Annotated in this window: 50 protein-coding genes, 1 tRNA gene and 3 pseudogenes (2 of these 54 running past the window's edge); 18 read left to right on the top strand and 36 right to left on the bottom strand. The window is 64.5% G+C overall.

Annotation, left to right across the window (positions count from 1 at the left end):
- The 3 genes from RJ1_RS01090 to RJ1_RS01080 all read right to left on the bottom strand — a co-directional run.
- Positions 1-1021, bottom strand: partial view of an ABC transporter ATP-binding protein gene (locus RJ1_RS01090; protein WP_073358037.1) — the 5' portion only. The gene continues 56 nt to the left of window position 1, outside the view; 1021 of the gene's 1077 nt are visible here — the first part of the coding sequence; the start codon lies at positions 1019-1021; its stop codon lies beyond the left edge, outside the window.
- A 95-nt stretch (positions 1022-1116) separates the two neighbouring features.
- Positions 1117-2043, bottom strand: coding sequence for a glycoside hydrolase family 68 protein (locus RJ1_RS01085; protein WP_073358036.1), 927 nt, complete (start codon positions 2041-2043; stop codon positions 1117-1119).
- Positions 2043-3167 (bottom strand): LacI family DNA-binding transcriptional regulator, encoded by a 1125-nt coding sequence (locus RJ1_RS01080; protein ID WP_240319577.1) that lies wholly within the window; start codon positions 3165-3167, stop codon positions 2043-2045. The genes RJ1_RS01085 and RJ1_RS01080 overlap by 1 nt, the downstream gene beginning before the upstream one ends.
- 101 nt (positions 3168-3268) lie before the next feature.
- Between RJ1_RS01080 and RJ1_RS01075 the strand changes: the two genes are divergently transcribed.
- The 8 genes and pseudogenes from RJ1_RS01075 (at position 3269) to RJ1_RS01035 (ending at position 14317) form a co-directional block, all read left to right on the top strand.
- Positions 3269-4618 carry an ABC transporter substrate-binding protein gene (locus RJ1_RS01075; protein ID WP_073358034.1) on the top strand — a complete coding sequence of 450 codons (1350 nt, stop codon included), beginning with the start codon at positions 3269-3271 and terminating at the stop codon, positions 4616-4618.
- Positions 4615-5562, top strand: a complete 948-nt coding sequence (locus RJ1_RS01070; RefSeq protein WP_073358033.1) for a carbohydrate ABC transporter permease — start codon at positions 4615-4617, stop codon at positions 5560-5562. The genes RJ1_RS01075 and RJ1_RS01070 overlap by 4 nt, the downstream gene beginning before the upstream one ends.
- A 2-nt stretch (positions 5563-5564) precedes the next feature.
- Positions 5565-6389, top strand: a complete 825-nt coding sequence (locus RJ1_RS01065; protein WP_073358118.1) for a carbohydrate ABC transporter permease — start codon at positions 5565-5567, stop codon at positions 6387-6389.
- Between the two features lie 50 nt (positions 6390-6439).
- Positions 6440-8089, top strand: a complete 1650-nt coding sequence (locus tag RJ1_RS01060; protein WP_073358032.1) for a glycoside hydrolase family 13 protein — start codon at positions 6440-6442, stop codon at positions 8087-8089.
- Between the two features lie 762 nt (positions 8090-8851).
- Positions 8852-9289, top strand: a pseudogene (locus RJ1_RS01055) (hypothetical protein).
- Between the two features lie 454 nt (positions 9290-9743).
- Entirely contained in the window at positions 9744-9956 is a 213-nt protein-coding gene (locus RJ1_RS45720; RefSeq protein ID WP_141474109.1) for a hypothetical protein, read from the top strand.
- Positions 9957-11802: 1846 nt separating this feature from the next.
- A complete protein-coding gene (locus RJ1_RS01040; RefSeq protein WP_073358029.1) occupies positions 11803-13059 on the top strand; it encodes an IS701 family transposase in 1257 nt (418 codons plus the stop codon).
- A 148-nt stretch (positions 13060-13207) separates the two neighbouring features.
- Complete coding sequence (locus tag RJ1_RS01035) at positions 13208-14317, top strand: IS630 family transposase (RefSeq protein WP_073358028.1); 1110 nt, start codon at positions 13208-13210, stop codon at positions 14315-14317.
- Here the strand turns inward: RJ1_RS01035 and RJ1_RS48745 are convergent.
- From RJ1_RS48745 to RJ1_RS00955, 16 genes are all read right to left on the bottom strand, one after another.
- Positions 14314-14439 (bottom strand): helix-turn-helix transcriptional regulator, encoded by a 126-nt coding sequence (locus tag RJ1_RS48745; protein WP_083400300.1) that lies wholly within the window; start codon positions 14437-14439, stop codon positions 14314-14316. The two genes, RJ1_RS01035 and RJ1_RS48745, sit on opposite strands and share 4 nt — an antisense overlap.
- A gap of 127 nt (positions 14440-14566) precedes the next feature.
- On the bottom strand, positions 14567-14857 hold the full coding sequence (locus tag RJ1_RS01025; RefSeq protein ID WP_073358027.1) for an alkylmercury lyase: 291 nt from the start codon (positions 14855-14857) through the stop codon (positions 14567-14569).
- A gap of 85 nt (positions 14858-14942) precedes the next feature.
- Positions 14943-15914 carry a hypothetical protein gene (locus RJ1_RS01020; RefSeq protein ID WP_240319576.1) on the bottom strand — a complete coding sequence of 324 codons (972 nt, stop codon included), beginning with the start codon at positions 15912-15914 and terminating at the stop codon, positions 14943-14945.
- Between the two features lie 936 nt (positions 15915-16850).
- On the bottom strand, positions 16851-18326 hold the full coding sequence (locus RJ1_RS01015) for an NAD-dependent succinate-semialdehyde dehydrogenase (RefSeq protein ID WP_143048798.1): 1476 nt from the start codon (positions 18324-18326) through the stop codon (positions 16851-16853).
- A gap of 123 nt (positions 18327-18449) precedes the next feature.
- Entirely contained in the window at positions 18450-19727 is a 1278-nt protein-coding gene (gene glyA / locus RJ1_RS01010) for a serine hydroxymethyltransferase (RefSeq protein WP_073358025.1), read from the bottom strand.
- Positions 19728-19747: 20 nt separating this feature from the next.
- Positions 19748-20047: a putative quinol monooxygenase gene (locus tag RJ1_RS01005; protein WP_073358024.1), complete on the bottom strand. Its 300-nt coding sequence runs from the start codon at positions 20045-20047 to the stop codon at positions 19748-19750.
- A 25-nt stretch (positions 20048-20072) separates the two neighbouring features.
- The gene (locus RJ1_RS01000) at positions 20073-20834 is read right to left on the bottom strand and encodes an iron-sulfur cluster assembly protein (RefSeq protein WP_073358023.1); all 762 of its coding nucleotides are present in this window, start codon (positions 20832-20834) and stop codon (positions 20073-20075) included.
- Positions 20831-22081: an NAD(P)/FAD-dependent oxidoreductase gene (locus RJ1_RS00995; RefSeq protein ID WP_073358022.1), complete on the bottom strand. Its 1251-nt coding sequence runs from the start codon at positions 22079-22081 to the stop codon at positions 20831-20833. Before RJ1_RS00995 ends, RJ1_RS01000 begins: the two co-directional genes overlap by 4 nt.
- Positions 22078-22407, bottom strand: a complete 330-nt coding sequence (locus RJ1_RS00990; RefSeq protein WP_205415326.1) for a Rieske 2Fe-2S domain-containing protein — start codon at positions 22405-22407, stop codon at positions 22078-22080. Before RJ1_RS00990 ends, RJ1_RS00995 begins: the two co-directional genes overlap by 4 nt.
- Complete coding sequence (locus tag RJ1_RS00985; RefSeq protein ID WP_073358021.1) at positions 22404-23456, bottom strand: ferritin family protein; 1053 nt, start codon at positions 23454-23456, stop codon at positions 22404-22406. Before RJ1_RS00985 ends, RJ1_RS00990 begins: the two co-directional genes overlap by 4 nt.
- Entirely contained in the window at positions 23449-23760 is a 312-nt protein-coding gene (locus RJ1_RS00980) for an MmoB/DmpM family protein (protein ID WP_073358020.1), read from the bottom strand. The genes RJ1_RS00985 and RJ1_RS00980 overlap by 8 nt, the downstream gene beginning before the upstream one ends.
- Positions 23757-24068, bottom strand: a complete 312-nt coding sequence (locus RJ1_RS00975) for a toluene-4-monooxygenase system B family protein (protein WP_073358019.1) — start codon at positions 24066-24068, stop codon at positions 23757-23759. The genes RJ1_RS00980 and RJ1_RS00975 overlap by 4 nt, the downstream gene beginning before the upstream one ends.
- The gene (locus RJ1_RS00970; protein WP_073358018.1) at positions 24065-25597 is read right to left on the bottom strand and encodes a ferritin family protein; all 1533 of its coding nucleotides are present in this window, start codon (positions 25595-25597) and stop codon (positions 24065-24067) included. Before RJ1_RS00970 ends, RJ1_RS00975 begins: the two co-directional genes overlap by 4 nt.
- 14 nt (positions 25598-25611) lie before the next feature.
- Positions 25612-26094: a nuclear transport factor 2 family protein gene (locus RJ1_RS00965; protein ID WP_073358017.1), complete on the bottom strand. Its 483-nt coding sequence runs from the start codon at positions 26092-26094 to the stop codon at positions 25612-25614.
- Positions 26095-26105: 11 nt separating this feature from the next.
- Complete coding sequence (locus RJ1_RS00960) at positions 26106-26540, bottom strand: nuclear transport factor 2 family protein (protein ID WP_073358016.1); 435 nt, start codon at positions 26538-26540, stop codon at positions 26106-26108.
- 40 nt (positions 26541-26580) lie between these two features.
- Positions 26581-27618, bottom strand: coding sequence for a DJ-1/PfpI family protein (locus RJ1_RS00955; protein ID WP_073358015.1), 1038 nt, complete (start codon positions 27616-27618; stop codon positions 26581-26583).
- A gap of 290 nt (positions 27619-27908) precedes the next feature.
- On the opposite strand from RJ1_RS00955, the gene RJ1_RS00950 reads away from it, so the two are divergent.
- Positions 27909-28631 (top strand): type 1 glutamine amidotransferase domain-containing protein, encoded by a 723-nt coding sequence (locus RJ1_RS00950; RefSeq protein ID WP_073358014.1) that lies wholly within the window; start codon positions 27909-27911, stop codon positions 28629-28631.
- On the opposite strand, the gene RJ1_RS00945 is transcribed toward RJ1_RS00950, so the two are convergent.
- Complete coding sequence (locus tag RJ1_RS00945) at positions 28617-29579, bottom strand: AraC family transcriptional regulator (protein WP_073358013.1); 963 nt, start codon at positions 29577-29579, stop codon at positions 28617-28619. The genes RJ1_RS00950 and RJ1_RS00945 overlap by 15 nt on opposite strands.
- Positions 29580-29962: 383 nt before the next feature.
- Here RJ1_RS00945 and RJ1_RS00940 point away from each other — a divergent pair, with 383 nt between their 5' ends.
- Positions 29963-30505, top strand: a complete 543-nt coding sequence (locus RJ1_RS00940; protein ID WP_073358012.1) for an N-formylglutamate amidohydrolase — start codon at positions 29963-29965, stop codon at positions 30503-30505.
- Positions 30506-31041: 536 nt separating this feature from the next.
- Positions 31042-31323: a hypothetical protein gene (locus RJ1_RS46640; protein WP_162850255.1), complete on the top strand. Its 282-nt coding sequence runs from the start codon at positions 31042-31044 to the stop codon at positions 31321-31323.
- A gap of 96 nt (positions 31324-31419) precedes the next feature.
- Here RJ1_RS46640 and RJ1_RS00930 read toward each other — a convergent pair whose 3' ends face one another.
- Together RJ1_RS00930 and RJ1_RS00925 are read right to left on the bottom strand one after the other, a co-directional pair.
- A complete protein-coding gene (locus RJ1_RS00930) occupies positions 31420-32994 on the bottom strand; it encodes a hypothetical protein (RefSeq protein ID WP_143048797.1) in 1575 nt (524 codons plus the stop codon).
- A gap of 897 nt (positions 32995-33891) precedes the next feature.
- Positions 33892-35496, bottom strand: coding sequence for a serine/threonine-protein kinase (locus RJ1_RS00925; RefSeq protein WP_073358010.1), 1605 nt, complete (start codon positions 35494-35496; stop codon positions 33892-33894).
- Between the two features lie 545 nt (positions 35497-36041).
- On the opposite strand from RJ1_RS00925, the gene RJ1_RS00920 reads away from it, so the two are divergent.
- Positions 36042-36446 carry a hypothetical protein gene (locus RJ1_RS00920; protein WP_073358009.1) on the top strand — a complete coding sequence of 135 codons (405 nt, stop codon included), beginning with the start codon at positions 36042-36044 and terminating at the stop codon, positions 36444-36446.
- A 6-nt stretch (positions 36447-36452) separates the two neighbouring features.
- Here the strand turns inward: RJ1_RS00920 and RJ1_RS00915 are convergent, their stop codons facing one another.
- Complete coding sequence (locus RJ1_RS00915; protein ID WP_073358008.1) at positions 36453-36677, bottom strand: hypothetical protein; 225 nt, start codon at positions 36675-36677, stop codon at positions 36453-36455.
- 124 nt (positions 36678-36801) lie between these two features.
- On the bottom strand, positions 36802-37269 hold the full coding sequence (locus RJ1_RS00910) for an SRPBCC family protein (protein WP_073358007.1): 468 nt from the start codon (positions 37267-37269) through the stop codon (positions 36802-36804).
- A 497-nt stretch (positions 37270-37766) separates the two neighbouring features.
- Between RJ1_RS00910 and RJ1_RS00905 the strand changes: the two genes are divergently transcribed.
- Positions 37767-38336, top strand: a complete 570-nt coding sequence (locus RJ1_RS00905) for a hypothetical protein (protein WP_143048796.1) — start codon at positions 37767-37769, stop codon at positions 38334-38336.
- A 47-nt stretch (positions 38337-38383) separates the two neighbouring features.
- Here RJ1_RS00905 and RJ1_RS00900 read toward each other — a convergent pair whose 3' ends face one another.
- The 3 genes from RJ1_RS00900 to RJ1_RS00890 all read right to left on the bottom strand — a co-directional run bounded on the left by RJ1_RS00900 (position 38384) and on the right by RJ1_RS00890 (position 41585).
- Entirely contained in the window at positions 38384-39493 is a 1110-nt protein-coding gene (locus tag RJ1_RS00900) for an Lsr2 family DNA-binding protein (RefSeq protein WP_240319574.1), read from the bottom strand.
- Positions 39494-40023: 530 nt separating this feature from the next.
- Positions 40024-40686 (bottom strand): RES family NAD+ phosphorylase, encoded by a 663-nt coding sequence (locus RJ1_RS00895; protein WP_162850254.1) that lies wholly within the window; start codon positions 40684-40686, stop codon positions 40024-40026.
- A 5-nt stretch (positions 40687-40691) separates the two neighbouring features.
- The gene (locus tag RJ1_RS00890; protein WP_143048795.1) at positions 40692-41585 is read right to left on the bottom strand and encodes a hypothetical protein; all 894 of its coding nucleotides are present in this window, start codon (positions 41583-41585) and stop codon (positions 40692-40694) included.
- A gap of 771 nt (positions 41586-42356) precedes the next feature.
- Between RJ1_RS00890 and RJ1_RS00880 the strand changes: the two genes are divergently transcribed.
- Positions 42357-42695, top strand: coding sequence for a WhiB family transcriptional regulator (locus tag RJ1_RS00880; RefSeq protein WP_073358002.1), 339 nt, complete (start codon positions 42357-42359; stop codon positions 42693-42695).
- Positions 42696-42708: 13 nt separating this feature from the next.
- Entirely contained in the window at positions 42709-42999 is a 291-nt protein-coding gene (locus RJ1_RS00875; protein ID WP_005264106.1) for a DUF4193 domain-containing protein, read from the top strand.
- 126 nt (positions 43000-43125) lie between these two features.
- On the opposite strand, the gene RJ1_RS00870 is transcribed toward RJ1_RS00875, so the two are convergent.
- The 5 genes and pseudogenes from RJ1_RS00870 to RJ1_RS00845 all read right to left on the bottom strand — a co-directional run bounded on the left by RJ1_RS00870 (position 43126) and on the right by RJ1_RS00845 (position 46553).
- Positions 43126-43199, bottom strand: a tRNA-Ile gene (locus tag RJ1_RS00870).
- Positions 43200-43282: 83 nt separating this feature from the next.
- Positions 43283-43630: a hypothetical protein gene (locus RJ1_RS00865; protein ID WP_073358001.1), complete on the bottom strand. Its 348-nt coding sequence runs from the start codon at positions 43628-43630 to the stop codon at positions 43283-43285.
- A gap of 242 nt (positions 43631-43872) precedes the next feature.
- Positions 43873-44190, bottom strand: a complete 318-nt coding sequence (locus RJ1_RS00860) for a hypothetical protein (protein WP_073358000.1) — start codon at positions 44188-44190, stop codon at positions 43873-43875.
- 840 nt (positions 44191-45030) lie between these two features.
- A pseudogene (locus RJ1_RS47440) lies at positions 45031-45293 on the bottom strand (hypothetical protein); the annotation flags it as partial.
- 183 nt (positions 45294-45476) lie between these two features.
- On the bottom strand, positions 45477-46553 hold the full coding sequence (locus tag RJ1_RS00845; RefSeq protein ID WP_073357999.1) for a LacI family DNA-binding transcriptional regulator: 1077 nt from the start codon (positions 46551-46553) through the stop codon (positions 45477-45479).
- A 144-nt stretch (positions 46554-46697) separates the two neighbouring features.
- Here RJ1_RS00845 and RJ1_RS00840 point away from each other — a divergent pair, with 144 nt between their 5' ends.
- Positions 46698-47969, top strand: a complete 1272-nt coding sequence (locus RJ1_RS00840; protein ID WP_240319573.1) for an MFS transporter — start codon at positions 46698-46700, stop codon at positions 47967-47969.
- 27 nt (positions 47970-47996) lie between these two features.
- Positions 47997-49778 carry a glycoside hydrolase family 3 protein gene (locus RJ1_RS00835; protein WP_073357997.1) on the top strand — a complete coding sequence of 594 codons (1782 nt, stop codon included), beginning with the start codon at positions 47997-47999 and terminating at the stop codon, positions 49776-49778.
- 861 nt (positions 49779-50639) lie between these two features.
- Here the strand turns inward: RJ1_RS00835 and RJ1_RS00830 are convergent.
- The 4 genes and pseudogenes from RJ1_RS00830 to RJ1_RS00815 all read right to left on the bottom strand — a co-directional run.
- A pseudogene (locus RJ1_RS00830) lies at positions 50640-50919 on the bottom strand (IS701 family transposase); the annotation flags it as partial.
- A 254-nt stretch (positions 50920-51173) separates the two neighbouring features.
- Positions 51174-54440: a protein kinase domain-containing protein gene (locus RJ1_RS00825; RefSeq protein WP_073358115.1), complete on the bottom strand. Its 3267-nt coding sequence runs from the start codon at positions 54438-54440 to the stop codon at positions 51174-51176.
- 428 nt (positions 54441-54868) lie between these two features.
- Positions 54869-55180 carry a WhiB family transcriptional regulator gene (locus tag RJ1_RS00820; RefSeq protein WP_073357996.1) on the bottom strand — a complete coding sequence of 104 codons (312 nt, stop codon included), beginning with the start codon at positions 55178-55180 and terminating at the stop codon, positions 54869-54871.
- 812 nt (positions 55181-55992) lie between these two features.
- On the bottom strand, positions 55993-56916 hold the full coding sequence (locus tag RJ1_RS00815; protein WP_083400297.1) for a fumarylacetoacetate hydrolase family protein: 924 nt from the start codon (positions 56914-56916) through the stop codon (positions 55993-55995).
- Positions 56917-57084: 168 nt separating this feature from the next.
- Here RJ1_RS00815 and RJ1_RS00810 point away from each other — a divergent pair, with 168 nt between their 5' ends.
- Positions 57085-57671: the 5' portion of a FadR/GntR family transcriptional regulator gene (locus RJ1_RS00810; RefSeq protein ID WP_073357995.1), read on the top strand. The gene runs 85 nt beyond the window's last position; only the first 587 of its 672 coding nucleotides appear in the window; it begins with the start codon at positions 57085-57087; the stop codon falls past the right edge of the window.

The raw sequence follows: 57671 nt of genomic DNA, 5'->3' as shown, positions 1-57671 counted from the left end.
GGTCGATGCTTACGTGCACGACCTGGCCTTTCTCCGGTGGGTTGCGCCAGTCGACCCTGGCCACGATTGGTTCGTATGTTCCGTTCACCTGGGTGCGGCCGAAGACGAACGCCTCGGAGCCGAGTTCCTCGACCACGTCGATCTCGAGCTCAAGGCCGGTGTCGGCGAGTTCGACGTGCTCGGGCCGGATCCCGAAGACCACCTCCCGACCGGCCGACGCGAGGGTGTCTCGCGGTACCGGAATCATCTGCCCGCCGAAGCGGATTCCGCCGTCCGTGACCGGAACGGTGAACAGGTTCATCGACGGTGAACCCATGAAACCGGCGACGAAGACATTAACCGGTCGGCGGTACAGCTCGCGGGGGGAGGCGCACTGCTGCAGCACGCCGCCCTTGAGGACGGCGACCCGGTCGCCCATCGTCATGGCCTCGACCTGGTCGTGGGTGACGTAGACGGTGGTGGTACCGAGACGGCGCTGCAACTGTGCGATCTGCGTCCGGGTCTGCACCCGCAGCTTCGCGTCGAGGTTGGACAGCGGCTCGTCCATCAGGAACACCTGCGGTTGCCGGACGATGGCGCGGCCCATGGCGACTCGCTGTCGCTGCCCGCCGGAGAGGGCCTTCGGTTTGCGGTCCAGGTAGTCACCGAGGTCGAGCATGTCGGCGGCTTCCCCCACGCGCCTGCGGATTTCGGACTTGTCGGTGCCTGCGAGTTTGAGGGCGAAGCCCATGTTCTCCGCGACGCTCATGTGCGGGTACAGCGCGTAGTTCTGGAAGACCATCGCGATGTCGCGGTCCTTGGGTTCGGCGTGCGTGACGTCGCGGCCGCCGATCAGAATCTGCCCGCCGTCGACGTCCTCGAGGCCGGCGAGCATCCGCAGGGACGTGGACTTGCCGCAGCCGGACGGGCCGACGAGAACGAGGAACTCGCCGTCCTCGATGTGCAGGTCGAGTTGATCGACCGCCGGGACGTCCGAGCCCGGGAAGAGCCTGGTCGCGCGGTCAAAGGTGATTGTTGCCATGAGAAATGAATCCCTCCACCGGCAGGAACGTGCCGGACGATCCGAGTGAGTGAGGTGGGGTGGTGCGCCTGTAGCGCGTGGGTGTATCGGTGGCGTCAGGGCGTCGGTGTCGAACTTTCTGTGTCGGTGGGCGGGAGGTAGCTCGAGGACGAGATGGTGCCGAAGTGCGGTCCGTCGGTGTTGTCGAAGCCCCACGAGGTCCAGTTGCCGTCTCGCGCCTGCCGCATCTGCACCGCGTACAGGCCCGCGGTGTCGACATTCTTCGCGTCGGTGACCTTCCACGGGCCGAGCAGGGACTGCCCTTCGGCGATCCAGGTCCCCGCATTGTGCCGGGCGCGAACGCTGGTGTTCTTGGGCGCGCAGGAAAACACCAGGATCGGCTTCCCCTGTATTTCGTGGACTTGGAGCACCTCCATTTCGCCGAAACCGGCGGGGGCGGACAGCGGGGGTTGGATGTGCCAGTGGTTCAGGTCGTTGCTGGTGGCGTGGCCGACGACGGCGCGGCCCTCGGGGTCCCCGGTGTTGGCGCGGGCGGTGATCAGCATCTGCCACTGACCGGCATGTTCGAAGACATGAGGGTCGCGCCAGGCTTCGTCGGCCCAGGTTCCTTCGCCGAGGCGTTCGTACCAGCGGCCGTCGGCCTCGAGGACGAGGTCGGGGTCCTTGGTCCAGGTCAGCAGGTCGGTGGAGGTTGCGCGGCCGATACGCTGCTTGAGGCCGTTCTCGGCCCGGCTCACTCCGGTGTAGAACATGCTCCAGAGCCCGTCGGCGCCGCGGACGACGGAGCCGGTCCAGGTGGCGAGGTCATCGAAGGCCGGGGCATCCGAGGGCGCCAGCGCGTCGGCGGTGAGGGTCCATGCCTCGCCGTCCGGAGACGTCGCGTGACCGATGGTCGCGCGGTAGTGGCGGCGTTCGCGGTCCTGGAGGGCACGCGAGGCGCGGAGGAAGAACAGGTGGTGGTCGGTGCCGTCGTCGGTCATCCAACTGTCCCAGACCCAGTGATCGGGAAGGGCAAGTCTCATCATCTCTCCTGGGGGTGCGCGGGAACCGCGGGGCGGCTCCCGCGAAGTTCGGGGTGGGGGTCGTCGGAAGAAGCCGCGAGTGACCGAGCGTGATCCGGTGCGGGTCCGGTGCTGCCGCGGACGACGAGTGTGGTCGGTGCGGTGACGGCGGTCGGCGCGCCCGCGTCTGGGGTGGGGGCGAGTGTGTCGAGGACGAGTCGGGCGGCGATCTCACCCTGTTCGCGGACGGATTGGTGCACGGTGGTGAGGTCGGTGAGTGCGGCGAGCGGATGGTCGTCGATTCCGACGACGGAGACGTCCTCGGGAATGCGCAGGCCTCGGCGGCGCAGTGTTCGGATGGCTCCGAGTGCGAGTTCGTCGCTGTGCGCGAAAACGGCGGTCGGAGCCGATTCCGGGGTGGCGTCGAGGATGTCCGCCATCGCCTCTGCGGCGTTGATGCCGCCCCAGTCGACGTCGCGGACGAGCGAGTGGTCCAGGGCGATGCCCGCTCCGGTCAGGGCGTCGACATACGCCTCCGATCGACCGGAGCGTGCCGGCCACCCGGGCTGATCGGGATCGTGGGCGGCGATCATGGCGATCCGCCGGTGTCCTGATTCCAGGAGGTGGTCGACGGCGAGTCGGCCGGCGTGGTAGTCGTCGATGCAGACGTACGGGTAGTCGGCGCTCTGGCCGCCGGCGGCGACGATACCGACGCCCATCAGTGCGAGCCGGTCGCGCTCGCGTTGGTCCACCGGGAACGCGACCACCACCACGGCGTCGACCTTCCGCCGAGCGGGCAGTCGGGTGAAGAAGTCCTGGCGGTCCTCGGGGCCGCCGACCTGGTACAGCAACAGGTCGAAGTTCGCTGATGCGAGCACCGTCTCGATTCCATTGACCATCTCGCCGAAAAACCAGCGCTCGATATGGGGAACGACCAACGCCACCCGTCGGGTCGGGCCGCCGGCGAGGCGGACCGCGTCCGGGGAGATGACGTAGTCGAGGCGGCGGGCGGTGGCGAGGACCTTTGCCTTGGTTGCCGCGGAGACGCCGTACGAGTCGTTGAGAGCGCGGGAGGCAGTGGTCAGCGAGACGCCGGCTTCCCGAGCGACGTCACTGAGACTCAAAGAACCAGGTTGATCGGGCACGAGGCGATCGTAGCCCGACCGACCTTGATTTCGGAAGCGCTTCCGACATATGCTTCGGAAGCGCTTCCGAATTGTGATGCGCGTCTCAATGCGGAGGAGCTATGGACTCACACCACTCGAACCGGGGCCGGTGGGCGCGCAGGTTCGCCGCGGTCGCCTGCGCCGCGATCCTGCCTTCGGCGGTGGCCTGCGCGCCGCCGGGCAGCGGCTACACCACGACAGCACCGACGGAGCCGGTAGCGGTGCGCACGGATCTCGGTACCGACCCGATCGAGTTGACCCTGTACGACGGGGCGGGGCTGAAGAAGATCGACGAGGCCCTGATCGCGGCGTTCACCGAGCGCCACCCGAACGTGACCATCACCGCGCGCTACGACCCGGACGAGGTTCAGGCGGTCAACGCGCCCCGGGTGCTCGCCTCGGATAATCCGCCGGATATCGCGCGGATCATTGCGCTGCCGGCGGCGGTGGCCAACCGCCAGCTCACCGCACTCGATCCGTGGGCCGACGCCTACGGCTGGAACGAGCTACCGGAGGGGCAGATGGCCATGTATCGGGTCGATGACGCCGGGGTCCGGGGCACCGGTCCGCAGTACACGATGGCCAGCGGGTTCACGCTGACCGGTCTCTACTACAACAAGGATCTCGCGAACCGCATCGGAATGACCTCGCCGCCCGCCACCGTCGAGGACTTCGAGCAGGCCCTGGCGTCGGCGAAGACCGCCGGGCTGGTCCCGATCATGGCCGGCAACAAGAGCGCCCAGGTCACCTTCCTGGTCCAGATGATGCTGAATGCATCGTTGGGGCGCGATGCGGTCAACGACTGGGTCTTCAACGCTCCCGGTGCCACCCTCGACACCCCCGCCGGCGTCGATGCGGCCGCGGTCGTGGCCGACTGGGCCGCGAACGGCTACTTCCCCCAGGACACCAACGGCACCGACGCGACCGCCGCCGCCGGTCGGTTCGCCGCCGGCGAGGCACTGTTCTACGCCTCCGGCAACTGGGATGCCGCGGCCCTGCAGACCAAGATGGGCGGCAACGTCGGCTTCGTTCTCCCGCCGATACCGGCGGGAGAACCCGTGCTGGCCATGTCGGATCCGGTGTCCAACTTCGCAATCCCCTCGGGCTCGGACGACAAGAACGCCGCCGCAGCCTTTTTGGACTTCCTCCGCTCCGAGGCCGGCCGGCAGGTCGCGGTCGACGCCGGTTTCGCCCCCTCCGGAACCGGCGAGGTCCCGGCCACCGCACCCGGATCGCTGGGCGCCCAGATCCAGGCCGCCTTCGGCAGGCTGGTCGCCGCCGACGGCCAGGTCCAGTTCGTCCAGAACGCCACCAACGGCATGTCCGGCACCTGGTTACCGCAGGTCCAGATGCTCGCCGCCGGCCGAACCACCCCCGGGCAGATGATGGGCGCCGTCCAATCCGCCTACGAGCAGGACCTTCTCCGATGACCTCCACCGCGCACACCCCCCAGACATCCCCCGTCCGGGCGTTCGGTCACCGCGCCGCAATCCGGCCCGACCGGGGGCACCGCGCCAAACGAGCCCTGACCGGATGGCTGTTCGTCCTCCCCGCGGCGCTGGTGTACACCGTGTTCGTCCTGCGGCCGCTGCTGACCACCATCTGGTACTCCCTCTACAACTGGGACGGCATCTCCGTCGGCAGCTGGGTGGGACTCGGCAACTACGGCCGCGTCCTCACCGACCCGCAGTTGCTGTCCTCGATCGGGCACGCGTTCTTCCTCATCGCGTTCTTCACCGTGTTCCCGGTGATCGGCGGACTTCTCGTCGCCGCCCTGCTGCAGGAGATCCGCATCCGCGGCCTCGGAACCCTCACCCGCACGTTGCTGTTCCTGCCGCAGATCATCCCCGGCGCCGCGGCCGCGGTCGCCTGGGTGTGGATGTTCTCGAGCAACGGCACCGTGAACCAACTCCTCTCGGCAGTCGGCCTCGGCGGCCTCACCCGGTCGTGGCTCGGCGACTTCGACTGGGCACTGCCCGCGGTCGGCGTCATCGGGACCTGGCTCGGGCTCGGATTCTGCACCATCCTGCTCATGGCGGGCATCGGGAAGATCGACATTGCGATCTACGAGGCGGCCCGACTCGACGGTGCCGGCTTCTTCAGCACCTTCCGCTACGTCACCGTTCCCGCCCTGCGGGCCGAAATCGGGGTCTGCGTCACCGTCACCGTCATCGCCGCTCTTGCCAGCTTCGACATCGTGTTCATGTCCACCCAGGGTGGACCCGGCTACGCGACCACCGTTCCCGGTGTCCAGATCTACCAGCTTGGTTTCACCGAAGCCCGGGTCGGCCTCGCCAGCGCACTCGCCGTCGTCCTCACCGGGCTGATCCTGCTGGTCATCCTGCCGATCCAGCGCTTCTTCAGAGAGAAATGATCATGAAAACCTCCGTCCGCCAACGCATCCCCGGACTCGTCCTGCTGCTGGGCACGATGATCTTCTCGATTCTGCCGTTGCTGAGCATGCTGTCGGCGGCGCTGCAGCCGCAGGGCACCGTCCCCTTGGGGCTGTCGTGGCCGTCGAACCCGCAGTGGCACAACTTCCTCGACGCCTGGCGCGTCGCGGAGGTGACACCCCTGCTGGTCTCGAGCATCATCCTCGTCGCCGGCGTCGTCCCGGTCGCCGCGTTGTTCGCCGCGATGGCCGGCTACGGGCTCGGTCAGCTGAAGGTCCCCGGCGGCACCGTCGTGTTTCTGCTCCTGCTGCTGGGGTTGACCCTCCCGCGGGAAGCGACGATCGTGCCGCTCTACTACCAGCTGCGCGAGATGAACCTGCTCAACACCCGCCTGGGCCTGATCCTGGTCCTGATCGGCACGTTCATGCCGTTCGCCGTCTTCTGGATGCGGGCCCATTTTCTCTCGATGCCGAAGGAGCTCACCGAGGCCGCGGCACTCGACGGTGCCGGCCCCTGGCAGGCGTTCCGCCATGTCCAGGTCCCGCTGGCGGTCCCGGCGCTGGCCTCGCTGTGCCTGCTGCTGTTCCTGTGGACCTGGAATACCTTCCTGCAGGCCATCGTCCTGATCGACGACCCCAGCAAACGCACCATGGCGGGCGCACTGCAGAACTTCGTCGGCCAGTACTCCACCGACGTCGTGCTCCTCAACGCCGGTTCACTGTTGATCATGGCACCCACCATCGTGGTGTTCCTGCTGTTCCAACGCCACTTCGTCAAGGCGATGATCTCCGGCGCCGTCAAGGGCTGACCGTGCCCGCACTCCCATCACCACACCCACACCACCCCCAGGGGGAAACCATGCCCACAGCACGTCAGTGGTGGCACGACGCCGTCATCTACCAGGTGTATCTGCGCAGCTTCGCCGATGCCGACGGCGACGGTATCGGCGACATCACAGGCCTCCAGGCCCGCCTGCCGTACCTCGTCGACCTCGGGGTGGACGCCGTGTGGATCACCCCCTGGTATCGGTCACCGATGGCCGACGGCGGCTACGACATCGCCGACTTCCGCGACATCGATCCGCTCTTCGGCACCCTCGACGACGCGGACACCCTCCTGGCCGCCGCCCACGCCGCCGGACTCCGCATCATCATCGACCTGCCCGCCAACCACACCTCGCACACCCACCCCTGGTTCCGGGACGCCCTGAACAGCGCTCCCGGTTCGCCCGAGCGCGCCCGGTACTTCTTCCGCGACGGACGCGGCGACACCGGCGAACTCCCACCGAACGACTGGATCAGCGCCTTCGGCGGACCGGCCTGGACCCGCACCACCGGAGACGACGACCAACCCGGCCAGTGGTACCTGCACCTGTTCGCCCCCGAACAACCCGACCTCGACTGGACCAACCCGCAAGTGCGCGCCGACTTCGCCGACATCCTGCGGTTCTGGTTCGACCGCGGCGTCGACGGGATGCGCATCGACGCCGTGTCGGCCATGGCCAAGGTTCCCGGCCTGCCCGACGCCGGCCACGCACCCGGAGCCCGTTTCGAATCCAGCACCTGGGTCGACAACCCGCACTGGGATGTCGACGACCTCCACACCATCCTGCGCGAGTTCCGCACCATCGCCGACACCTACGGCCCCGACCGCATGTTCGTCGCCGAGGCGATCGTCCGCAGCCCCGAGCGCCTGGCCCGCTACGTGCGACCGGACGAACTGCACACCGCCTTCAACTTCGACTTCCCCCGAGCCGGCTGGAACCCGGCAACGCTGCGCGAGGCCATTGACCGCAGCCGCGACGCGCTCCACGAAGTCGGAGCACCGGCCACCTGGGTGCTCTCGAGCCACGACGAGACCCGCCACCTCACCCGATTCGGGCGCGCCGACACCAGCACCCTGCCCATGACCCTGACCGCCGGCACCGACTCCGACCTCGCCCTCGGCACCCGACGCGCCCGTGCCGCCGCCCTGCTCATGCTCGCCCTGCCCGGCGGTGCCTACCTCTACCAGGGCGAAGAACTCGGACTCGAGGAAGTCACCGACCTGCCCGAAGACCTACTACAGGACCCGACCTGGGAACGATCCGGACACACCATCCGCGGCCGCGACGGATGCCGGGTCCCGCTGCCCTGGAGCGGCGACCACCCGCCCTTCGGATTCACCACCGACAACGCACAACCGTGGCTCCCCCAACCCGACAATTGGAAGTCGAAGACCGTCGCCGCCGAATCCGACGACCCCGATTCGATGCTCACCCTCTACCGCACCGCACTCCAGCTCCGCCGCACACTGCCCGCCCTCCGCAGTGACTCTTTCGACTGGCAACCGTCGGCCCCCGATGTCCTCGCCTTCGACCGCGGACAATCGTTTCGGTGTGTCGTGAACCTGTCCCGACAACCGATCGCGGTCGACCCGGACGTCACCGTCCTGCTCGCCTCCACCCACCTGTGGGACTCTCAAACGATTCCTCCGGACACCGCCCTCTGGCTGCGCACCAACCAATAGGACCGTCACGCAACCGCTCCATCGAAGAACTTGTCGGACACAGACAACCCGAGACCGGACCAACGAGGAACCGCAGTGAACCCACACCCCCGACCACACCCATCCCCCAACCAGCCCCACGGCACGGTGGCCGTCAGTCACCACAATCACAGCACGCGCCGCCATCGTCGATGGCCGATCAGCGCAGCGCCACCGCTCGGTCGGGACGACGAAGAGATCCTCCGTTTCGCCCGAATCTGGGCGCCATACGGTGGGGCGCCGGCCGACGAGACATTCCACCACTTCGGCATGTCGACATCACGCTTCGTCGACAAACTGTGGGAAATCCTTCGCGGCCGCGGACGTCGCTGGTACGGGAACGCCGCAGACCAACTCGCCGCCGCCTTCCCCCACCCATCGCCCAAGTCGACGCGACCCGATGAACGCCCCAGCCGACTAGGACGGTCCGGGAGTGTCCGATTAACGGTGGATCCGACCTCGGAGCACCTCTGCGGCGTAGCCGGGGCGGGTGAGTGGCTGCGTTGACGCTGATGCCGAGAAGCTGGCTGAGTACTGCAGCGTGGAGGTCCGCCGCGAGGTCCATCAAGGCGCTGTTACGGCTGACTTGGGGTGGAATTCCGAGCGCTTTGAGTCGAGTCATGATCCAGGCGGGAGTCAGTGGCTGGCCAGGAAGTCCGGCGCACCGTGCCGCGTCAGCGCAGTGGTCTGATCGCGAATCACCTGCAGGACCGCCGCGACTAGCAAGATCGCCAGTTCCAAGCGCTGGTTGTCGGGGTGCGGAGCCGCCCCACCCGGTTGGCCGCCAACGGAGTCGCGAACATCCTCGCCACCCTGTTGCAGCAGAACCTCACCGCGCACCCACACCGGATCGACCTCGCCCCGGCGGTTCCAGCGGCCGGTCGCCGTCTTCAGTACCGATACGGACGCGTCCGCGACCATCGTGTTCCGACAAAACAAGGCTCTGATCTGCAACGACGTCGTCAACAAACCTGCCGTCGTCGTGTGGGCCACCGTGGTCAGATCCTCGACATCTCACAACTGCGGATGAAAGCCGGCGGCCTGCTTCCAGTCGGATTCTTTACCCGCCGAGGCCCTTCGGTTCTCGGCAACATCCTCACGAGGAAACTGGTCGCGAAAGGGCTACTGACACATACCGTCACTGCGCTGCGCATGATCGCCATCCTCTCGATGGCGGACTGAACGCGCACCGGCGGCACCACTTACCGCTGCTCGCAGTTTCGGGTGGTTGCGATCATCACCCGAGGCCCGGGAGCGCTGGTTCACTACTGCGGTGGCGCCGATCAAGGTCGGCGTCCGAACTAGATCAACTTCGCCATTACCAGTCGCGCTGTTCCCGCGGCCGACGTCCCCAGCACAGTCTCGCCTCGCCCCTTCCAACCTTCTCGAGATCCTCTCGCGATGCTGTGGACCGAGCGAAATCCCGAAGGCGAGCAGCTAACTCACCAACCTCGCATCGGCATAGAAGCGCGAGCCGCTGGTGCCTCCTGCGCGCTGTTCCGTCGAGACTGCTCGCGCTGCGCGTTCATGCATGTTGAGAGATGATTGGACGGGGGTAAGAGGTGCGGGCGGCGTTGCCCGCAGGCTGCATCTGTTCCAATCGGGCAGCGAACCGCAGACACAAAGGTGGTCCGCCGTGATTCGCGCCGCAACCGAGACCACGCTGCGAAAATGGAGCATCACGATGAATGAAAAGAAGACCCCACCGACTGCACAGTCGACGGTGCAACCAGAGGCGAAACACGCGTTAACGGACGACCCCGGCGCCTCACCAGAAGATATCGCCGCTGTCGTCGAGGGGTTAACCGGTCAACGCCTGATCGAGAGGTCGCAGCAACGAGCACGGTAAGTGCGCCGAATATACAGTGTACGAGTCGAATTAGTCATCGACGTTGCCTCGTGGCGCCGCCGAGGATCCAACACAAGGGGCCCAGCTATGTTTCCTCTAGCAGCTACAGGATTGATGACAATCGGTGTCGCGTTCTTCTCGCTAGGTCCGCTTGCCGTGGCTGCAGTGCTTGAGCGTCACCTTCGTCGCTAGACGACTTGCTTCGGCACTTCGAGCGCTGTGGGGAACGCGTCAATTGCAGCTGTACCGCAGGAGCGGGTATGAGGCGTATCGGTTCGATGACAGTGGTGCTCGGCCTGGGCGTTCTGAGCCGGTCGGACAGCGCTTGGCGGCGCGGCCTCCGAGTGTTTGGGTTTCCGCGGCAGGGTGCCCAGGCGGCTCTACCCGGTTCGGCGTTGTCGACGTCGTCGGAGCTCACGAACCGACCGTAACGATTACACCTCGCCAGCCTTGCAACGTCGCCAGCCCGCTCTCCGCGGCGCCACCGGCAACGACCTTGCCATCGTCGCCGCGATCCGCGCCACTCGCCTCAATCACCACGAAGATCGAAGAACGCATCCGAGCCGGCGGATCGGCTGGGCACCTCCTGATCCCGTCGCAACCGAACCGCGGCTCGACGGCGAGAGTGGCTACACTTTGCTGCGGACCCGGGACCGCGCGGTCGGTGATGAGCCGACCGCTGACCACGATGCCCTCGAGTCGTCTTGTGAGGGGTCTCGGTATGCCGTCGCGGTCAACCACGACGAGGTTGCTCGTGCATACGCGAGCTGTCGAATCAGCGCGCGTGGCGACATGCATGACCGACCTGTGATGAGGCTGAAAATCGCGATGAGGGCATGGAGGAACAAGGTGGGCACGGGGATCCTGTCGTGTGCGAATGCGTTAGATCTGTGGGGAATCGAGCTACCGATTGGTGCAGCGGGAGCTAGTGCGCCGTGGGATAAGTAACTTGACGGTCTCGGCTTCGGATACGAGCCATTAGACGATGTTGTTGCTCATATGTCACCCACTCGCAGTGGATTTCGATCAAGCGCCGATATCGCAGACAGCCCGTAGACGAACTCACGGGAGGCGCCACCTTTCCGAAGTTGGGACACCTGGAACCCGACAGCTGCTGCTAGTCGGCGTTCGTACTCGTTGATGTCGATTGCGAATGCGGCAGTGACATCCCTCGGAGCCGGCCCACCGAGCGGTTCCCAAAGAAGCGCAAAGTCCAGAATGTCGTTGTCACAAAGACTGTTCCACATTTCGTTCCTATGTGAGGCGCGTGCTCACGTTTGCGTAACTGCCTGGGATCTGTCGGATCGCCAGCCGCCCGCTCCGTCCACGTGACCCGCCGAGCGACTCACGGAACGAGACGAGGATCGTCCGTTCGCAGGGGGTGCGGGGTATGTGCCCGCTAAACTGCGTATTTCCCCTTGAGCGCAGTTGGAATCAGGTATGACCTGCCACAAACGTTCGATGAACCGGAGCCGCGACATTCCGAAGTGAACGAGGATCTCTTCCTCGTCCGGACCGCCGTATGGTGCCCACATACTGGCGAACTCGATGAGGCGCTCCGCCTCGGTGTCGCGATGCTTGTGCGTGCGGTTGACCTCGGCCCATGCGGCGCGTCGCCGCTGGGACCATCTGCGATACTCGCGAGAATTCATTGGATTGAACGATCTACTCAGGGCCTGTGGTGGCCTTCGGAATTTGGTCGTCCTCGCCGCGGCAAGGCGTGAAAGCGGAGTGACATCCGTTCAGGGGTGACTGTCAAGTTAATTTCCGCACGGCGCACTAGTAGTACTTTGTTAGCTCGGCGTGTCGGCTCGAGTTTTCGCGATTTTCTCGAGAGCATGCGGGCATGGATACAGCCGCTCTCGACCGCGTCGGGGAACAGTTGGATACGTTTGTCGGTGAGGTGTTCTCGTCGCTGGCGCGCAAGGATCAGCGCGAGAAGGCGGGGCTGTATGCCCGGGGGTTGATGCTCGACGGCCGGCGGAAGTCGATGCAGCCGATGGCGCAGCGGTTGCGGGTCGATCACCAACAGTTGCAGCAGTTCGTGACCACTTCGCCGTGGGATGTCACACCTGTGCGGAAAACACTGTCGCGCAGGGCGTGTGGTCTGATCACCCCGGATGCGTGGGTCATCGACGACACCGGGTTCATCAAGGACGGACCCGCCTCGCCAGGCGTGGCCCGCCAGTACTCGGGCACCCTCGGCAAGGTCGGCAACTGTCAGATCGCGGTCAGCGTGCACGCCGCCACCGATGCCGCGTCCGCCCCACTGGACTGGCGGCTGTTTCTGCCCGAGAGCTGGGACGATCGGTCCACCACCGACCCCGATGCGATCGCGGCGATCACCGCCCGCCGGCGACGGTCCGCGATCCCCGACACCGAGCATCACCGCCCCAAATGGGCGATGGCGATCGAGATGATCGACGAGCTGACCGAGTGGGGCCGGATCCCGCCGGTCGTGGTCGCAGACGCCGGCTACGGCGACACCACCGCCTTCCGGCTGGCGCTGACCGAGCGGGGCATCGACTACGTCGTCGCCGTCAAGGCCGCGACCAGCGCCCATCCCGGCGACGCGGTCCCGGAGACCCAGCCCTACAGCGGCCGCGGACGCCCGCCGACGCCCCGCTACGGCCCGCACGCGACCTGCAAGGACCTCGTCCTCGCTGCCGGACGCAAGTCCCTGCGCACCGTGACCTGGCGCAAGGGAAGCAAGACCGACCCCACCAATCCGACCGCGTCGATGCGCTCGCGGTTCGCCGTGTTGCGAGTCCGCCCGGCGAACCGCGACATCCCCCGCGCCGAGGACGGCACCCTGCCCGCGGTGTGGTTGCTCGCCGAGTGGCCGACCGGAGCGGATGAGCCCACCGACTACTGGCTCTCCACCCTCCCCGTCGACACCCCGCTGCCCGAGCTGGTACGGCTGGCGAAGATCCGCTGGCGCGTCGAGCACGACTACCGGGAGCTGAAAACCGGTCTCGGACTGGATCATTTCGAAGGTCGCTCCTGGCTGGGCTGGCACCACCACGCCACCCTGGTCACCGCCGCCCACTTGTTCCTCACCACCCTCCGGCTCACCGACCCAAAAGCAGCCGGGCAGGACTGACGTTTTACGCCGTTCTCCACGAACTCCAACGCGCACTTGCCCGTTGGATCGGTACCTGCCCACTGTGCCACCACACCTTCCCCACATAACAAAGTCCTACTAGTGTCCCGAGTCGTTAATTCATTGTCATCTTGGTAGAGTGTGTCACATGGGTGATGGTCGTGGACCGAAGCTGGCCGTGCTGGAACTGAGTCAGGCCGAGCGAGATACGTTGCAGGGGTGGGCGCGCCGAGGTAAGACCGCTCAAGCGCTGGCGACCCGTGCGCGGATCGTGCTGGCGTGCGCAGACGGCTTGTCCAATAGTGAAGCCTCGCGACAATTGAGGGTGTCGCTGCCCACTGTTGGCAAGTGGCGCAAGCGATTTCTGGAGGATCGACTGGAAGGCTTGAATGACGAGGCCCGGCCTGGTGCGCCGCGCAAGCTGAGCGATGCCCAGGTTGAGAGTGTGATCACCAAGACCCTGGAGGAGCAGCCGGCTAACCGTGACAGTCACTGGTCGACCCGGTCGATGGCGGCGGCGACCGGGATGTCCCAGACGGCGATTTCGCGGATCTGGAGGGCATTTGGCCTCCAACCGCACCTGGTGGACACGTGGAAGTTGTCGACCGATCCACTGTTCATCGACAAAGTCCGTGACGTGGTGGGGTTGTACCTCGATCCTCCCGACAAGGCGATGGTGCTGGCGGTGGACGAGAAATCGCAGATGCAGGCGCTCGATCGCACCGCGCCGATGCTGCCGATGATGCCGGGTGCGCCCGAACGTAAGACGCACGACTACGTCCGCTACGGCACCACAAGTCTGTTCGCGGCGTTGGATATCGCCACCGGCAAGGTCATCGGCCAGCACCAGCGTCGCCACCGGCACCAGGAGTTCCTGCGGTTCCTCAAAACCATCGACGCCAACACCCCTGCCGAGCTGGACTTGCACCTGATCTGTGACAACTACGCAACACACAAGACCCCAGCGATCAAGAAATGGCTGGCCAGCCACCCGCGGTTTCACCTGCATTTCACCCCCACCTCGGGTAGCTGGCTCAACCTCGTCGAGCGCTGGTTCGCCGAGTTGACCAACCGTAAACTCCGCCGCTCATCCCACCGCAGCATCAAAGCCCTCGAAGACGACGTCAACGCCTGGATCGTCGCGTGGAACGAAGACCCGAAACCCTTCGTGTGGACCAAGACCGCGGACGAAATCCTCGCCAGCCTCGCCCGCTACTGCACCAGAATCAATAAAACAATTAACGACTCAGGACACTAGGGGAGGCGAAGGGCGCGCTGGCGATATTCGCTGGGGGTCATCCCGTACTCCGCGCGGAAGATCTGGCTGAAATGGGGGGCGTTGAGCGTGCCGTTGCGGGCGATCTCGCCCACAGGCTGCATGGCCTGGAGCGGGTCGGCGAGGTCCGGTCCGGTCCATCCTCGGCGTGGACGCTTCGAAATCAGCTCGACTACTGCACGCCGGGCGATTCGGTCGACTTGCCTTGTGCATTGTTCTCGTGCGTATCGATCAGCATGGCGGGGATGGTCTCGGCGTCCGCGGATTCGCACTGGCCCGTAACGCGGCCAGAACGCGCTGCGGTGTAGGAACGTCCAGCCGGCACACGCTGTCGCACAGGTGCGTACCCTCGGGGCGCATCACGTCGAGGCCGTCGACTAACACTGTCGGTGATGCGTATTGGCCGACGATCTCGATGATCGCAACATCATCGATGCCCAGATCGACCAGACAAGCACTCACGAGTCGGCGTGCAGAGTCGGCGTGCGGGCAGCCGGGCGAGGTCCGCAGTTCGATACGCACAGGAATCACTCCTTAGCCGCCGTACAGCTCCTCCCTTTGGTAAGTATTCTCCGAAAGGGGGCGAGTTGTACGGCGGCATGCTTATCTATGTGGTGCTCAGTACCTGTCTCTTCTCCCGATCCTGCTGCATGGTGACCGCCCTGCGCGTGACCGCCGGCGTGGCGATCCCGATCCCACCGATGGCCAGCAGAATGATGCCAGGCGCGAAGAACCACCATGACAATGTCGTCGTCGCGGTGCCGGCAGTGGGAATACTTGCTGCCTTCTGGAAGCTCCCGACATTCTCCCCGATGGCGGAAACCAGACCTTGGAAGCGGGGAAGGATCGTGTTCAACTGCGAGACACCGGTGGCGACGGCGGGGTAGTTCTGCACCATGAAACCTTGGAACTGTGTGGAATTCATGTCGAGAGCACCCGCTAGCGCCGGCAGGGTCTGCTGCTGCAATTGGTTGGACATGTTCTGAATGACATCCATGTCCGCCCGCGCCGCCGCCGCCCCCTGGTCCGTGAACACCGGGCCGAACGCTGTGGTCAGATCATCGACGGCTTTGGCCTTGCTCGGTACCGACAGCACGAGGGGCGCAACGATGAACACAATTCCGACGACCGCGCTCACTACGAGGGTTGCCCGAGCCAGCTTCTCCCGACCGAGAACGAGGGCGCTGCCTGCGAGGAGGAACAGCGCCGCACCGGGGATCAAGAACAGGAACGGCACCGTCGTGCTCGGCAGAAAGTTCGTTGGGATCTCATCCGCTTTGCGGAAGTTCGGAGCCTGCATCTCCAGTCCGCCGACGAGACCCTGAAACTTGGGCAGGATCGTGTTCAACTGCGACACGCCATTGTCGACGTCCGGGAAGTTCTTTCCCATGTAACCGTTGAATGCATCCGGGGACATACCGAGGGCGCCAGGCAATGCTGGCAGCGTCTGCGCTTGCAGTTGGTCGGACATTGCTTGCACGGTGTTCATGTCGGCTCGAGTCTGGGCCAGCGCGGAGGGCGTCATACTCGATCTCAAGCTTCCCGTCAGTTTCTCGACGCCGTTGGTGTTGCTCAACATTCCCGTTACGAGCGGAAGTAGAAAAAGTACTAACCCGAGGGTCGCGACGGCCGTGAGAACTATTTTCTTTACCGACATCACTGTTCTCCTGTAGTTTCTGCGCGCACCTTGTTGGTGTGGTCGAATTTGCGGAGTAATGGTCATTAGCGCCCCTTGAGCGGACGGTCATATCTATGGGCAAATTGCGTAACTGTGGGTTCCGCCACAGCACTGAAACGACAGTACGACAGCGCCTACTCAATCGAATATCGTTAACCTGCGGAAAAGTAGCCCATTCGTGGCCAGTTTCGACAAATCCGGTCAACCAGGCCGTTCGCAGATCGGACAGGCAACAATCGGCCAGGCTCCGAGGAAGTTGTCCTACTGTCGGATAATTCTCCATCCATTAGGGAAATCGACTGACATCACCGCGCTCAACGCGTCGGCGCAAATCGACTGGGTGTTCGAGTGGGTCGTGCAGTTCAAAAACAAGAAGTCGAAGATTGGCGTAGCGACGACACCGCCGACTACGAATCAGGAGACGAGCACGCTACGAAATTAGCGCTGCACCTTCGGGGTCCACTCCGACCTCGGCGACTTGTTCGCTGCCCAGCCCGGACACGCCAGAACCTCGACCGGTGAGGTGGCCTGAGTCGCCAGCATGTGAAGGCACTGATGGTGGCCGTCGACATCGTCCACGGCGGGCGGGGTAAACAAGCCATCGGCAGCGGCGGAGTGTGAAGGCGAGAATGCGTGATCAACCGACGAGCCTCGGAATATCAATAAATGAGACGAGAATGTGGCGTCGGCCCAGCGGTCACAATGACCTAATCGATCACCCGCATCACCTAGCGTTATTGCGACCGGTTGTTGGAAGCGGCTCGCCCCGAAGATGAGCCATCCGGGGTGAGCCGATGTCTAATCTTTCGAAATACCCTCACCTGAAAGCAATGCCAGTCAAGGATTTGTGAGGGCAATGTATTTGGTTTCGATATATTCCTCGATTCCTTCGGGGCCGCCTTCGCGGCCCAATCCGGATTGTTTGAGACCACCGAAAGGTGCTGCCGCGTCCGACACGACACCACGGTTGACGCCGACGAGCCCAGCTTCTAATGCTTCGGATACTCGCAGTGCTCGATTCACATCACGGGTGTAGACGTAGGCCGCTAATCCGTATTCTGTGTCGTTCGCACTCGCGATCGCTTGATCTTCGGTGTCGAATCCGGTGATTGCTGCAACAGGACCGAAGATTTCCTCACGTAACAGCCGCGCGCCGCTGGGTATGTCGGTGAGGACCGTCGGAGCGTAGAAGTATCCCGCACCGCCGAGTGCATGTCCGCCGGTGAGCACCGTGGCGCCGTGAATCACAGCATCGTCGACGAGGGCCGCTACGACGCCCAGTTGCCGTTCGTTGATCAGCGGGCCGAGTCGGGTCCCGTCTTCATAGCCTGGGCCCACCGCAAGGGCGGAGATCTTTTCGGTCAGCTTCGTCGTGAACTCCGCGCGAACCGCGTTGGCGACCAGTATGCGATTGGCTGCGGTGCATGCTTGGCCGCCGTTGCGCATTTTCGCCGCCAGTGCCCCTTGGACCGCGTCGTCGATGTCGGCATCATCGAAGACGATGAATGGTGCGTTGCCGCCGAGCTCCATCGACGTTCGCAGGACGAGGTCCGCGGACTGAGCGATCAACCGTTTTCCCACAGCGGTCGAACCCGTAAAGGTGACCTTGCGCAATCGCGCGTCTGCCATCAGCGCCCCGCTGATCGCAGCAGCGTTCGAGGTGGGTAGAACCGATAAGACGCCTCCCGGGAGCCCCGCTTCGACGAAGATCCGCCCGAGCACCATGAGCGTCAACGGAGTGTCTTCGGCTGGCTTGACAATCATTGTGCAGCCGGCGGCGAGCGCCGGTGCGATCTTGCGAGTGCCCATGGCAAGCGGAAAGTTCCATGGTGTGATCGCGAGAACCGGACCCACCGCCTGCTTGGTCACCAGGATACGGCCGTTTCCTGCGGGCGCGTGGGTGTAACGACCGTGTATGCGGGTCGCCTCCTCGCTGAACCATCGTAGGAACTCGGCGCCATATGCGACCTCACTACGGCTTTCGGCAAGCGGTTTACCCATCTCGAGACTCATCAGCAAGGCCAGCTCTTCGCCGCGCTCGACAACCAGTTCCCACGCGCGACGCAAAATCACAGATCGCTCCCGGGCAGGGGTGGCGGACCAGGACTGTTGAGCGGCAGCGGCGGCATCGAGTGCGGCAACGGCGTCCGTCTCCGTCGCGTCGGCGACGTCGATGAATGTCTCGCCTGTCGCCGGATTGCGCACGCCGAATGTTGCACGGTGCGCGGAGTCGGCATCACGGCCACCAATCAACAGCTTGGTGGGTAATCCGGCGACCAGGTCGTCGAGCTTGCTCAGGAGTGCGGTGGTCATAGTGGGGACTCCAGGGAGTAGTGATGTGCTCTGGCAAGGATTGGGACGGAACCGGCGGCCGTTGGCGTATGCAGTGCCGGGTCCGGCGGCGCCCGAGTCGACACCTGTCACGACTGCGGAGGGTTACACCTGTGCGTGGTTCTTTGCGGTGTCAGGCAAGTACGGGTAGATGGGGAAGGCGTCGGCGAGCGTGGTTGCCCGGGCGGCCAACTCCGCCTCGTCGCCGCCGATGAGTGTTTCGGCGACTATGTCGGCCACCTCAGTGAACTCGTCCCGGCCGAATCCCCGCGTGGCCAGTGCGGGCGTGCCGATTCGAAGTCCGGAGGTGACCATCGCCGGACGCGGATCGAAAGGTACCGCGTTGCGATTCACGGTAATTCCGACACGGTGCAAGGCGTCTTCGCCGTCGCGTCCGGTCAACGGTGAGTTGCGCAGGTCCACCATGGCGAGGTGTACGTCGGTACCGCCGGTGAGGACGTCGATCCCTTTGCTCCGCACGTCGGTCTCCGACAGACGGGCCGCGAGCAGCCGTGCCCCCTCGACCGAGTTGCGCTGCCTGGTACGGAACTCCGCGGTGGCAGCGATCTTGATCGCAACAGCCTTGGCCGCAATGGCGTGCATTAGGGGGCCGCCCTGCTGACCGGGAAAGACGTTGCTGTCGACGGCCTTTGCATGCTCCGCCGTCGTGAGGATAACCGCGGAGCGCGGCCCGCCGAGGGTCTTGTGCACCGTGGTGGTGACGACATCGGCATACGGAATCGGCGACGGGTGAAGTCCCGCGGCGACAAGCCCTGCGAAATGTGCCATGTCCACCCACAGCGTGGCCCCCACGTCGTCGGCCACAGCGCGGAATGCCTCGAAGTCAAGTTCTCGTGGATACGCCGACCATCCGGCGATGAGGACCCGCGGGCGTTCGGCGCGGGCAATGGTGAGCACCTTGTCCATGTCGATCCGCGACGTCCGAGGATCGACCTGATAGGTCGCCGCGCGATAGAGCTTGCCCGAGAAATTGAGCCGCATGCCGTGGGTAAGGTGACCGCCATGTGCAAGGTCCAAACCCAAGATGGTGTCCCCGGGTTGGGCGAAGGTGCTCAACGCGGCTGCACTCGCCTGCGCACCTGCGTGTGGCTGGACGTTGGCGTGCTCGGCTCCGAACAGCGCTTTGACGCGGTCTATCGCGAGTTGCTCAACGACGTCGACGAACTCGCAGCCGCCGTAATACCTGCGCCGGGGGTACCCCTCAGCGTATTTGTTGGTCAGAACTGAGCCCTGGGCCTCCAATACCGCACGCGGTACGAGGTTCTCGGAGGCGATCATTTCGAGCGTCGAGCGTTGCCGCCCGAGCTCGCCAGCCATCGCAGCGGCGAGCTCGGGGTCGACGTCAGCGAGCGGCAGGTCCATCACGGACTGAAGACATGTGCTCACGCTTCGTCGCCGACGGTCGTGAACGTTGTCACCGAGCGGCTCTGCAGACGCGGAATGACCTCGCCGAGGACGAGCGTTTGAAACGGCTCGGAGGCGCGGTGTTCCTCGTAGCCGGTGGCGTCGGTGTAATGCTCGTAGACGACGAAAGTGTTCGGGTCATCGTTACTGACCTGCGCTTGGAAGTGGACCGTCTTCTCTTCGGCGCGGTTGCCCGGGGTCATTTTCTCGAGGATTGACCGGATGTAGTCGGCCTCGCCTTCTCGTGCGGTCCAGGTGGCGATGATGACGTGTCCCATGATGTGTTCCCTCCGGTGGGTGAGGTCAGATGGTGAATCCGATGGCCTGCAGTTGCTCGCGGCCGTCGGCAGTGATGTCGGACGGCTTCCATGCTGGAACCCATTGCCACTCGATGCGGAAGTCGGAGACGAGCCGATCACCTTCTGCCGGCAGCAGCTCGGCGCGCATCTGGTCGGACATGATCTCGGTCAGCGGGCAGGCCGCGGACGTCAATGTCATGGTGATGACGGCCACGCGACCCTGCTCGACCGCCACGTTGCGAACGAAACCCAGGTCCACGATGTTGACACCGAGGTCGGGATCGATGACCTCGTACAAGAGTTCACGGACAGAGTCGGCCAGCGGGTCACGGTCGGCAGGTCTGCGATCCGCCACGTCATCCTCGCGGCGTGAAACAGTCGGCGACGGAGCCGGCGCGACGTCGGCACCGGTCGCCTCGTAGAGGCCTCTCGGGGTCAGGTCGAACCGGATGTCGCTGGTGACGCTGGCGATCCAGTCGGCTTTCCCGTGCGCCTTCCGTCGTACCCGCACGATCTCCTCACCCGCGGTCACGGCTGCGGCGGTGACCACGAGCTGTCGCGGGTCGAGGCCCGAAGACCGCGCATCCGACATCGCTTTGTCGATGATGCGGGCGACCGGTTCGCAGGTGTGGCCAGCTGCGAAGCGGAGCTTCTCCCGCGCCTGGGGTGCGGTGAGCCCAGTGACGGTGTCGAGTGCCGCACGCGCCTCGTCGCACGGCACGCGCACTTGCGACTCGGTAATCGTCAGTGCGGTCACGAGAGTCATGATGTCCTCTCCTCTGCTGTGGCGCTGGCGGGCACGCGTGAGCGCAGTCGGTTGAGCGGCATCGCCTGGTCTCGCAGCTTGTCGGCCGTCACATCATGGTCGACGAACAGCAACCGGCGCACCGCAATCACGTCGCGCGGCTGGTTGACCGAGATTACGCTGCGAATGCGCCCGTCCCGCAAGGCGAATGCCGAGAATTTCAGGTCGTCGAGCGAGCCACGGATGACGACTTCGTCCGAGCCCTCGGCGCGCCCCGTCCGCTGCAGATTGTGTTCGTATTGATCGGACCAGAACCAGTGCGCCTCGACGAACGGCTCGTCGTGGCCGAGAAGATTGCGCGCTGCCGCCGCGCCGTGCCGGGTGGCGGTGTCGTGGTGTTCAACCCGCAGGTGCTGGTTGTAGAACGGGTGATAGGAGGAGGCGACGTCACCGGCGGCGTACACGTTCGGCACGTTCGTTCGGCAGAACTGGTCGGTGACGATGCCGTTGTCGGTGACGATGCCGGCCTCGGCGGCCAGTTCTACGTTGGGCAATGAGCCCGCTCCGACGACGACGAGGTCGACCTCGATGGAACCGTGATTGGTACGCACGACAGCCGACGAACCGGTGTCGTGGACGCCGAGGACGACACTGTTGAGATGCACCCCCACCCCCTTGGCGCGGTGTATGTCGGTGAACACGGCGCCGATCGAATGGCCGAGTGCCCTGTTCATCAAGACGTCGGCGCGTTCCACGATGGTGGCCCGCTTCCCAAGACCCACGGCAGTTGCCGCGACCTCGCAGCCGATGAATCCGCCCCCGAGAACTGCGACGTGTTCGGCCGATGCGAGCCGAGAACGCAACAACTTGGCGTCCGCGAATGACCGCAGCATGAGTATTCGATCGCTCGCGTCGCCCAGTGCCGGCCGGGCGCGCACTCCGGTCGCCAAGACGAGTCCGTCGTAGGACAGCGATTCGCCGGTCGACAGTGTCAAGCGCCTTGCTCGTGGGTCGAGGCGTTGAGCCCTTACCCCGAGAAGGGTCTGCACTTGGTGGTCGACGTACCACTGTGGCTCGCGAATCAGCGTCGGTACCGGGGGTGAATCAGGTTCCAGGAAGTCTTTCGACAGCGGTGGTCGCTCGTAGGGCACAGTGTCGTCGTCACTGACGAGGACGAGTTCGCCGTCGAAGCCGCCGGAGCGAAGGGTGGCCACGGCTGAGGCCGCCGCCACCCCTCCTCCGACAACAACGTGTCGTACGGTACTCATCCGACGTCGACCTGGATCATGCCGTCGTCATCCACCCTGCACGGGAACGACTTCAGGGTGGCGTCATCCGGGTTGATACCCGCGCCGGAATCGGCAACGAAGGTCCACATGTGCCGGATGCAGGTGATCGACTCACCGTCGAAGTCGCCTTCGTCGAGGGCCCATGCCTGGTGCGGGCATTTGTTTTCGAAGGCACGGACTGCGCCGTCGACATTCACCAGGAGAACCTTTGTGCCGTCGATCTCGACACCGACCATGTCGCCTTCCCACAAGTCGTCGATGTGCTGAGCGTCCTGCCAGCTCCGAGTGGCGTCGTCTGTCATCATGGCGTGCTCACCTTCTCCACCGCCTCGGCAGGTGCGAGGATGCCGCGCAGCAAGCCTTCGCGTGCGGCCTTGGCACCGGCAGTGATGGCGTCGGCGTTGCGTGGGATTTCGGGAGTCTCTGCGAGGATCGTCGCGAGCCCATGTGCAGCGGCATCGGCGATCGGGGACCACTTGGCCACCCATTTGTCGATGGCCGATGCGCTGGAGGGCTGCTGGGTGATCGCGAACTCCGCCAGGGCGAGGCTCCACCGGTTTCGTCGCTGGTTGTCCGCATCGAGGAAGCCGTGCAGAAGCCAGGTCAGTTCGTCGCCGTTGTCACGGGCTATCTCACCGAATTGGCGGCTCAGAACGTCGTCCAACGTCGGCAGCAGCACGAGGTTGAGCGCAGTGAATGCTTCGCCCCAGTCGTAGGTGACGAGCACGCTCTCGACGGCCTTGCGGGCGGGTTGCCATCCGGGGTGGGTCTCCCACACTCTGCGTTCGCGATCGGTACCGATGTCGGAGCTCGGTTGTGCTAGTTGCAATTCCCGAGTGCGGTACGCGATCGTGGTGACCCGACGCAGGAAGTCCGCGGTGGCGAGACCCGCCGCATTCGTGACGTAGGATGTCGGCGCCATGTAGCCGATATAGGCCTCGATCTGTTGAAAACCGTGCACGGGATAGCGCGACGGTGTGTACAGGGTGGCGAGCGTCTCGACCCAGCCCGGAGCAAGGGTCGCAGCGGAACCGGCCGACGCGTACTCCTCGAGCACGCCGTGCACCTGCGACTCGGACTCCGCTTGGGCGTTGACGTACACCCGATAGGTGTACTGGTCCGGGTCGCGAAACTGCTCCCAGTCATCGGCTTGGAGGGCCGAATTGTCCCGGTACGTGTTGAACCACATGTTGGGCGCAGAGGATGGATTCTGTTCGAACGCCGACGTACGGTTCTGCCGCGTTGTCCAGTTCTGCCCGTGCGTCACGATCTCGTATTCGCTCGGCATCTTGCGGATTTCACCGAACGCACTGAACGTGCGGCGTGCGCGTGGTTTACGAACGTGTTCAGTCATGAGTGAGTACTCCTTCGGGCGCGGTGCGTTTGATGTTCTCCCACACGATTTCGTCGCTGTTGTTGACGACACGGCCGACGAAGGACGACATCATCGTTCCGAAGGAACGAATCTCGTAGTCAGCGCCCAGATACTCGCGAAGTGTGTTCTGCGTGAGACGAATTCGGTCATGTCCTTGGATCCGCACATACGACCCGCGGTCGACGATCTCGATGTCTTGGTCGGGATTGTCATCGCGGATGGCGGCGATAACTTCTTCGATCTGGTCACCCATGCGCAGGATGGGACCGACAACACTGTTCATGACGCTCCCTTGGGGACGAGGTACTCGACCGCGATGTGGTCGAGAGGTGCGAAGCCGGCCTCGGCGACGGTCATCTCTGCGGGGACGACCCGACCGTTGTGGATGACGACCTTCTCATACGGACGGGCACGCACACGTTTGCCCTCGACGTGATGGGCGACCGCAGCCGCCACTTCGGTCATGGTGTCAGCGGTGGTCACCGGCACCAGGATCTGGACGAAGTCCGTCGCGAAGATCGCGTTGAGCGGTACCAGCTCCGGTGCCCGATCCGCGGGCCCCAGCTCGATTGCTTCTCCAGACTGTGTCATTGCGTCGCCCCCTCAACCGTTGCGGCAGCCAGACCCTCGACCGCGCGGCCGACATAGTCGCGAGTCCAGGCGCCGTAGTCGGGGTCGTCGCCCATGGCGTCGGGCGTCATACCCATGTAGTTCAGGATCCCGCCGACATCCATCGGCTGGATCTGACCGGCCAGGAACCGGTCGATGAGCGTCTCGTGATTGACATTGTCACGGTCTTTCCAGAAGATCTGCCGGCAGGCGTTGGTGCAGAAGTGGTACTTCTTGCCGTCGTAGTCGAGTTCCCAATTCCGAACCTTCCACTCCCCGTTGCGCGACGGTGTCGCGTTGCAGCACGGGAGATGGCAGGTGCTGCACAGCCACGGCAACGTTTCGGGCAACGTCGCCTCGACGTTGTTGGCGTTGACCTGGTCGATCATCACGTCCCACTTGTCGCCGTAGACGTTCTCCCAGTTGGGGTATTTGGAGGCGAGCCAGGCGCGTTCGTCCTTGCTGACGCCGGCCTTCGGGCGCCACCATGTGGTGGGTCGCCAGTACCACAGACCCATGTGCAGCCCGTGGTGCCAGGTGTCGAGTCCAGTGATGAACTCATCCCAGTACCACGGCTTCTTCAGTCCGTAGTCTTCGATCGTGTGGATGTACTGATCGATGATCCACTCCTCCATGAACTCCCGGTAAGACTGCTTGCGGTGTTCGAGAGGGGTGTAATAGTCCATCGCCGGTCCGGTGAGCGCGGCGAAAGCTCGGGCCGAGCCCCAGAAGCTCTTGTCGATCACCCACTGTGCGCGGACCGGGTCGTGCTCGACCAGGATCTCCATCGTCGGCCCACCCTGCTGGGAGTGGCGAGCTTCGTCGGTCTGGATCGAGGAGATCATGTTGGCGAAGTTCACGTCACCGGATTCCAGTGCGTCCGCCGAGAGAGCAATGAACTGCAGATTGGTGAAGCCGGTCTCGAAGGTGAACGGCAGCTCGATCGCAAGGTCGACGACGTTGGGGGAAGTTATCATGCCGTCGAACAGGTTTCGTAGCGCGATCGGTACCCAGTCGTTGGTGTGGAACGTTTTCTGGGTCCAGTCGTACTGTGCGTCTTGGCCGACGAACTCGTGTCCGAAGAACGTGGTGATCTGCGCGTGCCGCATCTCGTCGAGCTGACCGAACGTCGCCATGTTGCGCCAGGAGCCATTCAGTCCGAACCGTGCCATCTTCAGTTCACCGAGCACCGCAGCGTATTCGACCAGCGCGACCCCGCCGAAATGCATTTTGGTGGCCGACTTCCACCCCTCGTCGAGGTCGTGAAACGTGTTCGAGCGCTGCAATGCGGCCTTGACCGCGTAGGTGGATGATTCCTTTTCACGCTGGGTTGCCACATATTCGGGATAGCTGACCTTGTAGGACTCCTCCCATCCCTGCCACGCCTCGCGCGGTACCTTCCCGGTACCACAATGCCATTCAGGATAGATTGCCTCGTCGTCGACGTATGTGGGCGTCCAATCGACGTCGCGGACGAAGCCCTGCCACTCTTCTCGCTTCAAAAGGGTCATAATGGTGTGCTCCTCTAGTCGACTTCCATGTGGCCGAGCTGTTGGCTGATTCCGGCGTTGTTCCAATACCCGGTCACCGATTCGATGAGACCGTCGCTGTTGAGCCGGAAGAGGAATATGTGTGGCTCGCTGAAGGTCTTGCCTGCGGGGAGGACCAAGCCCCATGGCTGCTGCTGAGTTCCGCCGATATCGACCTGGACGACGACGTCGCCCTCGTCGTTGGCGTCGACGGAATGCACAACATTGGACAGGTTGGGAAACGCGGTGATCAGGCCCGTCCAGATCGGCTTGCCGACTGTTCCCACCTTGCCGTCGCCACGCAGTACGCGCTGTTTACCCCACACTTCGAAGGGCGGGTAGGAGAAGTCTGCGTTGATCGTGCAGAGATCCACCATCCCGTCGACGTCGTGTGCGCGGTACCGGTCGAAGAACTCGGTCACCACCGCAGCGTTCTGTGCTGCAGTGCGCGACGACACAATTACTGATGCACTGGACATGGGTGAGCTCCTCAGACGATTGCTATTTGGTCGAACCGCTTGACCCCGAGGCGGCGGTAGAGCTGCTGTTGACACCAGTACGCGTCGATCTGCGTGATGCGGTCCTCGGCGACGACGAAACGCCACACTTCGTCCAAGTCGATGTGTTTCTCCTGGTTGATCGCGCCGGCGTAGGGGGCGGCTTGGGTGCCCTGGACGTTGATCTCGGTGGTGACCACGTTGCCTGCGGTGATGATCCTTTTCACGGTGACGATCAGATCGGGGAAGGCCTCGACAATGTCGGCGAGGACGGTGCGGATGGTGCCGCGCCCGGTTTCATGGCGACCGAGTCCGTAGACGTTGACGTTGATGTCTTCGGCTGTGTCGGCGAGGGCTCCGTCGATGTCACGTGCGGCGAAGTCATCGAGAAAGTCGCTGACGACTTTCTGCGGGCTGCGACTGTTCACAGGGGTACTCCTTCTGGTCTTGCGCAGGAACGACAGCACCTCAGGCTGCTTTCGCCGAGGGCGCGGCTTTCAGCGCTGCGATGACGGCGGCGGCGGCGGCCTCGGTCGACCCCGGGTTCTGGCCCGTGATGACGTGCCGGTCGACAACAACGTGGCTTGCCCACGCGGACGGGCCGTCGTCGAACACGGCCCCGGCATTCATTAGCGCGGTGTCGACGTACCAGGGCAGACCGAGCAGGCCCGGTTCGGTTTGGTTCTCCTCCTCGTCGGTGAAGCACGTCATCCGGTAGCCGTCGAAAAGCCATTGACCGTCAGCACGTTCGGGCGCCGAGAGCATCAGCGCGGGGCCGTGACACAGAGAGGCGATCGGCGCACGCTTCTCGTGCAAGGCAACCAGCAGTCGCCCGACATCGGGGTTGTCTGCCAGGTCGACCATCGGTCCGTGCCCACCCGGGGCGAACACCGCATCGAAGCCGGCCAGTTCGTCGTCGCCGAGGCTGCGCAGATCCAGTGGGTTGTTGAATCCGTCGATCTCGTCGAGTCGTGCTTTTCGTTCGCCGACAAGTTCTTCACTCGCTGCGCGTTGCGCCGCGACGGCCTGGTGAATCTCTACTGGGCTCAGTCCTGCGGTCAGGCCGTCCTCCACCATTACATCGGCGAGGTGTCGATCGTGGCGCCACGCGATCTTGGCTGCCTTGCTGACCTGATCGTGCGCCTGCGCCGGTGTCATGCCCTTGCCCTCGAGTGCCGCTGCAATCCGGCGACTGGCGGCAAGTCCTAGTTCGGTGTTTTGGTGCAGCGTGAATCGGATGTCGTCGACATCGTGGGAGAAGGTGCGCACGACGGAGTGGAGATAGTCCTTGTCTTCTTCCGGATAGTGGAAGTACCAGTTCAGTCCGTAGGGATCGGCTGTGGGCTTCTTGCCGTCGGGGGTGATGACGGCGACGTCGAAACCAGCCGCGGTGAAACTTTCGAAGGGCTTGATCGCTTCCTCGGCGAAGTACCCTGTCGGATGGGCCGTGCCATCGGCCATGGTGATCTCGGTTGCGCTCGAGACCAGGTAGGCAATGCGCGTCATCGGCTTCCTCCTGCGTCGTTGGATGGTGAGAATGTGACCGCTGCGTCGTTGATGGTGGGAATGTGACCGCGATTACATCCACCTCGAAGCAAACCCCACCCGCAACCGCAGCGGTACTGCGTTCCGACTCAATCTGTGCCCATTCCGAGCGACTCTGAAATACCGATATCGCAGACCGACGGACTTGTATCGCAATCGAACGCAGTAGCGACTATCTCAACCGTCTCGGACCTAGCGTGGGGTTGCGCGGCCGTCGGCCGCGTTGTCACCGACACGACGGAGGATCATCAATGTCCCGCATACTTTTTGCCGTGACCGGATCAGATAGTTGGACACTGGCCGACGGCACTGTGCACCCCTGCGGATACTGGCCCGAAGAGTTGGCTGTCCCGCACGAAGTGTTCGCCGACGCCGACGCCGGGTTCGAGATCACGATCGCTACTCCGGGCGGCGTCCGCCCGGTAGCAGACGAGGCTGGGTTTTCGCCGGAAATGAACGGCGGCACCACCGAACCCGGAGAGCGATTTCGTTCCTACCTCGACGGCATTGCCGAGATCCTTTCGGTACCAACCGATCTGAATGGTGTCCGTGCGGAGGACTTCGACCTGGTCTTCGTCCCAGGGGGGCATGGGCCGATGGAAGACCTTGCAGTGTCGGATACTTTCGGCGCACTCATCGGCGAATTCGTTGCACAGAGTAAACTCGTCGCCGCGGTGTGCCATGGACCGGCAGCGCTGTTGCCGGCCCGCAACGGAGACGGATCATGGCTGTTCACAGGCCGCCGTGTCACGGGATTCAGTAACGCCGAGGAATCTCAGGTGGGGTTCGCAGACAAGGCGCCGTGGCTACTACAGAACCGGCTCACTGAGAGCGGAGGCGTGTTCGAAGAGAGCGGCTCGCCATGGCAGGAGCATGTCACCGTGGACGGCAATCTCTACACCGGCCAGAATCCAGCATCATCGAGGCCGTTGGCGGAGGCACTGGTTGCGGCGCTGGTCTCAGCTCGCGTCTGAGCGAATCGCCCGCATTTCCTCGCCCAGGGCCTGTGCATCTGCATAGGCCTTGGGTGTCGTCCCGAACCGCCCCCGGAATTCCTTGATGAAGTGAGATACGCTCGAGTAACCCACCGCACGCGACACCTCGGTGACAGCGAGTCGACCGTCAACGAGCAGTTCGCGTGCGCGGTCGAGGCGAATCTCCTTCACGAACTGGTACGGCGACCGGCCTGTCACCTCGCGGAACAGATGCGAAAATGCCGACGGGCTCAGACTCACCTGCTCAGCCATATCGGTGACAGTCATCGGTTCGCCGAGATGGGCACGGATGTAGGTCAACGCAGCCGCGACCGGATTGCCCGCCGCCTGCTGTGCGGCGATATGCAACATTCGCGAGAATTGCTCCCTCTGCAGGACGCGATACACCATTTCCTGCATGTATAGCGGAGCCAGCACGCGGCGATCAGGTCCCACCGACAGCGCTTGCAAGAAACGCACCACCGTGCCCATCAGGTCCTGGTCTAGTGCCGATACCACGCACTTGTCGGGTTCTGCGTCCAAGCGTACCGGCGGGAACGACGCGGCTCGACGCTCGAGCATGTCCGTCGACACCTTGCGGACGAGCGCTGGGTCGATCTGCAGAACGAACGACAGGAAGGGCAGACGCGCAGACGCCTCGAGAATCTCTGCTTGAAAATGCAGATTACTGCTTAGCACAAGGTAATTGAACGGGTCGTACACGTAGCGCTTACCCTCGACGGTCACTGCCTTGCGTCCCTGCGCGACGATGCCCAGAGATAGTGACTGGATTTCCTCCCACTGCGGGTCCATCGGTTCGGTGAATCGATAGATAGTCAGTCCTGGCCATCCGCCGTCGTTGCCACCGACCCGCGGCGCCCGCGCAGCGAGCGCAGCAATAAGATCACCGGAGGTGATTCTCTGCTCGATTTGATTGATACCAGTCATTGATCGGACCTTCCATCAGCGAGCACACGCCGCAGCGCAATATATGGGCCCGCGGCAGCCGCTTCGTCGAGATCTGCGGTCCTGGTTTCCTCGTGGACGTCGATCGATTATACGCCTCGTCGCCGCAATAGTCATTCGTCGTCCAAATGCGAAGCGGAACTACCCTATGGGTAGAGAAATGGATAGAGATGGGTAGAGAAGGTGAGGACAGGGTCCCTCATCGACGAGACTGAGAAGGTCCGTAGGACAGTAGCGCCCAGTCCTTCCGTTAGGGGACCTGCCGTCTCTGCAGGTCAAAACCCTATTCTGCCGGGATCAGTCGTCGGTCGGTCGAATCGTCATCACTCCGCCGGCCGGGTATCGGCGGCCCGTACCCTTGCCCCATGTCCGCTGATCCAGGCAGCATCCGCGCCGACGGCCACCAGGCGCTGCCGAACCTGGCCGTGAAGGATGCTTCGGCGGATCCCCACATCATCACAGCGGCGGCCCGTACCGGAACGGACATCGAGCTGCGGATTCACACGTCCATTGCACCGTTCGACGTCGCGGCCGAGCAGTGGTTCCCCGCGGCGACCGGGTTCGACGTCGCGGCCGAGCAGTGGTTCCCCGCGGCGACCGGGTTCGCCGTCACCGTCATCGTGCACACCGTCGACGCGCAGACGAGCGCGCCACGGTATCTGCCGCCCGCGGAGGCTGCCGAGTGGGCGCGAGCGATCTTCTCAACCGTCGACAACGCGCACGGATACTTCCTCGGCGCCGTCGACCCAGACACCGGCAGCCATCGACGCGGGCAGCTCGCCTACCGCCTCTACCTCGACACCGACCGGCAGGCGATTCCCGTTCCTCGGCAGGTGGTCACCTGCCCGCACTACCAACTATCGGCCATCGACGGCAGAGCCGAGATCACCATTCCCACGACGGCCTGACCCGGCAGGCCGGCCGGAAGCTGGACCACGGTCTGCGGGCGCCGCTTCCTCCGCTGTCCGATCTGCACGCCCTCCGAAGGGTGCGACCTTGAAGTCACGTCCACGCTGCTCACTCATGCAATTCCTCCATCCGTCTCGATCCGATCCCCCTGCCAACGACACCTGGTCGCCGCTGCCCCACACAGTGAGGACGACGCCCTGGGGCGGAATCGAGACAGTTGATCCACCCGAGGACGGCCGCGGCACGTGGATACACTTGTGCCACAAGCTCATTGCCACTTCTGAAGCCGACCACGACAGACCTCAGGAATCTCCCGGGCGGGAGCGCGGCGACCACACTACCAGCGCACCGATCCCGGGGCAGGGGACGTGTCATTTCTGATGGTCAAAGAGCAATCCAGTGGCGGATACGACACCACCAGCACTGATGTCGAGCTTGGTGCCGCCGGTGCGAGTTCTCGCCCGGCCAGCGAGCTCGGTCGCGGCCGGCCTGGCGTCACAATCGCCGCCCTAGCGGTCAGGTTAAGCTTCCCGGCATGGCGCTTGGACTCACGCTACGCACGCGCGCCCACCCCGTCGATCTCGAAAACCTCGCCTACGCTGCGCACAAGTTCCGGGAAGCGCTGATTCCGCTGCAGGGCATCACCCCCGACCGCTGCGATGCCGCAGCCACCGAGTTACGGGACAAAGCGCATCACGCCGAGGAACGATTCTTCGCGGCTGTTGCCGGACTCCCCCGCCGCGAGCGCACACTCGCCGGCCACTGGGAGAACGCCGCGGTCATGCGCTTGCGCCACCAACTGGGATTAATCAAATAAACCGAAGAGACTCAGGGTTTGAGAGAGCCGTCTTTCCTGTTTGGCGGGGATGATGGCAGAGAAGGGTGGCTAGACTTGCTCTAAAAAAAATTTGATTCAAGCCTGCGTCAACATGATCGTCGCATTATCGGGCCGCGTACATCTCACGACATAGCCGAGTTCCTCTTCTTCAGCGCCACCGTAAACTGAGCAGGTCCAGCCATCGAAAGTATGCACGCGATCGTTGACGGTTGGATCATTTAGATATCGGTTCATCACCGAAATAGCTGTTGCACAGTCGATCACTGTGTTGTCATTGATAACCGTGCCATTCTTACCTGTTTGCGGGATCAGCACCGTGCCGCACACCTCCCGCTTCGACCCCGACATAGAGTCCGAAGCGATTTCGGAGGCAGCAGTAGGGGCGGACTCGATGTATTCGGTGATGACTTCGAAAGACGCGCCTTGAGCCTGCAAGCGTGGATTCAGGAACGACACGAGGGGCGCGATGACAGCTCCGGCAAAACCGCCAGCAATAAAGGCGACGGATTTTGCGATCAGACCGCCCCCCATCTTACCGATGCACCCCAAAACCTCTTGCACCATCCTTCCAACTGTCCCTGAATCGACGCTGCTGCCCAGATCGGCGTATCCCTCAGCCAATCCTGCTAGACAATCGGCTGCTTCGGCATTGTCGAGAAGCCGCTGATAGGTACCGATCTTGAACTTCGATAAGCCCACTGAGATTCCGTAGCCGAGCAGACCCACTGCATAGACGCCGACGTCATAGGTAAGCGTCCCGATGTCTGGATTTTGTTCGTACTGACCGAAGTCCATCGAAACGCTTCCGCCGGGAAGTAAGAACGTGTCTCCACTGGAGTGCCTGCCAATGATCTGCTGGTACAACGCGCCGGGGGCGTAGGTATCGAGGTCAATATCATTGACCCGGACGTCAAGTGGATCGGGCGTTGCATCGACAGTCCACACGTAGGGCGTATTGGAGTAGAGGTCGATACCCAATCTCCCCTCCTGTGGTCCGGCACGGATGTGTCGAATACAAGCCCACGCCACATCGTCTGTAACATTAGAGACGCTGTATATGGCTTGCGGATAGTTGACCGTCTGCCCGGCGCAATCGGGCTGGGGGAAGCTAATTCCCAAGGTCCGCTCCAGGGTGGAGATCACATCATCGGCAAACCGTTTCGGATCGAACCCGAACAATCGCCACGAGCTGAGGTGGGTCAGCTCAGCAGTAACAATGCTCGACTGACGGTCGAAGACTGCCGGAAGGTACTCGACCACATCGCCGCCGTCGCCCTCGGAGGCAACTGTCAGCTGGACGTCTTGATCGAGTAGCTGTTGAACCCTTTCCCCATCAACGTCGAAGGTGGCGTTGACCGGATTGGCTGGCTGCACTGCCCCGTCATTGAGCGTGATGTCGAACGCATCGCTGAGGGGAATCAACATCTGGCCGACTTCCGGAACGAGGATGCGATCGTTAGATCTGATCTTCACTGACGTTCCCAATGGCGCGACACCGACGCCACCGCTAATCGACAGCGATCCGCTCGACGCAGTGAACCCATCAGCGGAGACAGTGGTCGACTCGGCGGGCGGAGAAGCCGAACAGGATATTGTGAGGCAGATCCCGAGCGTTGCGGCGATAAGAGCAAAGCGCTTGTGGCCCGTCATCTTGCATCCTTACGGGGAGCTCCCGGATCGGTGCAGATCAAAGAATCTCCGGATCTCGGGACGAGGACTCTCGACCAGGCAGGGTCGGGGTAGTGCGCGTACCACCGACACCGCGTTAGCGGTTTCCCGATCTCGGTGGCCACCGGCTCCACTCTGCAGAAATGTTGCGAACGGTCGATTTCCGCAGATGGCTGGCGCGGACGGATCGGCTTGCTGTTGCACATGTGTCCGGACTTGGGGCGATTATTGAGGCGGCGCCTCAATCCTGAAGCCGCGACGATAGGAACAGGTTTCCTGAGGTAATTCGTTGCCGGCGGACTCATATTGGGATCCCACCGCGGGTCCGGCCGACGGTGGTCATCGTTACACCCGGAAGTCGTGAAAGGGGCATAGACAGTCGCCTCCAAGCGCAATGCGTTGTGCAGCATCGCCTTGCGCGTTCTAGGATACGGCCCGGCGGGTGGGGACCGGTTGGTTTCATCGTCCTCTTTGCCTGCTTCGATGTCATCAATGGTTCGCGCATCTAAAGAACACGGAGAGCGACCCGGGAGGCTGCAATTGCAGTCCGGTCGAGCAGGCCCGGTCGAGTGCCCATTCCGGCCTGGACGGCAGTGGCTACTCGATAGCGGGAAACTAGTGTGGCGACAACAATTATCGTCGAGTTGCTACACGAGGCACATGACCATGTGTTTCACTTGCCGAGCCACGCATCGGACCGTATGCGTTCTGCCACAAGATCTGCGAGATTTCGGGGCTTCTCCCGGTTCCGAGGCGATGCGATAGTTACTCGCCGAGCAACGGATATGTTCAACGAATCGGGTGGCGCGCGGCCTTACCTGATGTGTCTCCCTGTAAACCCCTTGATGTTGCAGAAGAACGTCACGGCCGTTTTAGGGTTTATGGGCACGGGATTATGAAAGTTGGATCGGAATACATATCGAGCCACTTGCCGTATGCATCCCCACCTACCGCTCGCACGAGAGTGCAGACCGCTTCTGTGGACTTTCCTGCCGATTTGTACACCGCGTAGATCGGATTGCCCTCGTCCGTCGCCTGCCGCAGGGAGGGACACGCCTGATCCGTGCGCAGGTATGACGACTCCGGGTGTGCAACGAGGAATCGTTGGACGTCCTCGGCGTACTGGCCAGGCGTGATCGCCGACCCCACCACAACGATGCCCGTGCCGTCGCAGCGCGGTTGGGCCATCGGGATGGCAAGTCCGAGATCGCCGAGTCGCGCTGTTTCCGGTGCAGGTGCGGGCGCCGGTACCGGCACCGGGGTTTCGACGTTTGGAGCTGTGGGTGCTTGCCTGCTGTTTGGAGCTGTGGGTGCGTGCCTGCTATCGACCGGCGGGAGTACCGGAACCGGTAGGGCGGCAGTTGTGGTGCTGGTGCCCGCGGCTGACGATGCCTGGCCAGAGTTGCCTTGGCTCACGACCAACCAGGCCACGACGCCGCCCACGGCGAGCATACCGACGAGGAGCAGCGCCATCAGCACCGGCACGACGTGCGAGGGTTTCGGCTGCTGCGTCGGCCCGGTTTGCTGCGGCACCGCGTGTTCGCGGTCCGGCGGCGCCGGATCGAAGGTGGTCGGCTCGATGGTCGGCATCGCGGTGGTCGGCCGGAGCGTGGTCTCCGCGATCGTGCGGGCGGTGTGGCGGTTGTCGTGGGTGAGTGCGGATTGTGCGGCGCTTGCGAACTGCCCGGCGGAGGCGTAGCGGTCCGCGGGATCCTTGGCCATGCCGCGCGCGATTACTGCGTCGAACCCCACCGGGATGGTCCGCATGGTGGTGCTGACGCGCGGTACCGGGGAGGTGAGGTGAGCCTTTATCAGTCCGCTGATCGTGCTGGCCGGGTAGGGCTTGGCGCCGGCCAATGCCTCATACAGCACGCACGCCAGCGAGTAGATATCGGACCGGCCGGTCACCGGCACGTCGTCAAACCGTTCGGGCGCCATATAGGCGTAAGTGCCGATGATGCTGCCGGCGGTGGTCAACTGGGTAGCCAAGGCGTCGCTGGCGATACCGAAATCGACCAGATAGGCGAACTCGTTGTCCCGGTCGCCGGTGATCAGGATGTTTTCCGGTTTGACATCGCGATGGACCAGTCCGGCGGTGTGCGCGGCGTCGAGTGCCGCGGCGATCTGGATGACGATCTGCACCGCCCGTGCCGGCGGCATCGGACCGCCCCTGGTCAGCAGGGTACGCAGATCGGATCCCTCGACGAGCCGCATGTCGATGTACAGCAGACCGTCGATCTCACCCCAATCATGAATCGGGATGACGTGCGGTTCCTGCAGCCGCGCCGCCGCGTGCGCTTCCCGGCGGAAACGCGCCGGATACCCGGGGTTCTTCGCGAACTCCTCAGGCAGGAGCTTCAGGGCCACGGTGCGGCCCTTCACAGTGTCATATGCCCGATAGACCTCGCCCATCCCGCCCCGGGCGAGCAACACCTGCAGTTGGTAACGGCCGAACATCGTGCCGGCCCGCGATCCATCGACCATGTCGTGCTCCCTCTTTGCCCACCGCCGGCGACAACGGCCGGAGCATTCGTATTGTCGGTGATCCAGCGACTAAGTATGGTCGATCGTCCACGGCAAGGGGACGGGTCGAGGCCAGCACCCTCTGCCGAACGGGCGTCATCGGGACGGCGCCCGAATCGAACGCAGTGCTCCCCGAATACACGGATATCGGTGAGCGAGTCTCTCTCCGCCGGGGGCCGCACGGGGCACCCTGCCCGATACCTCCTTCAAAAGTCGAACATGCAACACCGCTGGGGGTACCGGCGATAGACACAGCAAGAGCGGAATCAGCGCACGCCAACGCCGCTTCCACAATCGCGGTGATCAACTAAACGAGAACAACGATGAATCTCAAGCATTTCTTTCTCGCTGCCGTATCGGTCAGCGCCCTTGTCCTGACGGCATGCGGCACCGAGGACACATCACCCCAGGCGCCGGAGCCGGCGCGATCGTCTATTGCCTCGCCGTCGCTCTCACCGCCTCCACCACAGCCACCGGCGCCGACGCCGACGCCGACGAGCGAGCCGGTGGCTGTGCCCGCACCGCCGCCAGTCACCTTCGAGTGCGGTGACCTGGCCGTCTACCAATCCGGCACCGCCCTGTACTCGGACGGGACCGTAGGCTACGAAGCGGTATGTGACACCTACGTTCCCCCGGCCGAGCCGGTCCTGCAGTACTGCGACTACGGGGGCGTGTCGGTCTACACCGACGGATCCTCCTCGACGACGGACCCAGCATGTGCCAGCACGGTCGATCCCGGCAGCGGTGCGTCCGGCTATCCATACGACCCCTCCCAGGACCGCAATGGTGACGGGGTCGTCAACGGATACGAACGCTGCGGCCTCGCTTGTGGGGAAGACCCGACCAGCGGGGAGATCCAACTGCAGTACGGGTGCGAACAGGGTTACATCACAGGCCCCCAATGTAATTGACCAAAATCATTCACCACTGGCTTCGTTCTCCTTCGCCCGCGTCTTTTCACCACCATCGGTTTGCTCGACGAGCAGCTCGACAGTCGGGATCTCCGACGACAGTGGCTGATCTAACGCAACGCGGGCATTACGGGCGTACGTCGTCTCCTGGGAATCGCCGACGTGGAGGCTGTCGATGACTCCGCTGGAACCGAACCATTCCCGTCCCGGCTCGCCCGTGCTCGGCGCCACCGCCTCCGCTCAGACCGTCCCGCGCCACCGACCTCTGTCGAGACGGGCAGTGCTCGCGATGACGGGTGTGGGTGTTCTACCGCGTCCTCGACAAAAGCGCCGGGGCCCGGGTCGCAGCCGACCGTCAGAGGGTCCCTTCGACGTACGACGCCAGGTTCGCCAGCGAGGAGGCAATCCCGGCCTCGTGTACCACTTGGTCGATGCCGGGTGGCACGTCCGTGGCGGTGACGGTCACCTCGGTCCCCTCCTCGGCGGCCGCGAGGTGCCAGGTCATCGTCATAGTGCCCGCGTACAACGGGTCGTCAGCCTCGAACACCGCCCGCTGCACCACCCGCTCCGCTGGCACCAGCTCGGCGAATCCGACATCGACGACATCCGTCGAATCCGAAGTCTTGCCGGGACTGTCGGCGGGGTTCAGGTAGGTCAGAACCATCCGGAACCCGCCACCAGGCCGAGGATCCCACCGCTCGACCCGCCCGCGCATGCCCTCCGGCGGCAACCACACCTCGAGGGACTCCCGGTCAAGGAGGGCGCCGTAGACAATCGCCGGTGGTGCCGCGATCACCCGGCTGGCGCGGTCGGTCCTGTCCATCGCCCGATTCTAGAGCCGAGGAGATTCCATCGGTGGCCCCACAATCTCCACGACGCCACCTCTCGAGGGACCGGGTCGTGCCCCGCCCCCACCGCGAGGTGCTCACCGATCCTCGACCGGCCGCGCACCGTTCCCGCGCCCGGTTTGAGGGACGTCCAGGTACCGCGGGTGAGGTCACCGGGCGCCGGCGCCCACGGCCGGGGCCCGGGTCAGCACCCGGGCCAGCGCCACCGTGGCCGTCAACGGCCACCACCGCGATAACGCACACGAACGTCGCAGGGAGGGTGGAATACTCGAACAGACCAGCGACGCCCACACCCGCGGCGGTGGCCGTCAGTGCACCGACCGGAAGCAACACCGCGAGCATCCGCACGGTCGCCGCGCGCCGATCATCGGCCGCCGCGGCCAACACCCACCACACAGCAAGCAGGGCGCACCCGTAGGCCAGCACCGCACTACCGGCATAGAGCACCGGCACCGAGGCCCATTCCACCGCGATGCCCACAGTGGCCGTGAACACGACATACAGCAACACCAGCATCGGCAACAACCCCACCGTGATACCAGCCAGGGCCGCGGCGACGGTTCGGCCCAGCAGGAAGGTGCGCCGACGGCGGCGTTCGTCCGCGCTCGCCGCGTCCCGCCCCACCCGCCACCCGGACAGCCACAGCACCACCCCGCAACCGGCCCCGGCCACCGCGGCGCCCCCAAGCACGATCACCGACACGATCGATGAATCGGTCCACGCCGGCTGGAACGACGTCGCCACCATGTACGGCCGCGACGTACACCACCACCAAGACCAGCCCGACGACCAAACCTGCAACCCCGAAGATCCCGCTCTGTCTCCCCACCCACCCATCGTGTCACCGGAAGGTGCTCAGATCCGGCAACCGCGGCCACCGGTGGTTCCCCAAGACATGTGCGACCCTCCCGATCCACTCCGCGCGGGAATCGTCGAGTCAGGTTCGCCGGGATACCTCGCACCCCTCCCCGGCACCCCTCCCCGGCACCGCTGCGCGGACAACCGACCACCGCCGAGGATCGTGATCCCCACAGGCTCATAGCCTTCGCGGCAGGGTGGTCACGCTGTGCATCAGGGCCATGTTGCAAGTCACGCGACCGGCATCGCGGCCTGAGCATTATGGAATGCTCGCTCGATCTCGACCGCAATCCGGCCGCGGGAGGACACCTCGTGACCTGCCTTGATCGCCCATTCACGAATCTCCCTCGGCGGCTTCTTCGCCGGAGCCTTCCTCACCGCCACTCTCTTCACCGGCGCCTTCGCCGCGGTCTTCTTCCCGGCCTTCTTTGTCGCGGCCATCTTCTCCGCCGAAGTCTTACTCGCCGCTACCCTCTTGGCCGGAGCCGCCGCCGCTGCCGTCTTCTTGGCAGCTGTCGTGTTTGCGGCCGTCTTCTTTACCGGCGCCGGTTTGACCTGACCCTTCTGCGTCTGAGCGTCGTCGAAGGCTTGCACGATCTCGGCCGGAATCCTTCCTCGGGAGGACACCACGCGGCCGTTCGCGATCGCCCACGCACGAATCTCCTTGTTCGTCGTCTTCTCCGGAGTCTTACTTACCACTTCCCTTTTCACCGGCATTTTGGCCGCGACCGGCTTCTCTGCAACCGCCTTCTTCATGGCCGGCTTCTTCACGGTCGGCTTCTCCGCAGCCGTGTTCGTCGCGACTGTCTTCTTTTCCGCCGGAGCCTTGCTCGCCGCTGTCCTCCTGACCGGAGTCGCTGCGGCGGTCTTCTTGGCGACTGTCTTCTTCGCTGCCGCCTTCTTTTTTACCGGCGCCGGTTTGACTCGAGCCTTCTGCGTCTGAGCGTCGTCGAAGGCTTGCTCGATCTCGGCCGGAATCCGGCCGCGGGAGGACACTTCCAAGTCCTCCCCGATCGCCCACTCACGAATCTCCTTGGTCGTTCTCTTCGCTGGAGCCTTGCTCGCCGCGCTCTTTGTGGGGGCGTTTTCCCCGAGTACGTTCTTCGCGGCCTTCGTCTTCACAGCCGTCGGCTTCGCGATTACCTTCTTCGTGGCCGTCTTCTTTATCGGCGCCCGTTTAGCCTGAGCCGTTTTCGCCTGCGCGTCATGGAAGGCTTGCTCGATCTCGACCGGAATCCTCCCGCGGGAGGACACCTCGCGGCCGTTCGCGATCGCCCACTCACGAATCTCCTTGGTCGTTTTCTTCGCCGATCCTGCAGAACCCCTCGGTGATACCGCCATATTGTTCTCCTTCTCGCCGGGCAATCGTCGAACGCACACAGTAGCGGCATTTCGGTCCTCTCACCGCCAGCGGATCGAAACGGCAACCAATCACACGCGGGCCGCACTGATCTCCGAGGACCCGCGCCCCTCACCCTTTTCGCCCAGCAGGACTACACAGAGCACCACATGTCGACGGTGCCGACGACTGCAGAACCCTTGTGGCCAGCCATGCCTGCCGTCTTCTTGTCGTTGCGGGGAGAGAATACGAATTCGGGTGCTCTGCACTCGGTTCCGTCGATTGGCAGTGAATGCGGCGGAACCCTTTTGGGCATGCACCGAAGTCTTGGGACTGCCATGACGCGAAGCCCAGAGCAGAACAACGGCGGGAAGTGTTCCAGCTCACTATCGAGGCCTTTCGGAGACCGAGAGGGGCGCCATACCAGAGACCCCACTCTCCCAATAGATCTCCGATCCCAACACGGGTTGCGGACGCTGCGTCATGGGCGCGGGGTGCGCGGCCAACCATGCGTGTCCGTTTCAGGCCCGGGCTACGGAAGTCGGGCGCTGCCCGCCCCCACGTATTTCAGGTGGTGGACCTCGTCGAGGACCTTGACCACCTCGTCGCAGGTGCCCGGATCGGTCAGCACGTCATTGGATTCGGCGATGGGAAGTGCGGCCGAGTCGAGGGCTCCGCGGTCGAGCAGCATCAGGGCGAGTTCGGCGGGGTTGTTGCGGCAGCGGTAGATCACCCCGTCGACGCTGGGGTCGGCGCCCAGGATCTGATGGCAGGTGGTGCGGGACCAGGTGTAGGCGCTGCGGTCACAGCCGACCAGGGTCCCGGACAGGTTCAGCGATCGGAGGTCGCCGTCCAGCAGAGACGCCACGGTGATGTCCCGGCCCAGGACCATCCGGGTGTGCGTCTTGCCGGCGAGCCGTGTGCGGCGCACGATCCCCGACCGGGGGATGGGGATGTCGCGCAGGATGCCTTCCGCGACGGCGCCGGCGAGGGACAGGGCGACGTAGAGGTAGCCGCCGTGGGAGTCGTCGATCGGCTCGAACCGCCCTTGCAGCGGGTCGCCGAGTGCGCGGATACCTTTGGCATTGAACGAGTTCGGTGGGTACGGGGATCCGGTACCGGAGATCCGGTGCAGTGTGGTGCCCGCGGGGATCACCCGGGTCTGCGGGGGCCGGCCGTTGTAGCGCTCAGTCACCGGTGTCAGTCCATGCCCATCTGCTCGGCCGCCACCATCAGCTCCACCTCGGCCTCCGTCAGCATGTGCACGGCAAGGCGGTCCACCGGCCGCTGATCACCGATCAATGGGTTCTCGGTGAACCACCAGTCCAGGGTTCCCCACGGGTCGAGGTCGCATTCCATCAGCCGGTTCGCGTGCTCGGCGACGGGGCGGATCTGTTTGCGCTCGCGGTCGAACTGGAACAGCGGATACCGGTACTGGTTGCCGACCTTCAGGCCGAGGAGTTGATGAGTCTTCCGCTTGGCGTTGGCCAGGGCCCGATTCACACTCCCCGACGGGGAGAGGATCTCGGAGACCTCGGTCGAGGAGATCGTGTCGCCCGACAATGAGAGTGGGGACGCGTAGGTGAGGTTGCCGGTCGCGGTCTCCAATTCGACCTGTCCATGCGGATCGGTTCCTACTGTGACGGTCGGGGCCGGATCGGCCAGACCCCGTTCGGTGCGCGGCGCCCGGTCACCCGCGCCGCCCTCGGTGAGGGCGGCGCGGGTGGCACGGGGCAGCCGTTGCAGTTGAATGGTGACCACGTCGGTATCGCTGGTGTCGAACAACGCCCGCATCACCACACCGCCGGCGTCGGCGAGATCGGCGGCGTCCAATGCGGTGCGGAACGCGTCGGTGAGCCAATCCAGCGCCAGCCCCGTCGCCCGGAGATCGAACCGGAGCTCGAAGTCGATCTCGATGCCGCCGGCCGGGCGCCGCGACGCACCCTCGAACGAGGACACCACCCGGGTGATCTCCCGCTGCCACTCCTGCGCACTCCTCGGGCGCTCCCGAACCCGTGTCCCGCCCGCCCGGCCCGCGCCGCGATTCACGACCCGATACCGCGTGCGACCTGTGTTGCCGTCTTCTTTGCTCATGATGACCCGCCCCACCCGAGTACTACGTTTCTTACGATATAGACAAGTGTAAGTATCGTAAGACCATGTGTCCAGGTGCGCGCGCTCCACGTGCCAGTCACCAGCGATTCCCGCGAGCGGAACGGCTGTCGGAGCGACGGGTACGACGTCCCGTTGCCGACCCGGACAGGCACCGTTGGAGAAGAGCCGAATTGCACACCACGCCGCTCGGGGAACATCTGAATCCTCCGGAAGAGGTGGATCCGGCGCCTCACGGTCATCGGCGACGCCGGCGAACGAGACGGTGGATGTGACGCCAGTTACTTTCGAGCGATACCCTTCGGTATCATTCGCCGTGTCGCTACCATCAATGGCACACCGTTCACCACCTCGTTAGAGGTGACCGAGTGTGAATCATCCGGGTTCGTCCCGGTCCCACCGATGTCGAGCCCAGGCATCACCGCACCGACACGCCCTGCGGCCGCGGCGTCGACCCGATCACAGCCCCGGACTCTGGCCTGTCACTGCCGCCACCCGACTGCCACCTCCCGGGCATCGGAAGTACACCGCGATGTGTCGAACCGTTATGTCGCACAACATTTTCGGAAAGCCATGCGCTGACACACTACAGTCCAACCCGGTTACCAATAAGGTCCTGCCCACCCACAGCGCCCCGACATCGATTTGCCTGGCACACATCCCCGGCCACAAGCCCAGGCCCGCCACACCCGCGCGCCCGCCCTGACCGACGGATCGGCTCACCGCTCCCCTCCGAAAGCGACTCCTCCCGCTGTGCCTGATCATTTCCACCACCCCCTCGACCGGGACTGGCAGCACCGCGCCTTGTGCCGCGGCACCGACACCGACATGTTCTTCTCCCCCGATGGTGAACGCGGCAACGTCCGTGCCTGGCGTGAGCGCGCCGCCAAACAGATCTGCCAAGACTGTCCCGTGCTCGCCGACTGCCGCGCTTACGCCCTCACCGCCACCGAGTCTTATGGCATCTGGGGTGGCATGTCCGAGACCGAGCGCGTCCGCCACACCCGGCGCACCCGCCGCCCGGCCCGACCCCGCGAGTGTGTCGTGTCGACGGACCCTCTCACCTGGCGGATCCGAACACCCAGAGCGTGAAGGTAGAACAGCCATGGCCACCGACTACGACGCACCACGAGTCACCGAATCCGACGAGCCGGACACCTCCCTCGAACAGCTGACCGCCAGCCGGAAAGACACCCAGTCCCCCGTCGTCGACGTCGAAGACACTGACACCGCCGAATCCTTCGAACTGCCCGGCGCGGACCTGTCCGGTGAAGAATTCACCGTCCGCGTCATCCCCAAGCAGTCGGACGAATTCACCTGCACCAGTTGCTTCCTGGTCCACCACCGCAGCCGCCTCGCCGACACGGCGCAACAACTCTGCCGCGACTGCGCCTGAGACCGTCAGCGCACTCGAGATACTCGGCCCATCGCCAGGTTAAGCGGAGTCCGCATTGCCCACACTGCGTTCCGCAGGCACGGCAGCCCTGACGGAGCCCTTCCCGAAGATCGCCCGGCGGCGCGGTGGGGCGGGCGGGGCTCGAACCCGCGACCAATCGATTATGAGTCCACGGCTCTAACCGACTGAGCTACCGCCCCATCACCGCACGCCCCCGCTCTGCGGGCGTAGCGATGGTATCTCCACACCGCTGACCGCCCCGCTCGCACACCGGGGGAGGTCTTCACACGCGGCCGAAGAGCTGCCGCACGCCACCGTTGCCATCGACCGCGTACAGCGCCATTCCCAACAGATCGAGAATTCGTTGCGGTGCCCGCCTGGCGGCTTCCACCGATCGCGGCTCGTCCCGCACGACCAACGCAAACGACACCGACTGATCCGCCTCGCTCGGCATCCGCCTCACCAGCTGCCCGATCGCGGTATCGACATCCAATCCCGGTACGGTGGACGCAGCCTCGACCTCGACATAGAGCCGGCGGCCGTCCTTCTCGGCAACGATGTCGACGAACTCCGTATCGGTACGGACCATCCATCCCTGAGACGACAACCACCCCGCGAAGTCCCGGGCCACGCGAGCCTCATCACCTCTCATACCGGACACGGTAAGCCTGAATTGTCAGTTCCGAACAACACCCATGGTGCAAGAGCCGTCAGGCGCGGCTCAGGCATACCCGACAGATCATGCGATGAGATCGACGTACCCCCTTCAGGACCTCATCCACGCAATTCATGTAATCGACTGACTGGTAGCACAATTCGTGTGCACGATGTTCGACGCCGCCCCAGAACCGGCCACGGAGCGGCTGCCGTCGATCATTCTCCCCTGTGTCGGCCGGGTGTCCGCACAGCCGAATCCGGGTCCGGGTTCGGGTTCGGGGCGGAGCGGTGGAAGCCCGGATCGATGGTCAGGTCTTCGGTGTCGGCAAAAACCAGCCGCCCGTCGTCGAGCGCGACCGCCCACCGATGCACCGGCGCCCACCCGTGCCCACCACCACCAGGATCGGTCACCGCCTCGTAATCCTCGACCACCTCACCGATGAGATCGGCCCCGGTGCTCCTGCGGACCAGCACCCGGACACCGACCGTCAACACCGGGCCATCGACCGGCCGGTCGCTGCTGTTTCGGGCCATGTTGATGCACCTCTTCGCTCGGCGAAACTCCCGAGATCGAGCATAAGCACCACCCGGCCCGGTGACGCGACCCGACCTGCACGAACACCACCCGCGCACGGACAGCTGCAGCAGCCGCCACTACGGTACCGTCGGCGGCCACCCAGAAACGCCCAACACAAAACCCGACGTGCTGCGTTCGCGCGACAGCAACCGGCGCAGCCCGCCAGTCGGTTGCTCGAACGCAGTGACATCGTCGGACACGAGATCGGCGACCCGCTACCTCTAAACCCCGTTTCCCATTCGAGCGGCGAGTGCGAAGGTGCGCCCACCGGTCGCGGGCCGAGCACGACATGGCTCGGACGGACTCGGCCACCGCCATGCAAGGCAACGACGCCGCGTGGCGGGCCTGGCCCTACTCAAGAAGGCCGCGCCGGTCAGCCCATCCCTGCCGCAGGACGCGGGCATCAGCGGCGCCTCCCCAAACGGCAAGTCCGACTGCCACTGCCACCAAGCAACGATCTCGATAAATTCACGCGGCGTCAGCACCGCAAGCCCAGCGACGACTCATGCACGAGGCAGTCGAGGAATACACCCACAATGCACTCCGCCTGAAACACCCTGCGTGAGCCTTTCCGGCGCTCGCCGAGCAACGTGCGGAAACACCACCGCGGATTCCGTCGCACAATCGAAGGGAGGGAAGCAGAGATCCTGCGGGAGGTGACGATGCGTCGGGAGGAGCCGGCACCGGTACCGGTGGCCGCACCGATCCGGTGGTGGCGGCTGCGCCGGTGGAGCCGCAACCACCTGATGCGCCCCAGCGACCGCTACGATCGCACGTGCCGCGATCGAACGTCTCGGCAGGCGGGGGTACGGCAGAGGTAGCTTCTCGGGCAGCGAAAGCGCCTGTCCAGCAGTCAGGGTGATCCGCCACAGCCCTAACGGGGCACCCTTCTCCCTACCGCCGCAGCCGCGGCATTGTCACCAGTCAGGTGTTTGGGCTGCTCGTAGCCGAATTCGAGCATGCCCGCGGATGCGAGGTAGGCGGCGCGTTGGTCAATCGAGACCAACCGGTGGACGTTGTCGAGGTCATCGGCCTCCGGGACGTGTGTCCAGCCGCAAGGTCCACCCAGGGCCGATCGTCGCGGCCGTCGACATAGCCCCCCGCCGGGCGGTCTTCCACTCGTCCCAATCCCAGCCCGCATCGATGAAACTCTCGACACCCCAGGCGCTGCAGCAAGCTCTAGCATGACGACTTCATGCTCTCGCTGCGGGATAGGCCGCCAGCGGTATTCGCCCGTGAGGCACTACAGCGGTGCTGGGCACGTAGTTTCAGCCGGACGCAGGCGCGGGGTGGTCGACGCCCGTTCGACGAGCTGCGTATCGATCTCGTGCCGCTGCGCATCGAGCTCTTCGCCGCGGATGCTCCGGAGCAGCAATTCGACCGCGAGGCGCCCCATCTCGGCATAGGGCTGGCGCATCGTCGTGAGCTGCGGGTCGACCAGACCCGCCGCCCGCTCGTCGTCGAAGCCGATGAGTGAGACATCTTCGGGCACCCGAAGCCCGTGCGCCCGCAGGGTACGCAGCGCCGGCGCCGCCAGGAGGTCGGCGATGCAGAAGATGGCGTCGATCTCGGCTCCGCGCTCGAGGGCCGCGGCGAGCGCGGGCAGCGTCGGGCGCGCTTCGTCGAGGAAGTCGTCGCAGTCGATGACGAGCGACTCGTTGTGGGCGATCCCTGCGGCATCGAGGGCATCGCGGTACCCGGCCGCGCGCTCGTCGATGAAGAGGCCGTCGCCCCAATCGGTCGACCCGGTGCCGAGGTCGACGCTCAGCAGGGCGATCGATCGCCGGCCTTGCCCGATCAGGTGCTCGACCGCAATCCGCGCGCCCTCACGATTGCGCGGGGAAACGGTGGGGAAGCGCACCTTCCGGCTCGTATCGTCGATCGCCACTCCGGGCAGGGCGATGCGGTCGCAGGCCTCGCGCACGGCATCCTGGTCGGGAACGCTGATGACGATGACCCCCTCGGTGGGCACGTTCGCGAGGCCCTCCACGATGGCGGCCGCGCCGCCTGGGGTGCCCGCGACGGGGTGCACCATGAGCTGGTAGCCCTCGGCGGAGGCGGTCTTGAACGCAGCGCGCACGACGGGCTCACACCAGACCCAGCCGGCATCGGGCACGATCGCGCTTATCGCATGAAAACCGCCCGAGCGCAGAGCACGCGCCGTGACCGAGGGGCGGTAGCCGAGCTCGCGGGCGACGCCGCGCACGCGCTCGCGGGTGGCCTCGCTCACATCGGGGTGGTCACCCAACGCCCGCGACACCGTCGCCAGGCCGACGCCTGCTGCGCGCGAGACGTCGCTCAGCCTCACCTTGCGTGCCATCGGACCCCTTCCGGATCATCAAAGGCTTGACGCCCCCCTCATTGTGGCCTAACTTACAGCGGAGTCTACCGGTAACGATTCCGGTAACGATTCCGGTAACGCTTCCGAGACCTCCGTTCACTCCGCTCAATGGTGAGGATCCCCGTGTCCGCTTCCCTCAGCACCCCTGAAACAGCCACCGCCACCGCCCCCAAACCGGTCGGCCCGCTGTTCATCTCCGTCTACGCCCTGGCCATGTTCGGCATCTGGATGTCGATCATGCTGCCCGCCTCGGTCACCCTGGCCCTGCGCATCTCCGAGATCAACCCCGAGGGCAAGACCACCAGTTACTCGATCGCCGCCGGCATCGGCACACTCACCGCGCTGCTCGCCAACCCCCTCTTCGGCCGGCTCAGCGATCGCACCCGCAGCCGCTTCGGGCGCCGGCGGCCCTGGATCGTGGTCGGCCTCGCCGGCACCATCGTCGGCGCGGCGATCATCGGGCTCAGCGACTCGATTCCGCTGCTGCTCCTCGGCTGGATCGTCATGCAGGCATTCGTGAACGCGGCCATCGCCGCCACCCTCGCCATCGTGCCCGACCACATCCCCGCGCGGCAGCAGGGTCTGGTCGGCTCGCTGTCGGGCACCGCCTCGGCGGCCGCAGTCGTGGTCGGCGTGTTCTTCGTGCAGTGGTTCCCGTCGAACATCCTCGCCCAGTTCGGCCTGCCGGTGCTGGTGGCCGTCGTGTTCTCCACCCTGCTCCTCGCACTGTTCCGCGACGACGCCCCGGCCGACGACGACATCGAGCCATTCAGCGTCCGCGAGTTCCTCGGCAGCTTCTACATCAACCCGCGCCACTCGCCCGACTTCGCCAAGTTCCTCGCCGCGCTGTTCCTGATCTGCTGCGGACTGGGCGTCATCGCGACCTACACCGTCTACATCCTGCAGGACCGCATCCACGCGCCCGAGGCCGACCTACCGCACCTGATCACCCTCGCCTACGTAATTCCCGGCATCCTCGCTGTCGTCTCGGCGCCGATCGCCGGCTGGCTGAACGACCGCACGGGTCGCCGCAAGCTCGTGCTGGGCATCGACGCGGTCATCGTGGCCGCCGGCATCCTCGTGACCGCCTTCGCGGAGTCGGTACCGATGTTCCTGCTCGGTGTGTGCCTCGTCGCCGGCATCGGCACCGGCGTGCTCTACGGCAGCTACATCGGTTTCGCGGTCGCGACGATGAACGATCCTGCCACCTCGGCGCGCGACCTCGGCGTCACGAACATCGCAATCACCCTCCCCTACTCAATCATGCCGTTCGCCGCCCCACTGCTGCTCGGTATCGGCGACGGCGGCCCCAACTACCCGCTGCTTCTCATCCTCAGTGCAGTGCTCACGCTCTGCGGCTTCGTGCCACTGCTCGCCATCCGCTCCACCCGCTGACCCGACCTGACCGATCGAAACGAGACCATGAACGACTACCGCGATCCCGCACTGCCCGTCGACCGACGCGTCGAAGACCTGCTCGCCCGCATGACCGTCGCCGAGAAGGCTGCGCTGATGTTCCACCCCTCCACCGAGCCGGCCGGCGACGGGCTGAGCGAGGCCGCGGCGCTCGCCGCCGCAGAGCAGTACGCCGGCCGGCGCGGCATCAGCCACTTCAACGTGCTCGGCGGCGCCGACAGCGTCACCGTGGCCCAGTGGCACAACACCCTGCAGGCCATCGCCGAGGACAACCGACTCGGCATCCCCATGACACTCTCCACCGATCCTCGACACGGCCTGCGCAGCAACCTGTTCACCGGGCAGGCCCTCGACAGCCTCTCGCGGTGGCCCGACCCGACCGGCATCGCCGCGATCGGCGGCCTCGACGCCGCACGCGCCTACGGCGAAACCATGCGCCGTGAGCTCCTCGCCATGGGCATCCGGGTCTTCCTCGGTCCGATGGCCGACATCTTCAGCGAGCCCCGCTGGTCTCGCGGCTCGGGCACCTTCGGCGAGGACCCCGAGCGCGTGGCCGAGCTCACGGCCGCGTTCATCGAAGCCCTCCGGGGCGGTGCCGAACTCGGCCCGAACTCGGTCGCCGCGGTCGTCAAACACTTCCCCGGCGGCGGCCCGCAACTCAACGGTGACGACGCGCACGACCCCCGATACCCCGAACAGATATACCCGGGCGGCATGCAGCAACTGCACATGCGCCCGTTCGAGAAAGCCTTCGCCGCCGGCGCCACACAAGTCATGACCTACTACGGCAAGCCCGTCGGCACCTCGTGGGAGGAGGTCGGCTTCGCCTTCAACGCGCCAGTCGTGCGCGACCTGCTGCGGCGCACCCTCGCCTTCGGCGGCATCGTCGTCACCGACTGGAACCTCCTCGAATCCGAAGCGATCGGCGGCCTCCAGTTCGGCCCCAACGGCTGGGGTCTCGAGCACCTGACCCCGCTCGAGCGCGCGGCGATCGCAATCGACGTCGGAGTCGACCAGTTCGGCGGCGACCGCAATCCTGCGCTCGTCGAGGAACTCGTCGACTCGGGCCGCATCGCCGAGTCGCGCATCGACGAGTCGGCACGGCGATTGCTCCGCGAGAAATTCCAGCTCGGCGCCTTCGAGCATCGCCGCATCGACACCGATACCACCCGCGAGGTCTGCGGCTCACCGGTGTTCGTCGAACGCGGCCTCTGCGCCCAGCACGCCTCGCTCGTGCTGCTCGCCGACGACGACGAGACAGTGCTTCCCGCCGGAGCACGTGTGCACCTCGACGGCGTCACAGCCGAAACCGCCGTCGCGGCCGGTCTCGTCGTCGTCGACGACCCCGCCGGGGCCGACGCGGTGATCGTCCGACTCGACTCACCGTTCGAACCGGGCCGGGGTTCGCTCGGCGACTTCTTCCGCGGCGGCTCGCTCGCGTTCCCCGACGCGGTCGTCGCGCGCATCCGCCGATACGCCGCCCAGGCACCCGTGTTCGTGTCGGTGTACCTCGAGCGGCCCGCAGTGCTCACACCGCTGCTCGAACCCGCCGCCGTCGTCGTCGCCGACTTCGGCGCGAGCGACGCGGTCATACTCGCTGCCCTCGCAGGTCGCGCCGCCTTCACGGGCACCCTCCCGTTCGACCTGCCCTCGTCCATGGCGGCGATCGAGGCCTCGCGCGAGGACGTCCCCTTCGACACCGCCGACCCACTCTTCCGCGCGGGCTTCGGGCTACGGCGTGCCGCCTCGGCCGAACGGGAAGGCGTGCATCAATTGAGCGGACGGTGAGGGCCGAAACAAAATGCTGCCTGGGGTTGCACTCGCGCTACCAGCGCTGCTCAATCAGCATCGCCAGAGGCGGGTCGGTACTCACTACGCACGTGGCGACGGCGCCGATTCACTCCTCCGGGAAAGGAGTGAACCCGATCGGGTGTGGACTATCGGGACTACCCGACGCCGGCCTACACCGACGACGAACGCCAGGAGGAACCCGCGGCTCCCATCTCGATCTCCCGCACCTTCGTTCCACGAATCGGAATGATGATCAGGGCATCTCAGGGATGCCCTGATCATCGTTAGTCTTCCCGGTAGTACAGCGTGTGAGTCACGCCGTTGTGGCTGCAGAATGCGTGCGGTCCGAGACATCGATGACGACGAAGAGACGGCTGTTGCGGTTCGTGCGTCGCGGGAGCGGGTCAGTGACGACCTGGCGGCGCAGAGACGATCTTGCTGCCCGCGCAACGCATGCCGGTGGAGATCGCCGAAGTCACCTTCACCAGCACTAACTGCGGCCGGGATGTGATCCACAACTTCAGGCACCGCCGGTTTCGCCTCGCTGTACCCGAAATACAAAGACGGGCACACGAAGACGTTCACTCCGTCCAAACACCGGGAGAGCAAGCCGATCGCAAAGTCCACCCCCAACGCAACGACCTGCCGCCCTCGACCTGGACCCTTCTCCACACTGCGCTACTTAGTACTGCAACGGCACTTATGGGACGTGTCCGCGGGTTCGGTAATGGCAGATGCGGGCCTGGTGCTGTCGGCGTCTCCGCCAGTGCGACCAGGACCAGACGTGTTCGTCGGGGCGGGCGTGTCGCAGGATCAGATGCACGAGCGGCCGCCTGATCTCGGGTAGCGTGTAGCCGATCATGCCCTGATCGTCGATCCCGATTCCCCCTTTACTGCTTCGGTTTTCGTCCCGGCGAGCCAGGCGAGGGCGAGCATCGACAAGGTGGCATGGGCGTACCAGGCCCGGGTAGGTACGCACCTGATACTGGTCCAGGCCGGCCTCGTTCTTGGCCTGCTGGAAGCACTCCTCGACCCGCCACCGCGGTCCGGGGACGGCGGTGAGTTCGGTGAGCGTGGTACGCCGGGGTCCGGCGCAGATGTAGTACGCGATCTCGGTCGGATCTGACAGGCCTCGCCGAAACCGACGCCGACGCAGTGCGCTTCAGCTCGACCTGATCGTGACCGACTGCGCTGCCCATCCCGAGGTCGAGAGTGAGTTCGGCGTGCACGCGCCGGGACCCGCAGGTTGCGCGTGAGGCGGTATCGACACCCCGGATCTGCTCAGTCGGCCCGGCATACCGGACATCGCGCTGGGATGGTGGTCTGGTGCGCCATCGGTGGGGCCTGGAACGTTTTGTCCACCGGCGAGAAGCCGGTCATTCCAACAGAATGTCACGATTGGTTCTTCTGCTCGACAACCCAAGCGGCGATCTGAGCGCGTGAGGTGAACCCCAATTTGGTCAGAACGTGCTCGACGTGTCCTTGCGCCGTGCGCTGAGAAATCACCAGTCGGGCGGCGATCGCCCTATTTGTCAACCCTTCGGTGACCAATAGAGCGACCTCCTGCTCACGCTTGGTCAGTTTCGTAGCGGCAATCGTTGGGGAGGTCGCGTTCGAGGCCTGCTCACCGAGCGCATACGCGACAGCCGCGTCAAGCGCGAGTTCATTGCCTTCTCGCCATGCTGTTGCGAATGCATTCTCTCCTAGCACGCGGCGACTCGTCTGAACACAATCATCGTGGTAGAACAGCAGGTGGGGAAGAAACGTCGGCGAGCTACCCGCGACATTACCGAGTGCCTCGGCTGCTCCCATCAGGATTGCGGCCCGTTGTGCGTCGTCCTCGCCGCCGGCAATCCACGCCAGCGACTCGAGGCACATCGCAGAGCCCACCGGGTCGTCCACCAACCTCGCTATTCGCACCAAACACTGATTCATGAGTTCCCTCGCGCGCGTGAGGTTGCCCTGTCGCCATAACAGGACTGCCATGGCCCACAGCGCGTACGACCGATACACGGATTCACCGCACGACTCCGTGATTGCCAGAACCTGCTCGTAGCACTCGACTGCCCGCTCGGTATGTCCGAGCAGTTCATAAGGCAGCCCCAGCATAGTGAGCGCCTCGACCTGCAAGGCGACATCGTCCTGCCGACGGAACGCTGCCAGTGACTCTTCGAGAAGTGAGCAGGCGCGTGCCGGTTCTCCGTTGTAGAACGCGAGGAGACCGTCGGCGTAGACGACGAATGCTTTAGCCACCGAGTCCGCCGTTCCCGCCGTCAGCGCTCGCCCCTCCTCGACCCGTGCCGCCGCGGCCTCAAGGTCGCCTTGAGATTCGGCCAGTGAGCTGGCCGCATACAACGCTTTGACTCGGTCGACGATCGGCTGTCCGGACTGACGGGCCAGGAGGCGGTCGAGCCAGCGTCGTCCTTCGCTGTACAGGCCTCGAGCGGTCCAGAAGAAGTACAACGATGCGGCGATCCGAAGCCCCACGCCGGGACTTTCGGATACACAGTACTCCAGCGCATCGCGCAGATTCGGCTGTTCCCGATCGATCCGCGCGATCCACTCGAGTTGCCGCGAACTGATCCATTCGGTTTCCGCGTCGAGCGCCAATTGCTGATACCAGTCCCGGTGCCGGCGACGCAGTTCCGGATACTCACCGCTCTGCTGAGCCTTCTCGCGGCCGTAGTCACGCAGGGTCTCGAGAAGCCGGAACCGCACCACCGCTCCCTGCTCCTCTCTGATCAGGATGGACTTTTCTATCAGAGAGGTCAGCGTGTCGAGCAGGTCTTCCGGTGCCGAGCCTTCGCTGCATACCTGTTCTGCCGCATCGAGTTCGACGGTGCCTGCGAATACCGACAGGCGTGACCACACCAGCTGTTCCTGCGGAGTGCACAGCTCGTGGCTCCAGTCGATGCATAGTCGCAGGGTCTGCTGCCGCGTGGGCGCTCGTCTACTTCCGTGGGTCAGCAGCGCATAACTGTCGGTAAGCCTTTGCAGGATCTGCTCGGGCGACATCGCGCGCAGCCGTGCCGCCGCCAGTTCGATCGGCAGTGGCAAGCCGTCCAACCGGTGACAGATCCGCGCAACCGCAATTCTGTTGTCGTCGGTGAGCTCGAAGGTTGAGACGACAGAGGTGGCGCGTTCGGCGAACAACGTCACCGCGTCATAGCGAGGCAGTCCTCGCAGGGAGGGTTCGCGGTCGGGTTCGGGGACCGTCAGTGGGGGAACCCGCAGGACCGCTTCCCCGCCGATCCCGAAGGCCTCACGGCTGGTCGCAAGGATGCGAAGACGTGGGCAGGCCTGCAACAGCGTCTCGGAGAGCTCCGCCACCGCATCCACCACCTGCTCACAGTTGTCGAGGATCAGCAACACCTCGCGCGCGCTCAAGAACTCGAGCAGGATCTCCTCGGGCTGCCTCGCCGACTTCCGCATCCCGAGCGCGGCCGCCACCACATTCACCAAGAGAGACCCGTCTGTCAACTCCCCCAGCTGAACGAGCCACACTCCGTCGGCGAAGTCACGTTGCGCAGCGGTCGCGACCCGCAGGGCGAGCCGCGTCTTCCCCACTCCCCCAATCCCGGTCAGCGTCACCAGACGGGCGGCGGTGAGCAGGTTCCTCGTCTCGGCGAGCTCGCGCCTGCGACCGATGAAACTGGTCAGCTCGAGCGGAATATTTCCCTTCGTGCCGTCGGGTCCCGTCCCCGGACGCCGTTGCTGCGACCCCAGTGTCCGATGGTGCCGCTCCATTTCCGGTTCGGCATGCAACGCCATCTCGTCGACAGGAAACCGATGGCGGCGCTGGACGTCGCGGAGTTCTTCACCGAGCGCCTCAGTGCTGGATTGCCGGTCTTTCGGATGCCCGGACATCGCGCGTTCGACGACCGCGCACAGGTCGTCGGCGATACCCTGCTCACGCAGGTCAGGAACAGTCTGCGTGGTGATGCGGACGAATTGGGCCACCAACTGCTCCCCGCTGCGGCGTTCGAACGCAGCGTGTCCGGTGATTGCACAGAACAAGGTGGCGCCGAGGCCGTAGATATCCGAGGCGGTGCTCGGAGACTCTCCTGCGAGCACCTCAGGAGCGGTGAACGCCGGAGACCCTGTGACGGTACCGCTGGAAGTCTCGAAACCGCCGGCGAAGTGCGTGAGACCGAAATCGGTGAGCGCCGGCTCGCTGTAGTCAGTGAGCAGGATGTTCGCAGGTTTGACGTCGCGGTGCAGGATGCCGAGCCGGTGCGCGGTTGCCAGAGCGCCCGCGAGCTTTACGCCGAGTCGGAGGGTGTCTTCCAATGTCAGCGGACCGTGGTGGCGGATCCGCGCATCGAGGGAATCCTGCGCGTAGTACTGCATCACGATGAAGGGGCGACCACTGTCGGTAGCACCAACCTGCAGGACGTTGGCGATGTTCGGGTGTCCCGTCAACCGGCCCATCGCCCGCTGCTCCCGAAAGAATCTCTCGCGATTCTCCTCGTCCAGGTCGGCGGTGAGTACCTTCACCGCCACCGTACGGTCCAGGGCAGACTGACAGCAGCGGTACACGACACCGAAACCACCGCGCCCGATCTCGTCGGCGTCCTCGAACCCGGCCGCTTCCAGCTCCGCGGTGGCCGAAGGTCTCATCTCAGCGCGCTGCGTATCGAAAGGATCAACATCAGCCATCATCTACCAGCGATTCATCGGATCGAAACCTCTGTGAGTCGTGTCGCCGCTCGACCCCCGAAGCCGCTCTACGTCAGGATATCGCTCCTCGACAGTTGCCAGCGAACTCATCGGATGGCTTCTCTTCTTCTCCTCCGATCGGTCTGAATCGCCCCGACAAGTCCGGAGACTTCGATGTGCCCCGAGTTCCCCGGCGATCCGCCTAAACGGACTCGGTTGCCAACATCAGTGTGACGTCACACCACGATGGGCGCGTCCCGATTCTCGGTTCGGCTATCGGGAGGCCTGCAATATCGTTGAGGTCGATCCGCACGACTAGCTCGGATAGGTGTAAATGACCAGGTCTACGCGGCGAACGTGACCCGGACGCGCCGCCGTCCCGGACCACGGTGCTGATCAACTCGCCTATTCGCTGATGCCAATCTCTATCAGGACGGACCGGAATCTGCTGGGATTCTTCGTTCCTGCGCGCGTTCGCGTTCGGTCACGCCGCCCCACACGCCGTGCTGGTCGGGGGTGTCGAGGGCGTGGGCGAGGCATTGGAGTCGCACCTCGCAGTCCAAGCAGATCTTCTTAGCGTCGTGTTCGCGACGGATTCGTTGTCCGGCGGGCTCGCCTTCGGGGGCGAAAAAGGTGGCCGAACCCGTAGAGCGGCATCGTGCGTGGAGTTGCCAATCCCAGAAGTCAGTGGCCGCGGTGAGTTTGGTCGGCTGTCGCGAGAGCTGTGTCGGCTGCGGCACGGTGGTCTCCTCCGAGCGTGGAGCCCGATGGCGGTCGTCCGGTGGGCGCGGGGAATCTGCGATGGTGGTGCCGGTGGGTGCGGATAGTTCGGAGGCGGGTCGGCCACGACCGACCGAACCGACCGAACGACGGTACGAGTACGAGTACGAGTACGAGTACGCAATACTCCATACCGCCGGCCCATTGTGTTCAGCGAATTCCTTAGGGGTGGGTGCTGCGTTGGATCTCACTGAGTTCGGGTGGCCATGCGAACGACTTCGGACCCTGATCCGTATGGAACACAATGCTCTTCATGGATCCCGGGAATCGTTTATCGGCCCCGAAGGATGGTGGCGTCCCGAGCGGTCACCATCGATCAAGACCAAATCCGCGTAGTACCCGGCCTTGACATGCCCGAGTTGTCGGGTCCGAATGATCTGACCTCCGAAAACGCTGCCCAAGAGCCGTGTTTCAAAGGGCAGACCTCGAGCAGCTCCACGAAGTGATCGAGGTCCCGGGGGGTGGGTGCCAGGCCAACGCGCAGCCGTAGTTCCATCGGGCGTAACCCCAGATGCCACGTTCTTACTCTTGTTCAGACCATATATGGTGCAGTCTAATTCGCGGGTTTCGGGGCAAGTCTGCGGCATCGTTCAAAGTGGCCACGAACCAATTCAGTCCCGGTGACGATGCGGTCCTTCGTTATCTTGAGCACGTCGAGGCCATCTTCGTCCGAGAGATGTGCGCGGTAGACGATGCCCCGACTGTCTCGCGGAGGCATGTTCACCTCTCCGGACCAAGCAGGTGGCATCCCGCAGTCATGGTAAGGGTTTTCTCACCAGGTTTGCGCCCATGCCGGCGTTCCCACCGATGCGAGGTGTCCCCTATCGACCCCGATGGTGTTGCGCAGTTCGCCCAGCCCGGGGGCGGAGACGATCACCTCGTCGCCCTCGACCAGGTACTTCGGCGGGTCGAAGCCGATACCGACGCCGACCGGGGTGCCGGTGGCGATTACGTCACCGGGTTCGAGGGTGATGCCCGCCGAGAGCGTCTCGATGATGGTGGGCACATCGAAGATGAGCTGGGCGGTGTTGGTGTCCTGCCGCAGTTCACCGTTGACGCGGGTCTGCAGCTGCAGGTCGTTGATGTCGATCTCGTCCGCGGTGACCGCCCACGGGCCGAGCGGGCAGAAGGTGTCGAGGGACTTGCCGATGAACCACTGCTTGTGGTCGCGCTGCAGGTCACGTGCGGTGACGTCGTTGATGAGGGTGTAGCCCCACACGTAGTCCATTGCGTCGTCGCGGCTGACCTTGGAGGCACGCTTGCCGATGATGATGCCGATCTCGCCCTCGTAGTCCAGGGCCGAGGTGATGTCGGTGTGCGGGTCGACCGGGTCGCCGGAGGCGATGACCGTGGCGGCGGGCTTGGTGAAGACCACCGGGTACTGGGGCACGTGCTGGCCGTCCGCGGAGCCGGTCGCGTCGAACCCGCTCTTGGCGAACTCGGCGGCGTGCTCGGAGTAGTTCCGGCCGACGCAGAACACGTTGCGGTGCGGGATGATCGGGGCCAGGAGCTTGCCACCCTCGGCGGGGGTGCTGGTGCTCAGCCGGCCGAGTGCGGCCCGGCCGCCGGCGATGATCTCCTGCAGCTCGCGCACTGGGGCACCGGTGTCACCGAACTGCACGGGCAGTGCAGCTCCGTTCGCGTCCACGGCGCAGACGACCGCGCCGTTCTTACCTTGAATCCGCGCGAAGCGCATGAAACCTCCTGATGAACCAATGTGAACCAAACCGCCATACGGTTTACAATGGGTACGCTAGGCTGAGTGGACCTCAATCGTCAATAGCCGATTAACTTGGAGTACAACAGAATCTAAGCATCAATACGATCGCAATTGGTTCGACTTGGTTCGTCGAGAGGAGTTGTTGTGACCCTGGCTGTGGGACCTACGGCGGCCGCTCTGCGGCACATCGAAGCCCTCGTCGCCGAGCGGCAGTTGGGCCCGGGGGACAAGCTGCCGACCGAGCGGCAACTGGCCGCCGACGCCGGTGTCAGCCGTGCCGTGATCCGGTCCGTCCTCGAAGACCTCGAACACCGGGGAACCGTGGTGCGCTACGTCGGCCGGGGCACTTTCCTGGCCCCGCGGGAGACCGCCGACCCGGAGTCGGCGAACCATCCCAGCCCCAGCGAAATCATGAGCTCACGCCTGGTTATCGAACCGGAACTGCTCCCACTCGCTGTCGCGGCCGCGACCGGGGACGACATCGAGGAAATGCGCCGCTGCCTGCGCGGCGGCGACGGCGCCCGTTCCTCGGAAGAGTTCGAGAGGTGGGACACCGCGCTGCACCACAGTTTCGCGCTCGCCACCCACAACATCGTCTTGATCGGAGTCAGCCAACTCCTCTTCGACAGCCGTCAGCAACCGATCTGGGGTGGCCTGAAGAAGCGCACCTTCAACCCCGAGCTGCACCGCGAATACTGCGGCGAGCACGAGGACATCGTCGAAGCCATCGC

Origin of the sequence: Rhodococcus jostii NBRC 16295 (assembly GCF_001894825.1) — a bacterium.
Classification (GTDB): Bacteria; Actinomycetota; Actinomycetes; order Mycobacteriales; family Mycobacteriaceae; genus Rhodococcus_F; species Rhodococcus_F jostii.
This window is presented reverse-complemented; position numbering and strand designations above follow the sequence as displayed.

Coding starts and splice junctions, on each gene's coding strand:
- RJ1_RS00955 (WP_073358015.1), bottom strand. CDS start 27,618: ATGACGCGCATTGCCTACCTGGTCTCGAGCGCAACCGAGATCACCATG.
- RJ1_RS00910 (WP_073358007.1), bottom strand. CDS start 37,269: ATGGACAGGACCGACCGCGCCAGCCGGGTGATCGCGGCACCACCGGCG.
- RJ1_RS00930 (WP_143048797.1), bottom strand. CDS start 32,994: ATGACGGGCCACAAGCGCTTTGCTCTTATCGCCGCAACGCTCGGGATC.
- RJ1_RS00905 (WP_143048796.1), top strand. CDS start 37,767: ATGCCCACAGTGGCCGTGAACACGACATACAGCAACACCAGCATCGGC.
- RJ1_RS00975 (WP_073358019.1), bottom strand. CDS start 24,068: ATGACACAGTCTGGAGAAGCAATCGAGCTGGGGCCCGCGGATCGGGCA.
- RJ1_RS00815 (WP_083400297.1), bottom strand. CDS start 56,916: ATGCGCTTCGCGCGGATTCAAGGTAAGAACGGCGCGGTCGTCTGCGCC.
- glyA (WP_073358025.1), bottom strand. CDS start 19,727: ATGGACCTGCCGCTCGCTGACGTCGACCCCGAGCTCGCCGCTGCGATG.
- RJ1_RS01000 (WP_073358023.1), bottom strand. CDS start 20,834: ATGACTCTCGTGACCGCACTGACGATTACCGAGTCGCAAGTGCGCGTG.
- RJ1_RS01085 (WP_073358036.1), bottom strand. CDS start 2,043: ATGAGACTTGCCCTTCCCGATCACTGGGTCTGGGACAGTTGGATGACC.
- RJ1_RS00900 (WP_240319574.1), bottom strand. CDS start 39,493: ATGGCGGTATCACCGAGGGGTTCTGCAGGATCGGCGAAGAAAACGACC.
- RJ1_RS00980 (WP_073358020.1), bottom strand. CDS start 23,760: ATGAACAGTGTTGTCGGTCCCATCCTGCGCATGGGTGACCAGATCGAA.
- RJ1_RS01070 (WP_073358033.1), top strand. CDS start 4,615: ATGACCTCCACCGCGCACACCCCCCAGACATCCCCCGTCCGGGCGTTC.
- RJ1_RS00965 (WP_073358017.1), bottom strand. CDS start 26,094: ATGTCCAGTGCATCAGTAATTGTGTCGTCGCGCACTGCAGCACAGAAC.
- RJ1_RS01075 (WP_073358034.1), top strand. CDS start 3,269: ATGGACTCACACCACTCGAACCGGGGCCGGTGGGCGCGCAGGTTCGCC.
- RJ1_RS00845 (WP_073357999.1), bottom strand. CDS start 46,553: ATGGCACGCAAGGTGAGGCTGAGCGACGTCTCGCGCGCAGCAGGCGTC.
- RJ1_RS00875 (WP_005264106.1), top strand. CDS start 42,709: ATGGCCACCGACTACGACGCACCACGAGTCACCGAATCCGACGAGCCG.
- RJ1_RS46640 (WP_162850255.1), top strand. CDS start 31,042: ATGGCGCTTGGACTCACGCTACGCACGCGCGCCCACCCCGTCGATCTC.
- RJ1_RS01035 (WP_073358028.1), top strand. CDS start 13,208: ATGGGTGATGGTCGTGGACCGAAGCTGGCCGTGCTGGAACTGAGTCAG.
- RJ1_RS01020 (WP_240319576.1), bottom strand. CDS start 15,914: ATGTTGAGCAACACCAACGGCGTCGAGAAACTGACGGGAAGCTTGAGA.
- RJ1_RS00860 (WP_073358000.1), bottom strand. CDS start 44,190: ATGGCCCGAAACAGCAGCGACCGGCCGGTCGATGGCCCGGTGTTGACG.
- RJ1_RS00945 (WP_073358013.1), bottom strand. CDS start 29,579: ATGACTGGTATCAATCAAATCGAGCAGAGAATCACCTCCGGTGATCTT.
- RJ1_RS00995 (WP_073358022.1), bottom strand. CDS start 22,081: ATGAGTACCGTACGACACGTTGTTGTCGGAGGAGGGGTGGCGGCGGCC.
- RJ1_RS00985 (WP_073358021.1), bottom strand. CDS start 23,456: ATGACTGAACACGTTCGTAAACCACGCGCACGCCGCACGTTCAGTGCG.
- RJ1_RS00940 (WP_073358012.1), top strand. CDS start 29,963: ATGTCCGCTGATCCAGGCAGCATCCGCGCCGACGGCCACCAGGCGCTG.
- RJ1_RS00925 (WP_073358010.1), bottom strand. CDS start 35,496: ATGGTCGATGGATCGCGGGCCGGCACGATGTTCGGCCGTTACCAACTG.
- RJ1_RS01040 (WP_073358029.1), top strand. CDS start 11,803: ATGGATACAGCCGCTCTCGACCGCGTCGGGGAACAGTTGGATACGTTT.
- RJ1_RS48745 (WP_083400300.1), bottom strand. CDS start 14,439: ATGCAGCCTGTGGGCGAGATCGCCCGCAACGGCACGCTCAACGCCCCC.
- RJ1_RS01015 (WP_143048798.1), bottom strand. CDS start 18,326: ATGACCACCGCACTCCTGAGCAAGCTCGACGACCTGGTCGCCGGATTA.
- RJ1_RS00890 (WP_143048795.1), bottom strand. CDS start 41,585: ATGAGCAAAGAAGACGGCAACACAGGTCGCACGCGGTATCGGGTCGTG.
- RJ1_RS00825 (WP_073358115.1), bottom strand. CDS start 54,440: ATGGCTGATGTTGATCCTTTCGATACGCAGCGCGCTGAGATGAGACCT.
- RJ1_RS01065 (WP_073358118.1), top strand. CDS start 5,565: ATGAAAACCTCCGTCCGCCAACGCATCCCCGGACTCGTCCTGCTGCTG.
- RJ1_RS00950 (WP_073358014.1), top strand. CDS start 27,909: ATGTCCCGCATACTTTTTGCCGTGACCGGATCAGATAGTTGGACACTG.
- RJ1_RS00970 (WP_073358018.1), bottom strand. CDS start 25,597: ATGACCCTTTTGAAGCGAGAAGAGTGGCAGGGCTTCGTCCGCGACGTC.
- RJ1_RS00835 (WP_073357997.1), top strand. CDS start 47,997: ATGAACGACTACCGCGATCCCGCACTGCCCGTCGACCGACGCGTCGAA.
- RJ1_RS01060 (WP_073358032.1), top strand. CDS start 6,440: ATGCCCACAGCACGTCAGTGGTGGCACGACGCCGTCATCTACCAGGTG.
- RJ1_RS01005 (WP_073358024.1), bottom strand. CDS start 20,047: ATGGGACACGTCATCATCGCCACCTGGACCGCACGAGAAGGCGAGGCC.
- RJ1_RS00990 (WP_205415326.1), bottom strand. CDS start 22,407: ATGATGACAGACGACGCCACTCGGAGCTGGCAGGACGCTCAGCACATC.